The following is a 57,062-nucleotide window of genomic DNA, read 5'->3' on the forward strand; positions in this document are numbered from 1 at the left end:
GCGTTGAAACCGGCATCTGGGAATGCACCCCAGGGCGCTGGCGGCGGCAGATCGTGCAACAGGAGTTCTGCCATTTCATCAAGGGCCGCTGCACGTTCACCCCCGACGGTGGCGAGCCCCTGGTCATAGAAGCCGGAGACGCATTGATGCTACCGGCCAACAGCACCGGCACCTGGGACATCCAGGAGACCGTGCGCAAAACCTACGTGCTTATTTTCTGATCCGCTGATCGCCTGCCTTCGATAACAACAGACAAAGCAAGGTAAACCCGACATGCGCACCTTCCTCCTCGCCCCCCTGATGCTGGCCGCCAGCGTGGCCAGCGCCGCTGAAACGGTGAAGATCTACAACTGGTCCAGCTACGTGGCCCCCGATACGTTGAAGAACTTCCAGCAAGCCAGCGGCATCGTGCCGACCTATGACGTGTACGACAGCAATGAAACCCTCGATGGCAAGTTGATGACCGGCAATTCCGGCTACGACGTGGTGTTCCCCTCCAACCATTTCATGGCCCGGCAGATCCAGGGCAAGGCCTTGAAGCGCCTGGACAAATCCCAGCTGCCTAACTGGCACAACCTCAACCCGGTGCTGCTCAAGGCGCTGGAGGTGAACGACCCGGGCAACCAGTACGGCTTCCCGTACCTGTGGGGCAGTACCGGTATTGGCTACAACATCGACAAGGTCAAGGCGGTGCTCGGCGACAACGCGCCCGTGGACTCCTGGGACCTGATCTTCAAGCCCGAGTACATGAGCAAGCTGAAAAGCTGCGGCGTCGCGGTGCTGGACAATGGCCCCGAACTGCTGCCGATCGCCCTGCACTACCTGGGCTTGCCCCATCACAGCCAAGACCCCAAGGACTACGAGAAGGCCAAGGACCTGCTGATGAAAGTGCGGCCTTACATCAGCTATTTCCACTCGTCCAAGTACACGGGCGACCTGGCCAACGGCGATATCTGCGTGGTAGTGGGGTTCTCGGGGGATGTGCTGCAGGCGAAGAACCGCGCCGATGAGGCGAACAATGGCGTGAAGGTGGGCTATTCGATACCCAAGGAGGGCGCGCCGATGTGGTTCGACATGGTCGCCATGCCCGTCGATGCGCCGGATGAAAAGGCCGGATATGCCTACATGAACTACCTGCTGCAGCCGGAGGTGATGGCCAACATCAGCAACCACGTCCAGTACGCCAACGGCAACCTCAAGGCGGACGGGTTGGTGGACCCGGCGATGAAGGGTAATACGATGATTTACCCGAGCGACGAGGTGATGGGCAAGCTGTATGCGCTGGAGGCGATGCCGGCGAAGATCGACCGTATTCGTACGCGAATCTGGACCAGTATCAAAGCCGGAAATTGAAATGGGGCCGCCTAGCGGCCCTTCGCGGGCACGCCCGCTCCCACAGGTATCACATGACCTCCAGGTCTGGTGATTCCTGTGGGAGCGGGCGTGCCCGCGAAGGGCTGCAAAGCAGCCCCGATTTCAGGCCTTAATGGTGCTCGCGGGTAGCGCGGAACTTGATGTCCGGCCAGCGCTCTTCCATCAGCGCCAGGTTGACCCGGGTCGGCGCCAGGTAGGTCAGGTGACCGCCGCCGTCGATGGCCAGGTTTTCCATGGCCTTGGTCTGGAATTCCTCGAGCTTCTTCTTGTCATCGCAGCTGATCCAGCGCGCCGACCAGACGGTGATAGGCTCGTAGGCGCACTCCACCTTGTACTCTTCCTTCAGGCGGCTGGCGACCACGTCGAACTGCAGCACACCGACCGCACCCAAGATGATGTCGTTGCTGCGCTCAGGGAAGAACACCTGAGTAGCACCTTCTTCGGCCAGCTGCTGCAGGCCTTGACGCAGTTGCTTGGATTTCAGCGGGTCTTTCAGGCGGACGCGGCGGAACAGCTCCGGCGCGAAGTGCGGAATACCGGTGAAGCCCAGCGCCTCGCCTTCGGTGAAGGTGTCGCCGATCTGGATGGTGCCGTGGTTGTGCAGGCCGATGATGTCACCGGCAAAGGCTTCTTCCAGCTGCTCACGCTCGGAGGAGAAGAACGTCAGCGCATCGCCGATACGCAGGTCTTTGTTCAAGCGCACGTGGCGCATTTTCATGCCCTTCTCGTACTTGCCCGAGCAGATGCGCATGAAGGCGATACGGTCGCGGTGTTTCGGGTCCATGTTCGCCTGGATCTTGAACACGAAGCCGGTGAACTTCTCTTCCACAGGCTCCACGGTGCGCTCGTGGGCCACACGGCCAAGCGGGCGCGGCGCCCAGTCGACCACGGCGTCGAGCACGTGGTCGACACCGAAGTTGCCCAGCGCAGTACCGAAGAACACCGGGGTCAGCTGACCGTTGATGAACTCTTCCTGGTTGAACTCGTGGCAAGCGCCCTGCACCAGCTCCAGTTGCTCGACGAACGAATCGTACTGGTCGCCCAGGTGCGCGCGGGCTTCGTCCGAGTCCAGCTTCTGGATGATCTTGGCTTCGGTGCGCTCGTGGCCATGGCCCGGGGTGTACACCACGATGTAGTCACCGGTCAGGTGGTACACGCCCTTGAAGTCGCGGTAGCAACCGATCGGCCAGGTGATTGGCGCGGCCTTGATCTTCAAAACGGCTTCGATTTCGTCGAGCAGTTCGATCGGGTCGCGGATGTCTCGGTCGAGCTTGTTGATGAAGCTGACGATAGGCGTGTCGCGCAGGCGGCACACGTCCATCAGGGCGATGGTACGCGGCTCTACACCTTTACCGCCGTCGAGCACCATCAGCGCCGAGTCCACCGCGGTCAGGGTGCGGTAGGTGTCTTCCGAGAAGTCTTCGTGGCCGGGGGTGTCGAGCAGGTTGATCATGTGCTCGCGGTACGGGAACTGCATCACCGAGGTGGTGATGGAGATGCCGCGCTGCTTCTCCATTTCCATCCAGTCGGAGGTGGCATGGCGGTCGGACTTGCGCGACTTCACGGTACCGGCGACGGCAATGGCCTTGCCCATCAGCAGCAGCTTCTCGGTGATGGTGGTCTTACCGGCGTCGGGGTGGGAAATGATTGCGAAAGTGCGGCGCTTCGCGACTTCGGCGGCCTGGTTGGTCATGGGAAATCGCCTGACTGGGGGATTTGAAAGGGGCAGTATCATACCTGAAGTTGGGCCTGGACCAAAATCTGCCGAATGAATGGCGCCTGTGCCGGCCTCTTCGCGGGCAAACCCGCGCCTACAGGTACGACACAGGGTTCGGATGCGGTGCAGTCATTGTAGGAGCGGGTTTACCCGCGAAGAGGCCGGCACAGACAAAAGAAATCCAACAGGCAATCGATTTATCACGACAAATGCCCAAAGCGCAGTTATTTCAACGCCTGCAGCGTATTAAGTCGCTGTTTTTTCTCGCCAAAAATCCTGCCACCCAGCGATTAACGCTGGCCAAATGCCGCCTCAGATGGGAACCTTTACGCCCACGGAGACGTCCACTCCCCTGCAACCCGCTTCGGTTGGGGACTGGTTTCATCAGCATTTTCGGGCCCGACGGGGTTCGGCTCATGGCCTGATCGCAGCCTTCGGCTTGCATCTCGCTGCTACTCGCGAACACACCACCCGCCGCCAGGATTGGCCGGCTTCCAAGAAGTGTGCTCGCCGACAACACAAGGAGTCCGCCTGTGGCTAAACGCTACGGAAAGGGGCTGTTGGGATGGGCCGCCGTGCTCGTCATCCTGGCCCTGCTGGTCCACTGGATCGGCATCGACACGATCGCGCGTTATCGCGACGATCTTGGGTTCTACCTGCAAGCGCACCTGGTATTGGTGCTGGCTTCGATGGTGGCGGCGCTGGCCGTGGGCATCCCCGCCGGCATTGCGTTAAGTCGACCGCACCGGGTCGACAAAGCCGAGCGTTTCATGCAGTTCTTCAACGTTGGCAACACCATCCCCCCTCTGGCCGTTCTGGCCATCGCCCTGAGTATCCTGGGCATCGGCGCCGGGCCTGCGATCTTCGCACTGTTCCTCGCGTCCCTCCTGCCCATCGTGCGCAACACCTACGAAGGCCTGAAAAACGTCCCCGCCTCGCTCAAGGAAGCCGCTACCGGCATCGGCATGACCCCGCGCCAGCAACTCTGGCAGGTGGAACTGCCCAACGCCGTGCCGATCATCGTCGGCGGCGTACGCGTGGCCCTGGCGCTGAACGTGGGCACCGCACCGCTGGCATTCCTGATCGGCGCCAACAGCCTGGGCAGCCTGATCTTCCCCGGCATCGCCCTGAACAACCAGCCGCAGCTGCTGCTGGGTGCCGCCTGCACCGCGCTGCTGGCACTGGTGCTGGACGCGGCGGTGAGTTTCTCCAGCAGGCGCTGGCTGGAACGTGGCCTGGCCCAATAAGGATAGGAAACGTATGAAGAAGAGAATCGCCTTGCTGCTGGGCGCGGCCCTGCTGTTCGCAGGAGTTGCCCAGGCAGCGGAAAAACCCCTGGTGCGCATCGGCGCGCGGGTGTTCACCGAACAGACCGTGCTCGCCGAAATCACCGCGCAGTACCTGCGCGCCAACGGCTTTGACGTACGCGTCACTACCGGCCTTGGCAGCAGCATCGCTCGCCAGGCCCAGGAAACCGGCCAGCTCGACCTGATGTGGGAATACACCGGGGTGTCGCTGGTGTCCTACAACCACATCGATGAGCGTATGCCCAGTGCCGAGGCCACCTACGCCAAGGTCAAGGAGCTGGATGCCAAAAAAGACCTGATCTGGCTGACCCCGTCGAAATTCAGCAACACCTATGCCCTCGGCTTGCCGAAGCAGGTCGCCGAGGCCTACCCGCAGATCAACTCGATCAGCGACCTCAACCAGGTGCTGCGCGACGAGCGCAAGCGTAACCACCTGGTGGCTCTGGACACCGAGTTCGCCAACCGCCCCGACGGCCTGGTCGGGCTCAAGGAAATGTACGACCTGCAGGTCGGCCGCGCCAACATCCGCCAGATGGACGCGGGCCTGGTCTACACGGCCATGCACAACAACCAGGTGTTCGCAGGCCTGGTCTACACCACCGACGGTCGCCTGAGCGCGTTCAACCTCAAGCTGCTCGAAGACGACAAGCACTACTTCCCCGACTACACCGCCGCCCCGGTGGTGCGCAAGGCCGTGCTCGACGCCAACCCGCAACTGGTCGCCCTGCTCAAGCCACTGGCCGAGCAGCTCGATGACGAGACCATGCGCCAGCTCAATGCCAAGGTTGACGTAGACCACCAGAACCCGACCGCTGTGGCCGCCGCATTCCTGCGAGAGCATCCCCTCAAGGAGGTACAGCCATGAGCCTGCTCGACACGTTCGCCCACCTCGACTGGGCCCAGGTACTGCAACTGACCTGGCAGCACATCATGCTGGTCGGCATCGCCGTCGGCCTGGCGATCCTCGTTGGCGTGCCGCTGGGCATCCTGATGACCCGCTTCCCGGCGGTGGCCGGCCCGCTGCAGGCCAGCGCCACAGTGCTGCTGACCATCCCCTCGATTGCGTTGTTCGGCCTGCTGCTGCCGTTCTACTCCAAGTTCGGCCAGGGGCTGGGCCCCTTGCCGGCGATCACTGCCGTGTTTCTTTATTCGCTGCTGCCAATCATGCGCAACACCTACCTGGCCCTGACCAATGTCGAGCCCGGTATCCGTGAAGCCGCGCGTGGCATCGGCATGACCTTCGGCCAGCGCCTGCGCATGGTCGAGCTGCCCATCGCCGTACCGGTGATCCTCGCCGGCGTGCGCACCGCCGTGGTGATGAACATCGGTGTGATGACCATTGCCGCCACCATCGGCGCCGGCGGCCTCGGCGTGCTGATCCTGACTTCCATCAGCCGCAGCGACATGTCGATGCTGCTGGTCGGCGCCGTACTGGTCAGCCTGCTGGCGATCATCGCCGACCTGCTGCTGCAAACCCTGCAACGTGCCCTGACTCCAGAAGGACTGCGCTCATGATCGAACTGAAGAACCTCAGCAAAACCTTCAACGTCAACGGCAAGGACGTCAAAGCCGTCGACTCGGTAAGCCTCACCGTCAATGAAGGGGAAATCTGCGTGTTCCTCGGCCCGTCGGGCTGCGGCAAGAGCACCACGCTGAAAATGATCAACCGCCTGATCACGCCCACCTCGGGCCAGGTGTTCATCAACGGCGAAGACACCACTGGCCTGGACGAAGTTACCCTGCGCCGGCACATCGGCTATGTGATCCAGCAGATCGGTCTGTTCCCCAACATGACCATCGAGGAGAACATTACCGTGGTCCCGCGCCTGCTTGGCTGGGACAAGCAGAAATGCCACGAGCGTGCTCGCGAGCTGATGCACATGATCAAGCTCGAACCCAAGCAGTACCTGCAACGCTACCCGCGCGAGCTGTCTGGCGGCCAGCAACAGCGTATCGGCGTGATTCGCGCCCTGGCAGCAGATGCACCCGTGCTGTTGATGGATGAACCGTTCGGCGCGGTCGACCCGATCAACCGCGAAATGATCCAGAACGAGTTCTTCGAAATGCAGCGGGCGCTGAACAAGACCGTGATCATGGTCAGCCACGACATCGACGAAGCGATCAAGCTGGGCGACAAGATTGCCATCTTCCGTGCCGGCAAGCTGTTGCAGCTGGATCACCCGGATACCCTGCTGGCGCACCCGGCGGATGATTTCGTCAGCAACTTTGTGGGCCAGGACAGCACCCTCAAACGCCTGTTGCTGGTGCGTGCCGAGGATGCAGCGGACAACGCGCCGTCGGTGAGCCCTGAAACGCCGGTGGGCGACGCGCTGGAGCTGCTGGATGAGCACGACCGCCGCTACGTGGTGGTGACCGATGCGCAAAACAAGGCCTTGGGCTATGTGCGCCGGCGCGACATGCACCGCCAGCAAGGGACGTGTGGCGATTTCCTGCGGCCGTTCAATGCCACCGCGTCGCACGATGAGCATTTGCGCATCCTGTTGTCGCGCATGTACGAGTTCAACCGCGCGTGGTTGCCAGTGCTGGATGCCGAGAAGGTGTTCTTGGGCGAGGTGACGCAGGAGTCGATTGCCGCGTACCTGAGCTCGGGGAGATCGCGGGGGGCGAAGAGCAGTATCGTTTCGCCGGCCGAGGCGGTGGTTTCGTAATCGTCGGGGGCGCTTTGCGCCCCTTCGCGGGTAAACCCGCTCCTACAACGGCCTGTGTTCAATCCCCGATGTATGTCCACCACCGATCATGTGTAGGAGCGGGTTTACCCGCGAATACGGTGGTGGCGGCAACGGTGAACGACTGGTGAAAATTGGCCAGCAGGCCCGGCCCCTTCGCGGGTAAACCCGCTCCTACAAGAGCGAGCGAAGGGCCGCAAAGCGGCCCCGGCAATCTCGGATCAAAACCCAACACTGGCCTGCACGTAGAAGGTCCGCGGCTCACCCACGTAAAGGCCGGCATTGTTGTCACTGGAGCGGGTGAAGTACTGCTTGTCGAACAGGTTCTTCACCCCCGCCGCCAGCTTCAGGTTGGACAGTTCAGGCCCGAATTCATACCCACCGCGGGCATGCCAGGTCACATAACCCGGAATATCGCCATACTGCCCGTCAGCACTCGGCTCGGTGATGTAGTCGCCATTGAAACTGCCATCGGCATTGATCCCGGTTCCCGGCGCACGCTGCTTCGATTGGGCATAGGCGTCCAGGTTCCAGGTCCAGCGGTTAACTGCGTAACGCACCCCGGCAGTGGCCACCTGGCGTGAATAGAACGGCAGGTCTCGGCCCTTGAACCCTGGGATATCCCCTTCATAGGTCGCGCGGGTATAGGTGTAGCCACCGCTCACCGACAGCCCGTCCAGGCGCGGGTCCAGCCCGGCCAGGTCATAACGCACCGAAGCCTCGATACCCTGGTGCTTGGTTGCACCAAGGTTGGTCCAGCCCACGTCGTTGCTGATGTACTGCAGCTCATCATCGAAGTCGATATAGAACGCCGTCAGCTCACCGGCAAAGCCGCCATTGTCATAACGGGTACCGATTTCGTAGGTCTTGGCTTTTTCCGGCTCCAGGCCATTGGCCGTACTGTTGCCAGAACCGCCCTGGCCCAGCTGGAAGTACTGCAGGCTACCGAACGACGTCTCGTAGTTGGCGAACACCTTCCAGGCATCGGAAACGTGGTACATCACGCTCAGTGCCGGCAAAGGCTCATTGCTGGTGATGCTGCGCTTCTTCTCGGCTACCGGGCGGTTGTTGGCGTCCAGCACCGGGCGGTCGCGCCAGTCGGTATTGATGTGCTCGAAGCGCACGCCAGGGGTGATGGTCCAGTTGCCCACGTCGATCTTGTCGTCGATGTAGTAGGCGCTGGCCTCGGTGCCGCCACTGCGGTCCTGGAACACGTGGCCGTCGGAAGTCGGGGTCACCGTCGGCACGTTGTCGATCAGCGCCAGGCGAGTCGATTGTTCGCGCATCGCTTCCTTCAGGTAACGGTAACCGACACTGACTTCCTGGGTGGTTGGGCCGGCAAAGAAGATGCGCGACACACGGGGTTCGATGGCAAAGGTGTGGTAGTTGCGCGGGTACGACGACAACGTCTTCATGTCCCGCGAGGCGATGGTGCTGCCGCGGAAGCTGTCGGTGTAGTAGGTCAGCACTTCGAACTGGGTGGCATCGTCGAGCTGCCGCTGCCATTTGAACGACACATCCTTGCGCCGGCCCGCGAAGTAGTCGTAATCGCGCAGCGACTGGTACGGGTTGCTGTCGTATTGGGCCTGGGTCAGGCCACCCGGCATGTCGGCACGGCCATCGTAATAATGGAAGTTCAGCCAGAACTCATCGACATCGGTTGGCGCCCAATGCGTCTTGAGGATTACGTCGTCGATGTCGTTGCCGTTGTTGCTTTCACGGTAACCGTTGCCATTCACCCCGGTGTACAACAGCGCCACGCCCATGCCATTGTCGGCCGTGCCACCGACGAAGGCTGACTCGGTATGTTTCCAGCCACCGTGCTGGGAGGTCTCCAGGGTGGTGGACAGCTCTGCCGAGGCCTTTTCCGGAATCGCCCGGGTTACAAAGTTGATCACGCCGCCCACGTTCTGCGGGCCATAGCGCACCGAGCCGGCACCGCGCACGACGTCGATGCTGTCGAGGTTGCCAGAAGAAATCGGTGCCATCGACAGCTGTGGCTGGCCATACGGCGCGAAGGCGGCCGGGATGCCATCGATCAGTACCGTGGAGCGCGGCGACAGGCGCGAAGTAAGGCCGCGTACGCCCACGTTCAGCGACAGGTCGCTGCCACCGGTCCCGTTGGAGTCCTGCACTTGCACGCCGGGGATGCCGCGCAGCACGTCGCGCACGTTCATTGCGCCCTTCTCCACCATTGCCTCGCGGCGTACCACGGTGCGTGCCCCAGGGTGGTTCTGTACCACGCTCTGCTGGGCATCACCCAGCCAGTCACCGACCACCTTGATGTCGGTGGGTGCCAGCTCCAGGCTGCCGCTGCCCAGGTCAAGGGTAGTCGGCAGAGGCTTCACCACAACGGTGTCCCCGGACATCTCGTAGGTGAGCCCGCTGCCTTGCAACAGCTGTTGCAGCGCCTGCACCGGCGCCAGGTTGCCCGATACCGCCGGGGCCTGTTTGCCGGCGACCAGCTCGGGGCTGAAAAACAGCTGTAGGCTGGTTTGCTGGCCGAGCTGGTTCAGCGCCGAACCCAACGGCTGGGCCTGGATGTGGAGGGCATTAGCGGCCTCTGCGGCCTGGCTGCCAAGGGCCACAGTACTGACCGCCAGGGCCAGCGCCAGGGCGCGAAAGCGTGGGAGAGGTTTGTTGTTGTTCACGTCGTCGAAACATCCTGGAATGCGGAATAAACGCCAACCGCGTGCAAATGGAAATGCTTGGCAGTTGCAGCTGGCGAGGAAGACGAACGAGTGAAAAAAAACCTGAATCTATTTGGCGATTATTTCGCTGGAGCCGTCTTCATAGGCTTTGATGGCCACCGGAAGGATGCTCGGCAAGGCCCGCAGCAGAGCGTCTGTATCGTTGGTACTGAAGGTACCGGACAGGCGCAGCCGGGCGACTTTCCCAGGGGCGACCCGCAATGGCTGGCGACGGTAGCGCGAGGTTTCGGCCACTACTTCGGCGAGGGTTGCGTTGTCGAACACCAGCTTGCCCTGTCGCCATGCGGTCATGGCGCCGGTGTTGACCGCATAGGGTGCGGCGACCAGGCCCTGTGCATCTATATGCGACCCCTGCCCGGCCGTCAGTTGCGCCGGCGAGTCGCCCTTGCCCTGCACCCGCACCGACCCCTGCTCCACCGCCACACGGGTGCTGGCTGGGTCCAGGCGGACGTCAAAGCGGGTACCTGTGACGATCACACTGCCCTGGGCAGTGTCGACCACAAATGGCCGGTTACTGTCATGGGCGACGCTGAACATTACTTCACCGGCGTTCAGGCGCACGTGCCGCCGGCCGGCGCTGAACTCGACCTGCAACTGCGTGTTGCCATTGAGCTCCAGATGCGAGCCATCCGGCAGTTCGACCTGACGGCGCTCATTGAAGGCCGTCTGCAGGCTGCCTTGATGGTTCAGTTGCAGGTGGTGCCAGCCGCCCCAGCCCAGGCCCAGCGCCACTACCGCAACACTGGCGGCCAACGCCTGGCGCATGAAACGCCGTCGTGGCAGCTGCTGCACCGGGTCTGGCTGGCACAGCGCCTCCAGGTGCTGACGTGGAATGAAGTCGGCGGCCTGCCACACGCGGCAGAGATGCTCATATTCTTCCCGGTGGTGCTCGTCGCTCGCCAACCAGGCATGCAACTGCTTGTGCAGCCCGGCATCCCGAGGCGCATCCTGCACGCGGGCGAACCATGCGGCCGCCTGCTCGCGGACGGCATCGGTACCGTGCTGTTTCATCGAAAAGGCCTCCTGACTCTTCATGCCGACACATCCAGGTGCTCACGCAGGTGCCGAAGCGTGCGGATCATATACTTTTCGACCATGTTCTTGCTCAACCCCATGCGCTCGGCAATCTCGGCCTGGGTCAGGCCTTCGAGCTTCTGCCAGATGAACACCTGCCGGCAGTTGAGTGGCAGCTTGGCAAGCGCCCGCTCGACGCTGTCGGCCAGCTCCAGGGCATGCACGTAGGCTTCCGGGTCGCCACTGCCGGTTGCGCCTTCGTCGAAGGCTTCCCGCTCCAGTGCCTGGCGCCGGTCTTCGCGACGGAAGCCATCCACAGCGATGTTGCGCGCAGCCTGATGCAGGTAGGCGCGTGGCTGCTCAACCTGCTCGCGCGGGGTTTCCAGTACCCGGACAAAGGCATCGTGGGTGAGGTCTTCGGCCTGCTGACGACTGCGCAGCTTGCGCGTCCAGGTGCCGATCAGCTCATGGTAGTGGTCGAGGAAGCCTTTGTGTCCGGACACGGTCGGGGTCATCAGGGAGGCAGATAAGGGTGCGAATAGTAATGTTTCGCATCAAAAGCAGCAAATCCGCCAGTCGGTAACAAAAAATTTATGGGCGATTTCCTGTACGGGGGTACCAGGAAAATGTGGCCATAAATATGAACACCTCCGCCCTTTTCGCGGGCAAGCCCGCCCCCACATGGAACGCGTATCCCCTGTAGGAGCGGGCTTGCCCGCGAAGGGCCCAACACGCTCCATTCCACAATTTTTTACGCTTGAAAGATCGCAGGGAACATCAGCCGGTCACACGAGTCGGTTATTCAAATGGCTGGTCGTCGATCCACGTCGATCACGCCCGGATTGCCTGTTGATTCTGCATTCTTCACGCCCTAAAGTGCGCGCCGAACGTCCATGCTGGAAACGATCCATCCGGCTCAAGTACTGAGTAGGCGAACCAAAGTGGGGATACGGAGGACGTTCAGTTTGCAGCCACTTAATCTTTCAGTTTGCCCATGGAGTCCCTGAGCATGTCGATCCAGGTCGAAGACTATTTCGCGCGTGAAACCTTCCAGAAAATGAAGGCGTTCGCTGACAAGCAGGAAACCCCGTTCGTACTCATCGACACCCAGATGATCAGCCAGGCGTACGACGACCTGCGCGCCGGTTTCGAATTTGCCAAGGTCTACTACGCGGTCAAGGCCAACCCGGCCGTGGAAATCATCGACCTGCTCAAAGAGAAAGGTTCGAGCTTCGACATCGCCTCGATCTACGAGCTGGACAAAGTGATGGGCCGCGGTGTCAGCGCCGACCGTATCAGCTACGGCAACACCATCAAGAAGTCCAAGGACATCCGCTACTTCTACGAGAAGGGCGTGCGCCTGTACGCCACCGACTCGGAAGCCGACCTGCGCAACATCGCCAAGGCCGCACCGGGCTCGAAAGTGTATGTGCGTATTCTGACTGAAGGCTCCACCACTGCCGACTGGCCGCTGTCCCGCAAGTTCGGCTGCCAGACCGACATGGCCATGGACCTGCTGATCCTCGCCCGCGACCTGGGTCTGGTGCCTTATGGCATCTCCTTCCACGTGGGCTCGCAGCAACGCGACATCAGCGTGTGGGACGCCGCCATCGCCAAGGTCAAGGTAATCTTCGAACGCCTGAAAGAAGAAGACGGCATCGAACTGAAGCTGATCAACATGGGTGGTGGCTTCCCGGCCAACTACATCACCCGTACCAACAGCCTGGAAACCTACGCCGAAGAAATCATCCGCTTCCTCAAGGAAGACTTCGGTGACGAACTGCCGGAAATCATCCTCGAGCCCGGCCGTTCGCTGATCGCCAACGCCGGTATCCTGGTCAGCGAAGTGGTGCTGGTCGCACGCAAGTCGCGTACCGCCGTCGAGCGCTGGATCTACACCGACGTGGGCAAGTTCTCCGGCCTGATCGAAACCATGGACGAAGCCATCAAGTTCCCGATCTGGACCGAGAAGAAAGGCGAAGCCGAGGAAGTGGTCATCGCCGGCCCGACCTGCGACAGCGCCGATATCATGTACGAGAACTACAAGTACGGGCTGCCGCTGAACCTGGCCATCGGTGACCGCCTGTACTGGCTGTCGACCGGCGCCTACACCACCAGCTACAGCGCAGTGGAATTCAACGGCTTCCCGCCGCTGAAGGCTTACTACCTGTAATGCACAACGGGGCCGAAAGGCCCCGTTTTCATGTGCGTGCTGTCGATGCTGGCCTCTTTGTGGGTAAACCGTACAACGGCCTGCGCCCAACCACCGATACGTGTGTAGGCGCGGGTTTACCCGCGAATACGGTGGCGGCGGCAACGGTTATCGGCGGGTGGAGATTGGTCAGCAGGGCCGGCCCTTTCGCGGGTAAACCCGCTCCTACGACGGCCTGCGCCCAACCACCGATGCGTATGTAGGCGCGGGTTTACCCGCGAATACGGCGGCGGCGGCAACGGTGAACGGCCAGTGGAAATTGGACAGCACAGTCAACCACCACGCCGTTCGATCTCCTCGGCATAGCGCCCGGCAAAGGCCATGAGCACCGGCCCCGCCTCCTGCAAGGTCACCAGCGCCGCACGCAGGAAGTTCATGTTGCCCTCGATCCGCGCCCGCTCCAGCCAAGGCGCGGCCTCCGCCACCTGGCCACGTTCGACCAGCACCAGCGCCAGGCTGAACATCCCACGAAAATCCCCCGCCTCGGCCGAACGCCGATACCAGCGCACCGCCCGCGCCGGGCTGGGCGCCGTGGCAATGCCCTGCTCCAGGTAACGCCCATACAGGTTCATCGATTTGGCATGCCCCAGCTGCGCAGCCTTCTCGTAGCACATCAGTGCCTGCGCCTGATTGGCCGGCACCCCACGCCCGGTCGCCAGAAGGTTGCCCAGGTTATACAGGCCCCAGTCCAAACCCGAATCGGCCGCACGGGCGTAGTGAACGGCCGCCTGCACCAAACTCACCTCGCCGCCCCAGCCATGCTCCAGGCAACGCCCGAGCATGTTTTGCGCCATGGCACTGCCACCCTGTGCAGCGATACCGAACCAACGCCGGGCAACCGTGGCATCCTGCTGGATGCCACGCCCATCCAGCAGGATCTGCCCCAGCAGCAACTGCGCCTCGACCGCGCCCTGCCCCGCTGCCGCCAGAATCGCCTGGGCGGCCTTGCCAGGGGTTTCCTCGAGCATGGCCTGCAAGCCGGCCACATCCACTACTTCCTCACGTCGCAGCAGGTAGGACACGGCTCAGACCTCAGCCCAGCGGCGCAGCAAGTTATGGTAGGTGCCCGTCAGCTGCAACAGCGAAGGATGGTCCGGCACATCGGCGGTCAGTTGCTGGATGGCGTTGTCCATCTCGAACAGCAGCGTCCGCTGGCTGTCATCGCGCACCAGGCTCTGGGTCCAGAAGAATGCGGCATAGCGTTGGCCACGGGTCACTGGGTTGACCTTGTGCAGGCTTGTGCCGGGGTACAGCACCATGTCACCGGCGGCCAGCTTGACCTGCTGCACGCCATAGGTGTCCTGGATCACCAGCTCACCGCCGTCGTAGCTTTCCGGGTCACTGAGGAACAGCGTGGAAGACAGGTCGGTACGCACCCGCTCCGGGCTGCCCTTGGGCTGGCGCAGGGCGTTGTCGATGTGGAAACCGAAGTTGCCGCCTTCGCGGTAGCAGTTGATCAGCGGCGGGAACACCTTGTGCGGCAAGGCTGCCGACATGAAGCGTGGGGTTTTCCACAGGCGGTCGATCAGCGCACTGCCGATTTCCTTGGCCAGCGCATGACCTTCCGGCAACTGCAGGTTGTGCTTGGCCTTGGCCGACTGATAACCCGCCGTAACCTTGCCATCGGCCCAGTCGGCCCGCTCCAGCGCCTCGCAGATACGGGCCAGTTCATCAGCGTCGAACAGGCCTGGGATGTGAAGCAGCATGGCAACGGCACCGTTAGGAAATGTAAAGGCGCAATGATATTGATTCCCTTTTGCGCTACACAAGCCCCATTCGCCACTTAAGACGTTTCAGCGGCATGAAACCGTAAAGACAAATTGTAAAGATTGTAAATTCTTCACGAATGGTAACGAGTCTCAATTGTTAGTCAAAATTGCTTACATTAAGATCCACCGCCTCAATACCTTGGGGAAGGTTCTTTGCAATGCGCCAGTACGTACCATCTGCTGTGAGTTCGCCACGCCTGATCGTGTCTGCCATCGGTGTCGCCCTGAGTGCCTCGTCGGCCTATGCCGCCGATCCGGCCGCCAGCAGCGCCATCACCCTCGATGCCACCAGCGTCAACGGCAAGGCTGAACAAGCCAGCACCGATTACAAGGTGGACAAGGCCGCCTCGCAGAAGTACACCGCGCCGCTGGTAGACACCCCGCGCTCGATAACCGTGATCCCGCAGCAAGTGATCAAGGACACCAACGCCCTGACCCTGCAGGATGCCCTGCGCACCGTACCCGGCATTACCTTCGGTGCCGGCGAAGGTGGCAACCCGCAAGGCGACCGCCCGTTCATTCGTGGCTTCGACGCCCAGGGCGATACCTACCTGGACGGCGTACGTGACACTGGCGCCCAAACCCGCGAAATCTTCGCCATCGAATCTGTTGAAGTGGCCAAGGGGCCGAACTCGGCCATCGGTGGCCGCGGCGCGGCCGGCGGTACCATCAACCTGGTAAGCAAGCGCGCGCATCTGGGCAACTCGCTGGACGGCGCCTGGACCTGGGGCAGCGACCAGACCCAGCGCTACACCTTCGATGGCAACTACCAGTTCAGCGATACCGTTGCCGGTCGCCTGAACCTGATGACCCACGAAAGCAACGTCGCCGGCCGCGACAAGGTCAACTACGACCGCTGGGGTATCGCCCCGTCGCTGGCCTTTGGCCTGGGCACGCCGACCCGCGTCAACCTTGACTACTACCACCTGGAAAGTGACGACCTGCCGGATTCGGGTATCCCTTACACCATCCCGACCAACGGCAGCGCCGGGCGCACCTCGGCACACCCGAGCAAGCCGAATGATGGCGGCGACAGTGATAACTTCTATGGCCTGACCGGCCGCGACTTCCGCAAGACCCGAGTGGATATCGCAACCTTCGCCGTCGAGCACGACCTGACCGACTCGCTGACCATCAAGAACACCCTGCGTCACGGCAACAGCATGCAGGACTACATCCTGACCCAGCCCGACGACAGCAAGGGCAACGTCAACAACGGCAGTGTCTGGCGCCGCGCCAACACCCGTGTCGGCAACACCGCCACTACCACCAACCAGACCGATCTGTTCGGCGAGTTCTACGTTGGCGGCATGAAAAACAGCTTCTCGACCGGTATCGAACTGAGCCGTGAAGAAAGCGAGCGCTCAAGCTACACCGTCGACACCGACACCGTGCCAGGCGGGTCTGCCAACAGCAACTGCACCCCAGGCATGATCGGCGCCACCAGTGGCTATAACTGCACTTCGCTGAGCAACCCGAACCCGGATGATCCGTGGAACGGCGCCATCTCGCGCAACTATGCCGGCACCACCACCAACAGCAAGACCCGTGCAATCTACGTGTTCGACACCCTGGAGCTTACCCCGGAGTGGCTGGTCAACATGGGCCTGCGCTACGACCACTTTGACACCGACTACAAGACCTACAACGCCGCTGGCACCACCACCGCCAAAGGCAAAGATGTCAGCGAGTTCGTCACCGGCCAGCTGGGCCTGGTGTGGAAGCCGGCCGAAAACGGCAGCATCTACGTGTCCTATGCCACCTCCGCCACACCACCTGGCGCCATGCTTGGCGAAGGTACCGAAGGCAACCCGCTGGGCGGCACGCCAGACCGTAACGGCAACCTGCTGGGCAGCGACATGGAGCCGGAAGAAACCACCAACTACGAGATCGGTACCAAGTGGGACCTGCTTGACCAGCGTCTGTCGCTGGCTGCCGCGCTGTTCCGCACCGAGAAGGAAAACGCCCGGGTCCAGGTCAACACCAATACCTACGAGAACATTGGCGAGACCCGGGTTCAAGGTATCGAACTGTCGGCCAGCGGCAAGCTGACCGACAAGTGGCAGGTGTTCGCCGGCTACACCTACATGCAGGCTCGCCAGATCGACGGCGGCCCGGTGGGCAAGGCCAACGACGGCAACCAGCTGCCGAACACGCCAAACAACAGCGCCAGCCTGTGGACCACCTACTCGATCACACCAAAGCTGACCGTTGGCGGTGGTGCGTTCTACGTGGATGACGTGTACGGCAGCGTGGCCAACACCACCATGGTCGACAGCTACGTACGCTACGACGCCATGGCCGCCTACAAGCTGACCAAGAACGTCGACCTGCAACTGAACGTGCAGAACCTGACCAACGAGGTGTACTACGACAAGGCCTTCTCCACCCACTTCGCCAACCAGGCGGCCGGGCGGACGGCACTGCTGACCACCAGCGTCCACTTCTGATGTCGGGATTGGGTTGATCCGCTAGAAGGGCTGCTCCTGTGGCGGCCTCTTCGCGGGCTTGCCCGCTCCCACAAGTCCACCACAACCTTCAAACTCTGTGGTGTACCTGTGGGAGCGGGCAAGCCCGCGAAGAGGCCGGTACAAGCTTCCACCAAAAGAAGCCCACCCCCGCCCCGTTCATTGAGCGGGGCTTTTGCGTATCAAGGCATAATGCACGCCGCGCTGGTCGCGGCAGCAACTCAAGGTGAGAAACGTGGTGAAGAAGACGCTGTTCCAATTGCACTGGTTCTTTGGCATCACCGCTGGCCTGGTGCTGGCCTTGATGGGCATTACCGGGGCGCTGTACTCGTTCCAGGAAGAACTGCTGCGCGCATTCAATGCCGATGTACTCAAGGTAGAAGTACGCGCCGAAGGCGTGCTACCGCCGGCCGAGCTGGTTAAGCGGGTCGAAGCCCAGCAACACGACAAAGTCTCGATGCTGTGGGTCGACGTGCGCGAAGGCAACGCTGCACGGATCTTCTTCATGCCCGCACCGGGCGAACGTCGTGGCGAGCTGCGCTATGCCGACCCGTACACCGGCGAACTCAAGGGTGAAGCGGCCGGGCAAGGCTTCTTCAACCTCATGCTCAAGCTGCACCGTTTCCTCGCCATGGGCGATACTGGCCGGCAAATCACCGGGGCCTGCACCCTGATGCTGGTGTTCTTCTGCCTGTCCGGCCTTTACCTGCGCTGGCCGCGTAAAGCGCTGGACTGGCGCACCTGGCTGACCTTCGACTGGGCCAAGAAAGGCCGCGCCTTCAACTGGGACCTGCACGCCGTTGCCGGCACCTGGTGCCTGCTGTTCTATCTTCTGTTCGCCCTGACCGGGCTGTTCTGGTCCTATGAGTGGTACCGTGAAGGCCTGAACAAGCTGCTGGCCGACGCGCCGGCCGCGGGCCAGCAGCAAAAACGTGGTGAAGGCCGTGGCCGGCACGGGCCGCAAAAAGTCGACAAGAATGCGCCACCGCTGGTGGTGGACTACGACGCCATCTGGGCCAACCTCAAGGACGCCGCAGGCCCAGGCCTGTCCACCTACAACCTGCGCCTGCCGCCTGCTGGCGGTCAGCCGGCCAACCTGTTCTACCTGCTCGACAACGCCGCGCACCCACGTGCCTTCAATACCCTGGTCCTGGACCCGGCCACCGGCCAGGTTAAAAAGCACGACCGCTACACCGACAAGTCCTTCAAGGCGCAACTGCTGCAGAGTGTTTACGCCTTGCACGTCGGCGAATACTTCGGCTTGCCCGGGCGCATCATCGTCACCATCGCCAGCCTCACCATGCCGTTGTTCTTCGTCACCGGCTGGCTGCTGTACCTCGACCGCCGCCGCAAGAAACGTCAGGTGCGCGCAGCCCGTGGCAACGTCGCCAACAGCGGCACTGGCGACGGCTGGCTGATCGGCTTCGCCAGCCAGAGTGGCTTTGCCGAACAGTTGGCCTGGCAGAGTGCCGAGCAGCTGCAGGCAGCTGGCCAGCCCGTTCAGGTGCGCGCCCTTGCCGAGCTGGGTGAAAACGACCTGCGCCAGGCCCATCGCGCGCTCTTCGTGGTGAGTACATTCGGCGACGGCGAAGCGCCCGACAGCGCTCGCGCCTTCGAGCGAAAGGTGCTCGGCCAGCCTTGGGCACTGAACAACCTCAACTATGCCCTGCTCGCCCTCGGTGATCGTCAGTACCCGCACTTCTGCGGTTTCGCTCGTCGTCTCCAGGCGTGGCTGGGGGAGCGCGGTGCCAGCAGTGCATTCAGCCCGGTGGAAGTGGACAACGCCGACAAGGCCGCCCTGCAGCAATGGCAGCAGGAACTGGCGCAACTGACGGGCGTCCAGCCGGTGGCCGCCTGGCAGCCGCCAACCTTTGCCAACTGGTCGCTGGTGCGCCGCAAACTGCTCAACCCCGGCAGCCAAGGCCAACCGGTGTACCTGCTTGGCCTGCAGGCTGCAGAACCTGCGAGCTGGGAAGCCGGCGATCTGGTAGAGATACTGCCGCTGAATGGGCAGCCACGGATCGACGCGTTCCTCAAGGGCATGGCACTGGACGCCGGCAGCCAGGTGCAGGTGAATGGCCTGAGTGAAACCCTTGCCCAGGCACTCGCTGGCCGCCAACTGCCGACGCGCCGCGACCACCTGATCGGCTTGCAGCCACAAGCGCTGGTCGATGCACTGGTGCCAATCGGTTGCCGCGAGTACTCCATTGCTTCGATCGCCAGCGATGGTGTGCTGGAGCTGATCGTGCGCCAGGAACGCCACCCCGACGGCAGCCTTGGCTTGGGCTCTGGCTGGCTGACCGAATACCTGCCAATGAATGGCACCCTGAGCCTGCGCCTGCGGCGTAACAGTGGCTTCCATCTGCCTGAGGCCGCTGCGCCGATGATCCTGATCGGCAACGGCACTGGCCTGGCGGGTCTTCGCAGCCTGTTGCGCGCGCGGGTCAATGCCGGTGAGCAGCGCAACTGGCTGTTGTTCGGCGAGCGTAATCGGGCGCATGACTTGCTGTGTGGCGATGAGCTGCACGCTTGGCTGGACAACGGCGACCTGACACGGCTGGACCTGGCGTTCTCGCGCGATCAGGCCGAGAAGGTGTATGTGCAGGACGTGATGCTGGAGCAGGCCGAGGACTTCAAGCGCTGGGTGGCCGACGGGGCTTGCGTGTATGTCTGCGGCAGCCTGCAAGGCATGGCGGCGGGGGTGGATGCGGCGCTCAAAGGCATGCTGGGTGAAGCTGCTGTACAGCAGTTGATCGAGGATGGGCGGTATCGGCGGGATGTGTATTGATCGGTGTGTAGGAGCGGGTTTACCCGCGAATACGGTGGCGGCGGCAACGGTGAACGTCGGATGGAAATTGGCCAGCAGGGCCGGCCCTTTCGCGGGTGAACCCGCTCCTACGACGGCCTGTGACCAACCGCCGATGCGTGTGTAGGCGCGGGTTTACCCGCGAATACGGTGGCGGCGGCAATGGTGAACGTCGCATGAAAATTGGCCAGCAGGGCCGGCCCTTTCGCGGGTGAACCCGCTCCTACACAACGGCCTGTGACCAACCACCGATGCGTGTGTAGGCGCGGGTTTACCCGCGAATACGGTGGCGGCGGCAATGGTGAACGACAGGTGGAAATTGGCCAGCAGGCCCGGCCCTTTCGCGGGCAAGCCCGCGAAGAAGCCGGCCCTGCTGTCAGTGCAACTCGAAGGTATCGGCATCCAGGTTGGCCGGGAACTTGGCCCGGTACGCCGCCAGTTCCGCCGCGCTCAGTACTGCAGTGAACACCCCGTCCGCCTCCCCGGCACTGAGCAGGCTCTCGCCCTGGAAATCCAGCACCTGGCTGTCACCAGAGTAAGCAAAGCCTTTACCGTCCGTGCCCACCCGGTTCACCGCCGCCACATAGCACAGGTTCTCGATCCCCCGCGCCGGCAGCAGGCGGTTCCAGTGCTGGCGACGCGCGGCCGGCCAGTTGGCGGTGTACAGCAGCAGGTCGGTGTCCTGGGCGTCACGGCTCCACACAGGGAAGCGCAGGTCGTAGCAGATCAGCGGGCGAATCCGCCAGCCCTTGAGCTCGAACTGCACCTGCCGCTCGCCTGGGGTGTAATGTTTGTGCTCACCGGCCATGCGGAAAAGGTGGCGCTTGTCGTAGTGCAGAATCTCGCCGTCCGGCCGCGCCCACAACAGGCGGTTGCGGTGGCTGCCATCGGCGGCCTGGATGATCACACTGCCGGTAATCACCGCGTTGTGCTTCTTGGCCTGTGCCTTCAGCCATTTGTAGGTCGGACCGTTCTCCGGCTCGCACAGGCTTTCCGATTGCATCGAAAAACCGGTGGTAAACATTTCCGGCAGGATCACCAGGTCAACCTCGCCCACCTGCTCCAGCAGCACCTCGAAGTGCGCGTAGTTGGCCTCGCGGTCGTGCCAGGCCAAGGTGGTTTGCACCAGGGCGACTTTCAGGTTCGGCAGTGTACTCAGATCGCGCATAGTCTTTCCGCTGCCTGACGCAGCGTCTCCTCTCGTTTGGCAAAGCACAGGCGTACCAGGCGTTGCTCGGGGATGGGTTGCTGGTAGAACACCGATACCGGAATGGTTGCCACGCCATGTTCGCGGGTAAGCCACAGCGACATGTCGACATCGTTCAGGTCCGGGCGGATTTGCGAATAGTCCACCAACTGGAAATAAGTGCCCGTCGTGCGGGTAAAGTTAAAACGCGAGCCGTCCAGCAAACCGCAAAACAGATCGCGCTTAGCCTGGTAAAAGGCTGGCAACTCATCAATATGCTCGGGGTGCCCGGCCATGAAGTCGGCCAAGGCACACTGCAGCGGCGTCACGCCACAGAAATTGACGTACTGGTGCACTTTGCGCAGCTCGGCGCTCAGGGCAGGCGGCGCGATCACGTAACCGGTCTTCCAGCCGGTAACGTGGTACGTCTTGCCGAAGGAACTGACCACGAAGGCACGCGAGTACAACTGCTCATGGGCCAGCACACTGGCGTGGCGTACACCGTCGTAGACCAGGTGCTCGTACACTTCATCGCTGACCAGGTAGATATCGCGGTCGGCAATAAGTGCGGCCAACTGGTCGAGGTCTTCGCGGGTGATCAACGCGCCGCTGGGGTTGTGTGGCGAGTTGAGGATGACCATGCGCGTGCGCGGGCTCAAAGCATCGCTGAATTTCTGCCAGTCGATACGGAAATCGCCGTCGCTCAACTGCACATGTACACAGCGACCACCGGCCAGCTCCACGGACGGCTCGTAACTGTCGTAGCAGGGGTCAAAGACGATCACTTCGTCACCGGCATGCACCACCGCCTGGATGGCACAGAAAATAGCCTCGGTGGCGCCGGGGGTGATAGTCACTTCCTGATCGGCATCCACCCTGGCCCCATACAGCCGCTCGACCTTGGCCGCTACCTGCTGGCGCAAAGCCGGAAGGCCGGTCATCGGCGAATACTGGTTATGCCCGGCAGCCACGTGCCGGCCCACTGCATCGAGCAGGGCCTGCGGGCCATTGAAGTCAGGAAAGCCCTGGGACAGGTTGAGCGCGCCAGTCTGCACGGCGAGCTGGGACATGGTGGTGAAGATGGTCGTGCCGACATTCGGCAGTTTGCTGCGGATCATGGAGCCCTCTTTCCTGGGGTATATCCGGCACGGGGTGGAGTCCGAGCATAGCGGATCGAGCGGTCAGGAAAAAGGTTGAAACAATAGGGGGATTGCTCTGGATCAAAGGGCATCTGTGGGGGCGGCCTTGCTCGCCCCCACATGGCGCTACTTAGCGTTTGTCGCGACGCTTCTTCTCGGCCTTCTTGTGGTGCGACATCAGGCGGCGTTTCTTGTTGACCTGGCGATCGGTAAGGGTGTTCTTCTTACCCTCGTACGGGTTCTCGCCGCCCTTGTACTCAATACGAATCGGCGTACCGACCAGTTTGAGCACCCGGCGATAGGTGTTTTCCAGGTAACGCGAGTACGACTTGGGAATGCTGTCGGTCTGGTTGCCGTGGATCACGATGAGCGGCGGGTTGGCACCGCCGAGGTGGGCATAGCGCAGCTTGATGCGGCGACCATTGACCATCGGCGGCTGGTGCTCGCTCACGGCATCTTCGAGGATCTGCGTCAGGCGGCTGGTCGGCCAGCGGGTGACCGCGGACTGGAACGCAGCCTGCACCGACTTGTACAAGTTGCCCACGCCCGTGCCATGCAGCGCAGAAATGAAGTGGATGTCGGCAAAATCGACGAAGAACAGCCGACGCTCCAGCTCGGTCTTCACGTAGGCGCGCTCACCCGGCTCCATGCCATCCCACTTGTTCAGGGCAATGACGATGGCGCGACCGGCTTCAAGGGCAAAGCCCAGCAGGTTCAGGTCATGGTCGACCACACCTTCGCGGGCATCCATGACGAAGATGACGACGTTGGCGTCCTTGATTGCCTGCAGCGTCTTCACCACCGAGAACTTCTCGACTTCCTCGTGGATCTTGCCACGCTTGCGCACACCGGCGGTGTCGATGAAGGTGTACTTGTCACCATCACGCTCGAACGGGATGTAGATACTGTCACGGGTAGTACCCGGCTCGTCGTAGACCACCACACGCTCTTCGCCGAGCATGCGGTTGACCAGCGTCGACTTGCCAACGTTCGGGCGGCCGATGATGGCGATCTTGATGCCATCCTTCTCGCTTGGGCCAGGAATGCGCACGGCTTCCTCACCTTCAGCAACGTCCTGTTCGAGGGCTTCGTCTTCGGCATCACGCGGCAGGTGACCGAGCACGGCCTCCATCAAGGCGCTGATACCCCGGCCCTGGGAGCCTGCCACCGGAATGGCGTTGCCCATGCCCATTGGCGAGAATTCGGCGCGGGCAACGTCGGGGTCGATGTTGTCGATCTTGTTGGCAACCAGGATCGCGGCCTTGTTCCGCTTGCGCAGGTGCTCGGCGATCATCTGGTCTGCTGCGGTCATGCCCGCTCGGGCATCAACCAGGAACAGCACGTAGTCGGCTTCTTCGATGGCCATGAGCGACTGCTCGGCCATTTTTTCGTCCATGCCCACTTCGTCACCGGTGATACCACCGGTGTCAATCAGGATGAAGGAACGACCCTGCCAGCTGGCATCACCATACTGGCGGTCACGGGTCAGGCCCGACAGGTCACCGACGATGGCATCGCGGGTCTTGGTCAGGCGGTTGAACATGGTGGATTTGCCGACGTTCGGGCGGCCCACCAGGGCAATTACGGGAACCATCGGCTCTCCACTCTCGAATTCTTGAAAATGCAAAGGCCGCTGCAAGGCAGCGGCCGGAGTTTGGGCGGCGTGTCCTACGCCGCGGCTTGAAGCCCGCCAAGGCTTCAAGCATAGCTTCAGCGGATGGTCAGTGCCTCGAGCTTGCCGCTGTTGCCGAAGACATAGATGGTGTCGCCGACCACAAGTGGGCGGGCGCGCAGGCCATCGCTGTCGATACGCTCACGGCCGACGAAGCGGCCATCCACCTGGCTCAGCAGGTGCAGGTAACCTTCAAAGTCACCCACAGCCACGTAGCTGCTGAACACTTCAGGGGCGGTCAACTGGCGGCGAGCCATGCTGTCGTTGCTCCACAGGGCACTGGAAGAGCGCTCATCCACACCTTCCACGGTACCCGAAGCTTCGCTGACGTAGACGTTACCGAAGCCCTGGGCGACACCCACATAGCTGGAAGCATCGCGCTGCCACAGCTCGCGGCCGCTTTCCAGGTCCAGGCCCGCTACACGGCCCTGGTAGGTGCTGACGTACAGGGTACCACCAGACAGCAGCAAGCCGCCGTCGATATCAACCACACGGTCCAGCTCGGAACGGCCCTTCGGGATGGCCACGCGGCTTTCCCACACCGGCACACCGTTGTTGATGTCAACCGCGACCACTTTGCCGGTGGACAGGCCGGCAACCGCCAGGCGGTTGGTGGCGATCGGCGCACCGGTGCCACGCAGCGTCAGCACGGCCGGGGAGTTTTCGTAGATCCAACGGCGGTCGCCAGTGGCGGCATCCAGGCCGATCAGGCGGTCGTCCTGGGTCTGCACCACCACCACGTCACCGTTGTTGGCAGGTGGGGCCAGCACTTCGCTGGTCACGCGCGAGCGCCAACGCTCCTCACCGGTGCTGGAGTCCAGAGCAATGACCTCACCCTTGAGGGTGCCGAGCATGACCAGGCCATAGCCTACGCCAACTGCACCGGAAACCTGCAGCTCCAGGTCCTTCTTCCACACCACGTCACCCGTGATGCGGTCGAGGGCGAAGACTTCGCCGTTGACGTCGGAAGCGTAGATACGGTCGTTCTCGATGGCCGGTACCAGGGTGTTGTAGGTTTCACCTTGGCCGTCACCGATCGAACGGCTCCACTGCTTCTTCAGCACCACTTCCTCGGTGAACTTGGTCAGCTCGGCCGGGGGCAGTTCCTTCTTGCTGTTGCTGCTGCAACCTGCGGCCAGTACGGCCAGGGTCAGCACTGCTGCATGTTTCCAACCGATCACTTACGCGTCCCCTTTAGCCAGGTCATCCAGCTTCAATTGCAGGCCACCGACCGCCGCGTCATCGGACAGCGCAGCCTTGGCTTTTTCGTAAGCGCTGTGTGCGTCGTCGGCGCGACCCAGCTGCACCAGCAGGTCACCCTTCAACTCTTCACGGCTGGCCAGGAAGGCTTTGTCGGCGTCGCCGTCGAGCAGCTTGAGGGCATCCTCGGCCTTGTTCTGGGCTGCCAGTACGCGCGCCAGACGCTGACGCGAAATCTCGCCCAAGGTAACGTCGGCCGGTTTGTCCAGCACGCTTTTCAGCTCGGCTGCGGCGTCATCGAGCTTGCCGCTGTCGACCGCGACCTTGGCCACGAACAGGCTGCCGTACTGGGCGTAAGCGGTGCCGCCAAACTCGCTCTTGAGCTTGCCGGCCAGTTCCGCGACCTTGGTGGCGTCCGGCTGGCCGGTCGGTGTCAGGCTGGTTTCAATCAGCGCCTGATACAACTGCGAGGCACCTTGCGACTGGTTGGTCTGGTACTTGTGCCAGGTATTCCAGCCCAACACCACCACGCCAGCCAGCAATGCACCGGTCAGCAGCGGCTTGCCGTTGCGGTTCCACCAGTCCTTGACCCCTGCCAGGTCATCATCATCGGTACTCGACACCCCAATACTCCTTTTCGCCTATTCGCTTGTTGAACCGCGTTACGCCTGCGCGATCGCGGTTTCCAGGTGCTCTGCAAGAGCATCCCAGGCAATGTTCTGTTGTTCGCCCTGGCCACGCAGGGGCTTCAAGCCGATCTCTTGCTTGGCCAGCTCGTCGTCGCCGAGGATCAGGGCGAACAGTGCACCGCTCTTGTCGGCCTTCTTGAACTGGCTCTTGAAGCTGCCACCCCCGGCGTTGACAGCCAGGCGCAGGCCCGGCAAGCGGTCGCGCAAGCCTTCGGACAGGCGCAGGCCTGCCAGCTCCGCCTGCTCGCCAAACGCGCACAGGTAAACGTCGATCTGGCGGCTGATGGACTCCGGCACCTTGCCCAAGGTTTCCAACAGCAGGATCAGGCGCTCGATGCCCATGGCGAAACCAACGCCAGTGGTCGGCTTGCCACCCATCTGTTCGACCAGGCCGTCGTAACGGCCACCCGCGCACACCGTGCCTTGGGCGCCGAGCTTGTCGGTTACCCACTCGAACACGGTCTTGCTGTAATAGTCCAGGCCACGTACCAGCTTGGTGTTGATGACGAACGGAATACCGGCTGCGTCCAGGCGGGCCTTGAGGCCTTCGAAGTGCACACGCGACTCTTCGTCCAGGTAGTCTTCCAGCTTCGGCGCCCCGACCAACACCGCCTGGGTGTTCTGGTCTTTGCTGTCGAGGATGCGCAGCGGGTTGCTCTTCAGGCGGCGCTGGCTGTCTTCGTCCAGTTGCTCCAGGCGCGCCGAGAGGAACTCGACCAACGCGTCACGGTAGCGTGCGCGGGCTTCACTGGTGCCCAGGCTGTTGAGCTCCAGCTTGACCGCGTCCTGAATGCCCAGCAGGCCCCACAGGCGCCAGGTCAGCATGATCAGCTCGGCATCGATGTCCGGGCCGTCCAGGTTGAACACTTCCACGCCAATCTGGTGGAACTGACGGTAGCGGCCCTTCTGTGGGCGCTCGTGGCGGAACATCTGGCCGATGTACCACAGCTTCTGCACCTGACCGTTGCCGGTGATGCCGTGCTCGAGCACCGCTCGCACGCAGGCCGCAGTGCCTTCAGGGCGCAGGGTCAGCGAGTCACCGTTGCGGTCCTCGAAGGTGTACATCTCTTTTTCGACGATGTCGGTCACTTCACCGATCGAGCGTTTGAACAGCTCGGTGAACTCGACGATCGGCGTGCGGATCTGGCTGTACCCGTAGGTGTCCAGCAGCCCGGCCACGGTGCCTTCGAAGTAGCGCCACAGCGGCGACTGTTCTGGCAGGATGTCGTTCATGCCACGGATGGCTTGCAGCGATTTGCTCACGAAAAGTCCTTACGAATTCGGTGTGTCAGCCACGGACGATCAGCGCCGCGTCAGCTTCGGCCTTTTCGGCCGCTTTCTGGCGGATGAGCTTTTCCAGCTCATCGACCAGGTTGTCATTGGTCAGTTTCTGCGCAGGCTTGCCGTCGATGTAGATCAGGTTCGGCGTGCCGCCGGTCAAGCCGACATGGGCCTCCTTGGCTTCACCCGGGCCGTTGACCACGCAACCGATCACCGCCACATCCAGCGGCACCAGCAGGTCTTCCAGACGCCCTTCCAGCTCGTTCATGGTCTTGACCACATCGAAGTTCTGCCGCGAGCAGCTCGGGCAGGCAATGAAGTTGATGCCACGCGAACGCAGATGCAGCGACTTGAGGATGTCGTAGCCGACTTTCACTTCTTCGACCGGGTCGGCCGCCAGCGAGATGCGAATGGTATCGCCAATACCCTCGGCCAGCAGCATACCGAGGCCGACGGCGGACTTCACCGTCCCCGAACGCAGGCCACCGGCTTCAGTGATGCCCAGGTGCAGCGGTTGTACGATCTGCTTGGCCAGCAGACGGTAGGCTTCGACAGCCATGAACACGTCCGAGGCCTTGACGCTGACCTTGAAGTCCTGGAAATCCAGGCGGTCGAGATGCTCGACGTGGCGCAGGGCCGACTCGACCAGTGCGGCCGGGGTCGGTTCGCCATACTTCTTCTGCAGGTCTTTTTCCAGCGAACCGGCGTTGACCCCGATACGAATCGGAATGCCCCGGTCGCGGGCGGCATCGACCACAGCGCGCACACGGTCTTCACGGCCGATGTTGCCCGGGTTGATCCGCAGGCAATCAACGCCCAGCTCGGCAACGCGCAGGGCGATCTTGTAGTCGAAATGGATGTCGGCGACCAGCGGCACGCTGACCCGTTGCTTGATCTTGCCAAACGCTTCGGCGGCGTCCATGTCCGGCACCGAGACACGCACGATGTCCACGCCGGCGTCGACCAGACGCTGGATTTGCGCCACGGTGGCAGCGACATCGTTGGTGTCGGTGTTGGTCATGCTCTGCACCGCGATGGGCGCATCACCACCCACCGGCACATTGCCAACCCAGATTTTGCGGGATTCGCGACGTTTGATCGGAGATTCGCCGTGCATGACTTACTGTCCCAACTTCAGGCGAGCAGTCTCGCCACTGGTGAACGGGGCAACATCGACGGCCTGGCCGTTGTAGCTGACCTGGGCGCCCCGGGCAAAGCCCAGGCGTACCGCGAATGGCGGCTTGCCGGTCAGCTCGAGGTTGTCCCCCTTGCGCTTGATGGCGCTGAACAGCACCTTGCCGTTGCCGTCGCTGACCTGGGTCCAGCAATCGGCGGTGAACTGGATGGCGACCTTGGCGCTGCCAGCTGGCACTGCGGCAGGCTCGGTGGCCGCCACGGCCGGTGCAGGTGCAGGTGCAGCAGTGGCCTGTACCGGAGGCGTAACCGGTGCAGGCGAAGCCGCAGGTGCGGGTTGCACCGGGGCTTGCTGTGCTGGAGCAGGCGCTGCGGCAATGGTTGCCTCAGAGCTTACCGGCGCCTGCTCAGCGGCAGCAGGCTGCTCGGCAGCGCCCTGTTCCAGCGCCAGCGGCGAGCTTTCAGCTTGCTGGCCAGCGGAAACGGCCTGGTCTTCAGGCTCATCGAGCGGGTGAATCTGTGTGGTGCCGTCGGCGCTTTCGACCTCGACATGCTCCAGGGCAATCTTGGCCAGGTCCTTGCCCCGCAGGCTGCCCTGGTCCTGCCACCAGAAAAAGCCACCACCGACCACAGCCACCAGCAACAGCAGGCTGACGCCGCGCAGGATGTTGTGCGACAGACGCACAGGCTCTTCGATACGGCCCAGCGAATGCACGTCGCTGCCTTTGGCGTGGGTACCGGTGTAACGGTCGAAGGCGTCTACCAGGGCGGCCTGGTCGAGGTCCATCAGCTTGGCGTAGGCACGAATGTAGCCACGAGCGAAAGTATGCCCGGGCAGCTTGTCGAAGGCGCCGGTTTCCACGTGGTTCAACGAACTGACAGTGAGGTTGAGCTTGCGGGCCACCTCGGCTTGAGACCAGTCCCGTTTCTCACGGGCCAGGCGCAAAAGCTCACCGGGGTTCTGGCCAGGCGCTACTGCTACTTCGGGGTGCGCGGCGTTCATCGTTGCTCCGACAGGTATTGCTGGTATTCCGGCGTACCGGGATAAAGTCGTTGTAATTGCTGGCCCAATTCGGCCAGTGCGCCCTGCTCGTCGAACACCCTGGCAAGGCGGCTGCCCAGCAGCAGGCTACGGGCGTCGTGGTCGCTCAACTGGCTGAAACGATCGTAGTAGTCCCGGGCCGGCACATAATGCCTGTTTTCGTAGGACAACTCAGCCATTTCCAGCAACGCTTTTGGTTGCCGCGGGTTGAGTTGTAACGCTTTCAACAAATACGCGTGCGCCTGATCGCGGCGTTCGAGCTTCAGGGCGGTCAGGCCCAGATTTTCGTACACGCGTGAGCGCTCAGGATACAGGGTATCGGCACTGGCCTGGCGAAACATCTGCTTGGCTTCGGCAAATCGCCCCTGAGCATAAAGGAAACTGCCGTAATTGTTGCGAATTCGCGTGTCACCGCGGCTTATCAGCAAGGCCTTGCGAAAGTGTGCTTCGGCCAGCGCCGGCTCGCCTTCGGCTTGAAACACTACTGCCAGGGCGGCGTGCGCATCGACATCCTGGTCATTCAGCGCCAGAGCCTTTCCCAGCGGCGCCTTGGCCTGTTCGGTCAAACCTTGTTGCAAATAACCCAAGCCAAGCTGCACATAAGCCCGCCCCGCCTCCACCCTGCCCTGGCGGCTGGCCAAGGGGTCGCTCGCGCCGCCCGACACGCAGCCGGCCAGCAGCGAAAGCGCAAGGATCGACAGCGCGGCGCGCAGGCTCATGGGCAAGGTACCTGTCAGTGGCTGGCGGCGCTGTCTGGCAGTTCGACGTCCGCAGAAAGCTGGCGAACAGCGATGTAGCGCTCACTGCGGCGAGTACGGTCATTGACCTGGCCCACCAGCTGGCCACAGGCAGCGTCGATGTCGTCGCCGCGCGTGGTACGGGTGGTGACGTTGAAGCCACCGTGGTGCAGCAGGTCCTGGAAGCGACGAATAGCGTTGTTGCTCGGTCGCTCGTAGCCCGAATGCGGGAACGGGTTGAACGGGATCAGGTTGATCTTGCAGGGTACATCGCGCAACAGTTCGATCATCTGCGCGGCATGCTCGGGCTGGTCGTTGACGTCCTTGAGCAGGGTGTACTCGACGGTGAGCACGCGCTTGCCACCCAGGGTGGACATGTAGCCCATGCACGATTCCAGCAGCACTTTCAGCGGGTACTTCTTGTTGATCGGTACCAGCTTGTTGCGCAGTTCGTCGTTCGGCGCATGCAGCGACAGGGCCAGCGACACGTCGATGTGCTTGGCCAGCTCGTCGATCATCGGCACCACGCCCGAGGTGGACAAGGTGACACGGCGCTTGGAAATGCCATAGCCAAGGTCATCCATCATGATTTTCATGGCGGCAATGACGTTGTCGAAGTTCAGCAAGGGCTCGCCCATGCCCATCATGACCACGTTGGTAATCGCGCGGTCGACTTTGGCAGGAACGGTCCCGAAGGATTTGTTGGCAAGCCACACCTGGCCGATCACTTCGGCGGCAGTGAGGTTGCTGTTGAAGCCTTGCTTGCCGGTGGAGCAGAAGCTGCAGTCCAGGGCACAGCCGGCTTGCGACGATACGCACAGGGTGCCGCGGTCGTCGGTTGGAATATAGACGGTCTCGACGCAGCTGCCGGAGGCAACGCGGATCACCCATTTACGGGTGCCGTCGGCGGAAATGTCTTCACTGACCACTTCCGGTGGGCGTATTTCGGCAACGGCCTCGAGCTTTTCGCGCAAGACCTTGCCTACGTTGGTCATGGCCGCAAAGTCGGACACGCCAAAATGGTGAATCCATTTCATCACCTGGCCGGCACGGAAGCGCTTCTCCCCGATAGAGTCGAAGAATTGTTCCATTTCCGGCTGGGTCAGACCCAACAGGTTGATTTTGCCAGTAGATGTCGTCATGGATTCACCCTCACCCGTAAGCTTTCGCTTAGCGAGTGGTTACCTCGGTAGCAGCGAAGAAGTAAGCGATTTCGCGAGCAGCAGCAGCTTCGGAGTCCGAACCGTGAACGGCGTTGGCGTCGATCGACTCGGCGAAGTCAGCGCGGATGGTGCCGGCAGCAGCTTCTTTAGGGTTGGTAGCACCCATCAGCTCACGGTTCTTGGCAATGGCGTTCTCGCCTTCCAGAACCTGGACAACGACCGGACCGGAAGTCATGAAGGCAACCAGGTCACCGAAGAAGCCGCGCTCGCTGTGCTCAGCGTAGAAGCCTTCGGCTTCGGCTTTGGACAGTTGCTTCATTTTCGAGGCAACGATTTTCAGGCCGGCTTCTTCGAAGCGAGTGGTGATCTTGCCGATGACGTTTTTGGCAACAGCGTCAGGCTTGATGATGGAGAAAGTACGTTGAACAGCCATGGAAAACTCCAGAATATGAGTGTTACGAAAAATTAAACCCGCGAATTATACGCGGGTTCCGGGGGATTGCCTAACCTGCAAGTGACGCTTAGTCGGCTTCGTCGATCCAGGCGGCCTGGATTGCCTCGAGCACTTTCTCACCACCGCGTGACGGATCGTCGCTGAACTCAGGCAACGCCAGCACCCAGCGGTGCAGGTCCACGAAATTCACATAACGAGGATCGACCTCAGGCTTGCTTTCTGCAAGCTGGATTGCGATCTCAAGTACATCAACCCATTTCAGACTCATGTACAGGCCCTCAGTGCGGTGCTTCGGCGGCATGGTTGAGCGAATACTTGGGGATCTCGATGGTCAGGTCTTCGTCAGCGACGAAAACCTGGCAACCAAGGCGCGATTGCGCTTCCAGGCCCCAGGCTTTGTCCAGCATGTCCTCTTCCAGCTCGTCAGCCTCTTCGAGCGAATCGAAGCCCTTGCGCACGATGCAGTGGCAAGTGGTACAGGCCTTGACGCCGCCGCAGGCACTTTCCATCTCGATGTGGTGGTCGTGGGCCAACTCCAGGATGTTGGTCCCAGGCTCCACCTCCACGGTCAGCCCCTCGGGGCAGAACTTCTCATGCGGCAGGAATGTCACCAGCGGCATCGATTACTCCTCGATCTCATTCAGGTTGCGCCCGGCCAGTGCGGCTTTGACCGTCGAATCAAGGCGACGGGCGGCAAATGCATCGGTCACCTGCGACAGACGCTTGGTCTGTTGCTCGATGGCTGCGCCATCGGTGCCGGCCAGCAAATCACGTAGTTCTTGCATCTGGAATTCGATGGCGTCGCGCTCGTCACTGCTGAGCAGGCGCTCGCCGTCGGCGTCCAGGGCGCCCTGTACCGCCTCGAGCAGCCGCTCGCCATCTACCTGATGCTCACGCAACTGGCGGGCGTGCTTGTCGGAACCGGCGTGCTCGAAGGAGTCCTTGAGCATGCGGGCGATTTCGCCGTCGGTCAGGCCGTAGGACGGCTTGACCTGAATGCTGGCTTCAACGCCCGAACCCAGCTCGCGGGCAGCGACGCTGAGCAGGCCATCGGCGTCCACCTGGAAGGTGACGCGGATTTTCGCAGCACCGGCAACCATGGCCGGAATGCCGCGCAACTCGAAGCGGGCCAGCGAACGGCAGTCACTGATCAGCTCGCGCTCGCCCTGCAGGACGTGGATCATCATGGCCGACTGGCCGTCTTTGTACGTGGTGAATTCCTGAGCACGCGCCACCGGAATGGTGGTGTTACGCGGGATCACTTTCTCCATCAGCCCGCCCATGGTCTCAAGACCAAGCGACAGCGGGATGACATCGAGCAGCAGCAGCTCGCCACCTTCGCGGCGGTTGCCGGCCAAGGTGTCAGCCTGGATGGCGGCACCGATGGCCACCACCTGGTCTGGGTCGATCGAGGTCAGCGGGGTGCGCCCGAACAGTGCACCGACGGCCTCACGCACACGCGGCACGCGGGTAGAACCACCGACCATGACTACGGCGCTGACCTCTTCCAGCTCAACACCACTGTCGCGCACCGCACGGCGGCAAGCCTTCAGGCTGCGGGCAACCAATGGTTCGATCATGGCTTCGAAGGCGCTGCGGGTCAGCTCACCGTGCCAGGCACCGTGGCTGACGTTGACCACGTCAGCGTCGGTCAGGGCCTCCTTGGCGGCGCAAGCGGTTTGCAGCAGCGCGCGCTGGGTAGCCGGGTCGAGGTCAGACGACAAACCCGCCTGTTCGATGATCCAGCCGGCAATAGTGTGGTCGAAGTCATCCCCCCCAAGGGCGGTATCACCACCGGTGGCCAGCACTTCAAATACGCCAGCGGTCAGGCGCAGGATGGAAATATCGAAAGTACCGCCGCCCAGATCATAGATGGCCACCACGCCTTCGGCGTTCTGGTCCAGGCCGTAGGCTACGGCGGCCGCAGTCGGCTCGTTGAGCAGGCGCAGCACGCTCAGGCCGGCCAGACGCGCAGCATCTTTGGTAGCCTGACGCTGGGCGTCATCGAAATAGGCCGGCACGGTGATCACCGCGCCTACCAGCTCGCCACCCAAGGTAGCTTCGGCACGTTCGCGCAACACCTTCAGGATGTCGGCAGACACTTCCACCGGGCTTTTCGGCCCCTGCACGGTGTCGATGAACGGCATGTGCGACTCACCACCCACAAAGCGGTATGGCAGTTGCTCGCCCAGCTGCTTGACGTCGGCCAAGCCGCGCCCCATCAGGCGCTTGACCGACAGCACGGTGTTCAGGGGGTCACTGGAGGCAGCATCACGCGCGGCCTGCCCCACTTCGTTGCGCCCTTCGAGGTAGCGCACCGCGGACGGCAGAATGACGTTACCCTGCGCATCGGGCAGGGGCTCGCTACGACCGCTGCGCAGTGCAGCGACCATTGAGTTGGTGGTGCCCAGGTCGATCCCCACCGCCAGGCGGCGCTGGTGCGGCTGAGGGCTTTGACCGGGTTCGGCAATCTGCAGTAGGGCCATGCTTATCTGAATACCTTAGGTGCCATCACGGGCAGCACCGGGGTTAATCGTCGAGGCGCTCTTCCAGTTGGCGCACTTCTTGGGCGAGCTTGTCGAGGAACTGCATGCGGCGCATCAGGCGTTCAGCCTTGTCGCGCTCGCCCGGGGCATCCCAGCAGCCGGCAAAGTCCTCATTCAGCGTGTCCTGGGCGGCCTTCAGGCGCTTCTTGAACACGCCGACACCGTCAAGGTCGGCTTCATCCTGCAGTTCTTCGAGCTCTTCACGCCACTGCATCTGCTGCAGCAGAAAGTCAGGGTCGTGGACCGTGACTTCCTGGGGCACTTCGTGGCCGCTGATGGCCAGCAGGTAGCGCGCGCGACGCGGCGCACTGCGCAGCGTCTGGTAAGCGTCGTTGAGTGCTGCGGACTTTTCCAGCGCTACTCGCTGCTCACGCTCGGAGGCGTCGGCAAAGCGGTCGGGATGGACTTCGCGGGCCAGCTCGCGATAGCGAGTGGCCAGCTTGTCGAGATCCAGACGGAAGCTTGGCTGGAGGTCAAACAATGCGTAATGACAAGGAGTACCCACAGCCAGCCTCAAACGTTGAAGCTTTCGCCGCAGCCACACTCACCGCGCACGTTGGGGTTGTTGAACTTGAAGCCTTCGTTCAACCCTTCCTTGACGAAATCCAGTTCGGTGCCGTCGAGGTAGACCAGGCTCTTGGGATCGATGATCACCTTGACGCCATGGTTTTCGAACACCTGGTCTTCGTCCGCCAGTTCGTCGACGAATTCCAGCACGTAGGCCAGACCCGAGCAACCGGTGGTGCGCACGCCCAGGCGAATGCCCTCACCTTTGCCGCGCCCGTCGAGGGAGCGGCGAATGTGGTTGGCGGCGGCTTCTGTCATGCTGATAGCCATCAGAACTCCTTACCTTGCAACAGGCGACTTAGATCAAGCCTTTCTTCTGCTTGTAGTCGCGTACGGCTGCCTTGATGGCATCTTCGGCGAGTACCGAGCAGTGAATCTTGACCGGCGGCAACGCCAGCTCTTCGGCCAGCTGGGTATTCTTGATGGTTTCGGCCTCGTCCAGGGTCTTTCCCTTCATCCACTCGGTGGCGAGGGAACTGGACGCGATGGCCGAACCGCAGCCGTAGGTCTTGAACTTGGCGTCTTCGATAACGCCCTGCTCGTTGACCTTGATCTGCAGGCGCATCACGTCACCGCAGGCCGGGGCGCCGACCATGCCGGTGCCGACATCCGGGTCTTCGGCATTCATCTTGCCGACGTTGCGCGGGTTTTCGTAGTGGTCGATGACCTTTTCACTGTATGCCATGGTGCAATTCCTTCCTCATCAGGGAGCCGCTCTTGCCGGCGACTGCTTAGTGGGCGGCCCACTCGATCTTGGAGATGTCAACGCCGTCTTTGTACATATCCCACAGCGGCGACAGCTCACGCAGTTTGTTGACGGCCTCGCAGACTTTCTGCGCGGCGTAGTCGACTTCTTCTTCGGTGGTGAAACGGCCGAAGGAGAAGCGGATCGAGCTGTGCGCCAGCTCGTCGTTGCGGCCCAGAGCACGCAGTACGTAGGACGGCTCGAGCGACGCGGAGGTACAGGCCGAACCGGACGATACGGCGATGTCTTTCAGCGACATCAGCAGCGATTCGCCTTCGACGTAGTTGAAGCTCAGGTTCAGGTTGTGCGGTACACGCGCAGTCTGGCTGCCATTGACGTACAGCTCTTCAAGGTTTGAGACCTGCTTGAAGAAGCGGTCGCTCAGGGCCTTGATGCGTGCGTTTTCTGCAACCATTTCCTGTTTGGCAATGGCGAAGGCTTCGCCCATGCCGACGATCTGGTGGGTCGGCAGGGTGCCCGAACGCATGCCGCGCTCATGACCGCCGCCGTGAATGATGGCCTCAAGACGTACACGCGGCTTGCGGCTGACGTACAGTGCGCCGATGCCTTTCGGGCCATAGACCTTGTGCGCCGAGAACGACATCAGGTCGACTTTCAGCTTTTGCAGGTCGATTTCGACCTTGCCGGCCGACTGGGCAGCGTCGACATGGAACAATACGCCGCGCGAACGGGTCAGTTCACCGATGGCAGCAATGTCGTTGATCGAGCCGACTTCGTTGTTCACATGCATCAGCGAGACCAGGATGGTGTCGTCGCGCAGCACCGCTTCTACCATGGCCGGGGTGACGATGCCGTCTTCGCCTGGCTCCAGGTAAGTGACTTCAAAACCTTCGCGCTCCAGCTGGCGAGCGGTATCCAGGACCGCCTTGTGCTCGATCTTGGAGGTAATGATGTGCTTGCCCTTGGTCTGATAGAAGTGCGCGACACCTTTGAGCGCGAGGTTGTCGGACTCGGTGGCACCGCTGGTCCAGACGATTTCGCGCGGATCGGCGTTGATCAGCTCGGCAACCTGGCGGCGACCGTTCTCCACCGCTTCCTCGGCTTTCCAGCCAAAGACGTGGGAGCGCGAGGCCGGGTTACCGAAGTTCCCGTCGACCAGCAGGCAGTCGGCCATCTTCTGGGCCACGCGTGGGTCGACCGGAGTGGTCGCAGAGTAATCAAGGTAGATCGGCAACTTCATTTGTCTCTCCTATCAGGCGGTGGCGTCGCTCGTCGTCCCTGGGGATCAATCGACGGCAGACGTCTCAATCTTGTCCAGCTGGGCGGTTCGTCCTGCGACACGGCGCAGGTCCTGGCGCTGGGCGACTTCCTGCACATCACGGCGCTTGACGAGGTCGGCCAGGCTTATGCCGCTGAGGAATTCATGGATCTGCTGGCTGAGGTCGCACCACAGGTGGTGGGTCAGGCAGGTATCACCGGCATGGCAGTCCCCGAGCCCCTGGCAACGGGTGGCATCGACCGATTCGTTGACCGCGTCGATAACCTGGGCCACCTGGATGGTTTCCATGCCCCGCGACAGCTGGTAGCCACCGCCTGGACCGCGCACACTGGAAACCAGGCTGCTGCGACGCAGCTTGGCGAACAGCTGCTCCAGATAAGAGAGGGAAATGCCCTGGCGCTCGGAAATATCGGCCAAAGACACCGGCCCATGCTTCGCGTGCAACGCCAGGTCGAGCATGGCGGTCACGGCGTATCGGCCTTTGGTAGTCAGTCGCATGGCTATTGGGTACCACGGGAGTTTCAGGATGTGTGCGAGTATGCGATTCCCGAGCATTTAAGTCAACTATTAGACCTACTGCTTTAGTCGGGTTTGCATCAGGGAGGCGGGCGCGATTGTAGCAGACGAGGGGCGCGAGCACACGCCCCACATGCCACCATGACTTCAGTGCGGCGCGATCAATGCGGCTGAGTGTCGCGCTGGGCCACCTGGGTAACCTCGGTGAAGTCGTCCTCCGGCAAGGCCGGCAGTTCCTTGGCGCAATAGTCACTGCCCATCTTGGTCAGCGCGCCACACATACCCTCCAACCGTTCGTCGACGGCCTGCAGATGATCGAGCATCTGGCCGATGGCCCGCGCCACCGGGTCGGGCATGTCGCCACTGACACCATAGGCGTCAAAGCCGATCTTCTCGGCCATAGCCTTACGCTTGGCTTCGACTTCGGTGTCCTCGCTCTTGACGATGATCCGCCCCGGAATGCCTACTGCCGTAGCCCCGGCCGGCACCGCCTTGGTGACCACCGCATTGGAACCGATCTTGGCCCCGGCGCCGACCGTGAAAGGCCCCAACACCTTGGCACCCGCCCCTACCACCACGCCGTTTTCCAAGGTGGGGTGGCGCTTGCCCTTGTTCCAGCTGGTGCCACCGAGCGTCACCCCCTGGTACAGGGTGACGTCATCACCGATCTCGGCGGTTTCGCCAATGACGATGCCCATACCGTGGTCGATGAAAAAGCGCCGGCCAATGGTGGCGCCAGGGTGGATTTCGATACCGGTCAGCCAGCGACCGAAGTTCGACACCAGCCGGGCCAGCCATTTGAAATCACGCCTCCACAGGGCATTGCCCAGGCGGTGCAGCCAGATGGCATGCATGCCGGGGTAGCAAGTGAGCACCTCGAAGGCATTGCGTGCAGCCGGGTCACGGTGGAATACGCTTTGAATATCTTCACGCAGACGTTCGAACATCTGTCAGTCCTTCCGTTTATGCGGCTCGCCCCGGACCACTTTCTGGGTCTCGGTGAGGATGCCGCGCAAAATGCTCATTTCCGAACGCTCGACCGCCACCCGCCCATACAGCCGGCGAAGGCGCGGCATCAGGTGCTTGGGCTTTTCGGGGTCGAGAAAGCCGATGCCCACCAGGGTTTTCTCCAGGTGGTCATAGAACAGCTCCATTTCATCCATGGTCGCCAGCTCAGCGGCGTCAACCTTCTCGACTTTGCCCGGTGCCTCACCGGCAGCCAGCCAGGCCATGCGCACCTCGTAGGAGAGCACCTGCACGGCAGCCGCCAGGTTCAGCGAGCTGAAGTCGGGGTTGGAGGGAATGTGCACGTGGAAGTGACATCGCTGCAGTTCTTCGTTGGTCAGGCCGGCGTGCTCGCGCCCGAACACCAGGGCGATTTCCTCGCCGCCTTTGGCATGCTCCACCGCCTTGGCACCGCATTCACGCGGGCCGATCAACGGCCAGGGAATGCTGCGCTCGCGGGCGCTGGTGCCCATCACCAGGTTGCAGCCGACCAGCGCCTGTTCGAGGCTGTCGACCACCTGGGCATTGTCCAGCACATCGTCGGCGCCCGAAGCACGGGCACTGGCATCCACGGCGGGGAATTCTTTCGGCTGCACCAGCACCAGACGCGACAAGCCCATGTTTTTCATGGCACGTGCAGCGCCGCCGATGTTGCCGGGGTGGCTGGTATTGACCAGAACAACACGAATATTTTGCAGCAAGGTGTTGTGCTCACAGATGCAGGAATCAGGGCCTTCGATCTTACAGAACCGACAGACGTAACGCCATGAAAGCAAATGTGACACTTCTGCCGCCAAAGTTTTCTGCTAGAATGATCGGCTTTCTTCTTTAACATCTCCAGGTGACCCGCCCATGCAGCCTATGCTGAATATCGCCCTGCGCGCCGCTCGCAGCGCCAGTGAACTGATTTTCCGCTCCATCGAACGCCTGGATAGCATCAAGGTCGATGAGAAAGAGGCCAAGGACTACGTTTCCGAAGTCGATCGCGCCGCCGAGCAGAGCATCGTCAACGCCCTGCGCAAGGCCTACCCGAACCACTCCATCCAGGGCGAGGAAACCGGCCTGCACGCGGGTAGCGGCGAAGAAGGCAAAGATTACCTGTGGATCATCGATCCACTGGACGGCACCACCAACTTCCTGCGCGGCATCCCGCACTTCGCCGTCAGCATCGCCTGCAAATACCGCGGCCGCCTTGAGCACGCCGTGATCGTCGACCCGGTTCGCCAGGAAGAATTCACCGCCAGCCGTGGCCGTGGCGCCCAGCTCAATGGCCGCCGCCTGCGCGTCAGCTCGCGCACGAGCCTGGAAGGCGCCCTGCTGGGCACCGGCTTCCCGTTCCGTGATGGCCAGATGGCGGACATGGACAACTACCTGGGCATGTTCCGCGCCTTGACCGGCCAGACCGCCGGCATCCGCCGCGCCGGCTCCGCCAGCCTGGACCTGGCCTACGTGGCTGCTGGCCGCTTCGACGCCTTCTGGGAGTCGGGCCTGTCCGAATGGGACATGGCAGCTGGCGTACTGCTGATCCAGGAAGCCGGTGGCTTGGTGAGCGACTTCAACGGTGGCCACGACTTCCTCGACAAAGGTCACATCGTTGCAGGCAACATCAAGTGCTTCAAGGCAGTACTGACTGCCATCCAGCCGCACCTGCCAGAAAGCATGAAGCGCTAAGCGCAGATTGGCGGCAAACAAAAAGCACCTCTTGAGGTGCTTTTTTTGTGCCTGGTGGTTTTGCGCGGCCTGTGCCGGCCTCTTCGCGGATAAACCCGCTCCTACATGGATCGCATTGCCCCTGTAGGAGCGGGTTTACCCGCGAAAAGGCCGACACAGGCCACGCAAATTACTGACCCGCTTCGCTCAGGATCAACTTGCCATTCTTGTCCAGCGGAATGGTCGATCCCGGCTCGCGATCCATCTTCACCTTGCCTACCTGATCACCGATGGAATAGGTCACGTTGTAGCCCACCACCTTCTCGCTGATGTCGTTGACCGTGTTGCAGCGAGTTTGCGTGGTTGTGTAGGTATCACGCTCCTGCATGCCTTCCTGCACCTTGTTACCGGCATAACCACCACCGACCGCACCGGCCACCGTGGCAATCTTCTTGCCGGTGCCACCACCGATCTGGTTACCCAGCAAGCCACCGGCCAGCGCACCCACGACGGTGCCGGCGATCTGATGCTGGTCCTTGACCGGCGCCTGGCGCGTAACGGTAACGTCCTTGCACACTTCGCGCGGGGTTTTCACCTGTTGCTTGATCGGCTGCACGTCGGTGACCTGGGCATACTCAGGCCCCTTGTTGACCAAGCTGTAGGTCGCGACAGCACCTCCGGCAGTCACACCGACAGCACCCAGTACCGCACCCACCAGCATTGATTTGTTCACGTGGACCTCCTGATCGTACCAGCGGGCATCAACCCGCGCTTCTCCCAGCCTTGGAGCAAAAAAAAAGGCGCGAGTTCAATACTCGCGCCTTTTACACCGCCAGGCGGTGATGGACTAGCCCTTACGGACGATCATCCACACCCTCGGCCTTGGTCGGCGGGATCAGGTCTTCGCTGTTCAGGTTCAGCCAGATCAGCACCACGTTGGCGATATAGATCGACGAGTAGGTACCGGCCATGACACCAATGAACAGGGCGAGCGAGAAACCGAACAGGTTGTCACCCCCGAAGAACAGCAGCGCAGCAATGGCCAGCAAGGTCGAAACCGAAGTGGCGATGGTGCGCAGCAAGGTCTGGGTGGTGGAAACGTTGATGTTTTCGATCAGCGATGCCTTGCGCATGACGCGGAAGTTTTCACGTACCCGGTCGAACACGACGATGGTGTCGTTCAGCGAGTAGCCGATGATCGCCAGCACCGCTGCCAACACCGTCAGATCGAAGGTGATCTGGAAGAACGACAGGATACCCAGGGTCACCACCACGTCGTGGATCAGCGAAACGATCGCCCCCACGGCGAACTTCCACTGAAAACGGAAGGCCAGGTAGATGAGGATACCGCCCAGGGCCAAGAGCATGCCCATGCCACCCTGGTCGCGCAGCTCTTCACCGACCTGCGGGCCGACGAACTCGACACGCTTGACCGTGGCCGGGTTGTCACCCCCGGCCTTTTGCAGCGCAGCAGCGACCTTGTTGCCCAGCTGCGGGTCATCGCCTGGCATACGCACCAGCAAGTCAGTGGTAGCGCCAAAGCTCTGCACTACCGCCTCGTGGAAACCGGAGTCGACCAACTCGGCACGCACTGCCTTGAGGTCGGCCGGGCGCTCGTAAGTCAGCTCGATCAGCGTACCACCGGTGAAGTCCAGGCCGAAGTTAAGGCCCTTCTGCCACCAGCTGAACAGCGCCAGCACGGTGAGGAGCACGGTAATGGCGAACGCGACATTGCGCACGCCCATGAAGTTGATGGTTTTCATCGCAGCTCCCTCAAACCCACAGCTTCTTGATGTCACGCCCGCCGCAGGTCAGGTTGACCATTGCGCGGGTCACCATGACGGCGGTGAACATCGAGGTGAAAATCCCGAGGGACATGGTAACCGCAAAGCCTTTGACCGGGCCGGTACCCATGGCGAACAGGATACCGCCGACCAGCAGGCTGGTCAGGTTGGCGTCGATGATCGCGGTGTACGCACGATTGAAGCCTTCGTGGATGGCACGCTGCACCGACATGCCGGCTTTCAGCTCCTCGCGGATACGCGAGAAGATCAGCACGTTGGCGTCCACCGCCATACCCATGGTCAGCACGATACCGGCAATACCCGGCAGCGTCAGGGTAGCGCCCAGCAGCGACATCAACGCCAGCAGCAGGACCATGTTGCCCGCCAGGGCGATGGTGGCGATCACGCCGAAGCCGCGGTAGATGGCGATGATGAACAGCGAGACGAACAGCATGCCCCACAGCGACGCATCGATACCCTTGGTGATGTTGTCAGCACCCAGGCTTGGGCCAATGGTACGTTCTTCAGCGAAGTACATCGGCGCAGCCAGACCACCGGCACGCAGCAGCAGGGCCAGCTCGGACGATTCGCCCTGGCCGTTCAGACCGGTGATGCGGAACTGGCTGCCAAGCGGCGACTGGATGGTCGCCAGGCTGATGATTTTTTTCTCTTCGACGAAGCTTTGTACGGCAACGTCCTTCTCGACGCCGCCGACGGTTTGCTTGACGTAGCGGGTAACCGGCTTCTGCTCGATGAAGATCACCGCCATGCTACGGCCGACGTTGCTACGGGTAGCACGGCTCATCAGCTCGCCACCGTGGCCATCCAGGCGAATGTTCACCTGCGGGCGGCCATGCTCGTCGAAGCTGGCCTGTGCGTCGGTAACCTGGTCACCCGTGATGATCAGGCCCCGCTCGACTGCGGCGGAGCGGCCGCCCTCACGGAACTCGAACACCTCGGTAGTGGCCTTGGATGCACCCGGTTCGGCACCGAAGCGGAACTCCAGGTTGGCCGTTTTACCAAGGATACGCTTGGCTTCGGCGGTGTCCTGCACGCCTGGCAGCTCGACCACGATACGGTTGGCGCCCTGGCGCTGTACCAGAGGCTCTGCCACACCCAGCTCGTTCACGCGGTTGCGCACGGTGGTGAGGTTCTGCTTGATCGAGTATTCGCGGATCTCGGCGACTTTCGCCTGGGTCAGCGCCAGACGCAGCACCGCAAGCTCGTTGCGGTCGGTGGTGGTCAGGTCGAAATCATTGAAATTCTTGCGGATCAGGGCACGTGCCTGTTCGCGAGTGGCATCGTCAGCGAAGCCCAGCATGATGCCGCCATCCTGCTGAGGCAGGCTGCGGTAGCGGACGCGCTCTTTGCGCAGCAAGGTCTTGACCTCGCCTTCGTAGACTTTCATGCGGGCAGTCATGGCCTTGTCCATGTCCACTTCCAGCAGGAAGTGCACACCACCAGACAGGTCCAGGCCCAGTTTCATCGGGCTTGCGCCCAGGTTGCGCAGCCATTGCGGGGTAGTCTGGGCCAGGTTCAGGGCCACGACGTAATCATCGCCCAGTGCCTTGCGCACTACATCCTTGGCTGGCAGCTGGTCTTCCTGATTGGTCAGGCGGATCAGCCCGCTGCCCTTTTCACCCAGGCTTGCGCCCTTGACAGCGATCTTGGCATCGACCAGCGCCTTGCTGACGCGATCAAGGTCGGCCTGATTCACCTGCAGCGCCGAGCTGGCACCGCTGATCTGTACCGCCGGGTCATCCGGGTAGAGGTTGGGAGCGGAATAAATGAAACCGACCACCAGTACCAGCACGATCAGTGCATATTTCCACAGAGGATATTTGTTCAGCATCACGCCGCCCGTTCAAGACGCGGGGCGCGTTGCGCGCCCCGACTGGAAAATAAAACCGGTAACTCAGATAGCCTTGAGCGTACCTTTTGGCAGGGTCGCAGCAATGGCACCCTTCTGGAACTTCAGCTCGACAGTGTCGGACACTTCCAGCACCACGAAGTCATCGGAAACCTTGACGATCTTGCCGGCGATGCCGCCGTTGGTGACAACTTCGTCACCTTTCTGCAAGTTGCTCAGCAGGTTCTTCTGCTCTTTCGCGCGCTTGGCCTGCGGGCGCCAGATCATCAGGTAGAAGATGACCAGGAAACCGACCAGGAAAATCCACTCGAAGCCGGTACCGGCTGGGCCAGCGGCAGGTGCTGCAGCGTCCGCGTATGCGGCGGGGATGAAGAAGCTCATTGGGCACTCCTAATGTAATTTTCTAATAATGGATGCGGACAGTCAGTCCAAGGGCGGTACAGGAAGCCCGCGCTTGGCGTAGAAGGCGTCGACAAAGGCGGCCAATTTACCCTGTTGAATAGCCTCGCGTAAACCGGCCATCAAGCGCTGATAATGGCGCAAGTTGTGGATGGTATTCAGCATGCTGCTCAGCATTTCGCCGCATTTGTCCAGATGATGGAGATAGGCGCGCGAGAAGTTGGTGCAGGTATAGCAGTCACAGGTCGGATCCAGCGGCGATTCATCGTGACGATGGAACGCATTGCGGATCTTGATCACCCCTGTATCAACGAACAGATGACCGTTGCGCGCGTTACGCGTCGGCATCACGCAGTCGAACATGTCGACGCCGCGGCGCACACCCTCAACGAGATCTTCCGGTTTGCCTACCCCCATAAGGTAACGAGGTTTGTCAGCAGGCATCTGGTCCGGCAGGTAATCCAGCACCTTGATCATTTCGTGCTTGGGCTCGCCCACCGACAGGCCGCCAATGGCCAGGCCGTCGAAACCGATGTTTTCCAGGCCTTCCAGCGAGCGCATGCGCAGGTCCTGGTACATGCCACCCTGGACAATGCCGAACAGCGCTGCGGTGTTGTCGGCATGGGCGTTCTTCGAGCGCTGGGCCCAGCGCAGCGACAGTTCCATGGAAGTGCGTGCCACATCGTGCTCGGCCGGGTACGGGGTGCACTCGTCGAAGATCATTACCACGTCCGAGCCCAGGTCACGCTGAACCTGCATCGACTCTTCCGGGCCCATGAACACCTTGGAACCATCGACCGGCGAAGCGAAGGTCACGCCCTCTTCCTTGATCTTGCGCATGGCACCCAGGCTGAATACCTGGAAACCACCGGAGTCGGTGAGGATCGGGCCTTTCCACTGCATGAAATCGTGCAGGCCGTTGTGCTTCTTGATCACCTCGGTGCCCGGACGCAGCCACAGGTGGAAGGTGTTGCCGAGGATCATCTCGGCGCCGATGGCCTCGATGTCGCGTGGCAGCATGCCCTTGACCGTGCCATAGGTCCCTACCGGCATGAATGCCGGGGTTTCCACGGTGCCGCGTGGGAAGGTGATGCGACCCCGACGGGCCTTGCCGTCGGTGGCCAGCAGTTCGAAGGACATTCGACAGGTGCGACTCATGCTTGATCCTCGGGCCCGCGTGGCGCCGGATTGCGGGTGATGAACATGGCATCACCGTAACTGAAGAAGCGGTACCCGTGCTCGACCGCCGCTGCGTAGGCAGCCATGGTCTCGGGGTAGCCGGCGAAAGCCGAGACCAGCATCAGCAGCGTGGACTCCGGCAGATGGAAGTTGGTGACCAGGGCATCGACCACATGGAATGGCCGGCCCGGGTAGATGAAGATGTCGGTATCGCCACTGAAGGCCTTGAGCACGCCATCACGCACGGCGCTTTCCAGCGAACGCACACTGGTGGTGCCAACCGCGATCACCCGACCACCACGGGCCCGGCAGGCCTCGATGGCATCGACCACATCCTGGCCCACTTCGAGCCACTCTTTATGCATGTGGTGGTCTTCGATCTTGTCGACCCGCACCGGCTGGAAGGTGCCGGCGCCCACATGCAGGGTGACGAAGGCGCGCTCGACGCCCTTGTCGGCGATCTTTTCCAGCAGCGCCTCGTCGAAGTGCAGGCCTGCGGTAGGCGCGGCAACCGCGCCGGCGCGCTGGGCGTACACGGTCTGGTAGCGCTCGCGGTCGGCGCCCTCGTCCGGGCGGTCGATATAGGGCGGCAACGGCATATGGCCGACACGGTCGAGCAACGGCAGCACCTCTTCGGTGAAGCGAAGCTCGAACAGCGTGTCATGGCGCGCGACCATTTCGGCCTCGCCACCGCCATCGATGAGGATGACCGCGCCAACCTTGGGCGCCTTGCTGGCGCGCACATGGGCCAGCACCCGGTGGCTGTCGAGCACGCGTTCGACCAGTACCTCCAGCTTGCCGCCGGAGGCTTTCTGGCCGAACAACCGCGCCGGGATCACTCGGGTGTTGTTGAACACCATCAAGTCGCCGGGGCGCAGATAGTCGAGCAAGTCGGGGAATTGCCGGTGCGCCAGCGCGCCGGTAGGCCCATCGAGCACCAGCAGACGGCTGCCATGGCGCTCGGCCAACGGGTGGCGGGCGATCAGGGAATCAGGGAGTTCGAAGGAAAAATCGGCGACGCGCATGATGATGTTCGGTTCGGCAGGGCCGGGAAGTTTAGCCCAATGTGTGAAAATTGACCATGAAAGCCGATTGACCGACCAGCGGCACCTCTTTATACTGCGCGCCACGCCCTGATGGCGGAATTGGTAGACGCGGCGGATTCAAAATCCGTTTTCGAAAGGAGTGGGAGTTCGAGTCTCCCTCGGGGCACCAATCCGAGCCCGTAGATCCCTGATCTACGGGCTTTTTTTATTTCTACGGCGTAATTTTGGCGTAACTCTGCGGGGCAGCTGCAAGCGCTCAGCGAAAAAGGTGCCCCATGGATGGATTGCAGTTCACGTCATCGATAATCGGATTTCTTGCGTGGCCAGCGGCGGTTGTTTGGCTTGCCTACCTGCTGCGCAGTCCGCTGGGAAAGCTGATTCCTCGGGTTCGGGCCGTAAAATACGGTGATCTACATGTCGACATTGGCGAGCAGATCGAGGCGGCCAAAGAGCAGGTTGAGGCAGAAAGCGAAACTGCACCTGTAGAGCCACCTGAACCTCCGCATAGCTTTAAGTCTCTCGCACAGGCAGACCCCCGGGCAGCCGTCCTGAGCTCTTGGCTACCTGTTGAGGGTGAACTGTATGAGCTAGGAAGTCAGTTCGGACTTGATAATACGAAGAACCCATTCCTGCACATTGAACATCTCAAGCACGTTGGTGTGCTGAGCACATCCTTGGTCAACACTCTTCATCACCTTCGCCAGATCAGAAACACAGCAGTCCATGTGACAGGGGACAGCGTGAGTTTTGACGACGCCATAAAAATGGGTGAAATGTGTCAGCTGGTCACTGCGCAACTGAAACTCATCAATGAGAGCACGAAGGGCCTGTAAGAAAGGTCGCGACGAGTGCGTCACGCTGAGATAGCCCGGGGTTTTGAAGCCCTCAGTTGTGTGTACGCGTCATACGCCCCCCCCCTGCACGAAGAAAACGAAAATTTAGGTTGACCCCTAAAAAGCTTGTCAGATTTGTCAGATTGTTCTTCTTACCTATCTCTAACCCTTATATCTCAAGGCTTTCAGCGTTTTGATGTAATGTCAGAAAGGTGTCAACGGACTGTCAAAACCTGACAAAACCCCTGTGTCAGATTTACCTTTCCCAAGTCGTTGATTTATAAGGCTTTTTTATTTGGCATGTCAGATCTGCCACGTTTTTCACACTTCGTTGTCAGATCGCAAACCCAGTAAATACGAGGCCTCCAGCCGATCTCCTGACAGATATCCATGTCCTGACAGGCTTTTGGGGGTCAGCCTGAAAAACCTTTCATGGGGCACCCCGAAGCTATCCTTAAAAATGCCCCGCGAAGCGAATTGATCGAGAGAAGAAAATGCGCAAAGCAGCCACCCGTGCAGCCCTCCCTAAAATCGAACTGATCCAGAACGGCGCGGCTTGGGAGGTGCACTGGGACTATCAGGAAGCACCGGAGAGCGCGGTCCTGTTCAAGCGTCGCGAGTACCTGGATGGCTACATACATGGCAGCCTGGACGGAATCGGCATCCATCCGAGGAACGTGTCCTGCGCCAGCGCGCGTACCGGTACCGTAAAGCGGCTGACCGAAGATCAGGCCGTGAGATTCAAAGTCCGCCTCGAGCACATCCTGATCCCCGTGGTGGCCAAAGAATTTGAGCGCCTGAATAACCTGGGCGACCTTCCTCACATGTGGCTGGCGACCGGTACCGAGCAGTGAAAGGATCTGCAATGAACGGGAATCGCTGACACACCACCCGCCGGGGGTTACAGCCAGATCTGCGCCGCGCACCTGGTGCGATCGACACACCCGAAAATCACTGCGTCCGAAATTGAAAATCCCTGAAATCGGGGATTTTTTCGTTTTGCTTCCACGGATTCCGCGGGCTCCAGCTGCGGGTGCCCCTGCCCGATTGTACGGCCAGCGAACCGCACGCCGTTGCACAACCTTTCATTTTCTTTCACAGCGTGCAATTGCCACCGGCCTGCGCGAGCCCAGAAACGGCACGGCCCGCAGCTTGGTTTGCACTACCCGGCTGGTTTGCACGATTTCACGGCGAAAAGCGCGTCGGCGGGAGGGGGATAAGTGAATTTCACAGCTGATTTTTTTGCTGCTTCGGTTTTTCACGTGCTACAGCACCTCGCCAGGCGCAGTGGCTCCCCGCTATCATCATTCTTTTCAGTGGAGGTAAGAGTGTGGCGGAACCACGATATAGCATAGAGGAAGGCAAGAGGGTCCCGGTCAGTGAAGCGCAAGCTGCATTGATCGATGAGTTTACTCGGGAGTCAGAACATTGGGAGTGGCTGAAAACTATTGGAGGGCGTGAGCTTAATGAAGCTGCTAGAGTCGCATATTCTGTATTCGTTGAGCAGCCTATAACTCAGTATATTCAAGGTATTCTCAAGGCTGGCTGGTATACTCCCGGGCCAGTTGATGAAATTCTAGTGAGGAAGGATTCGCCTGAAGCTCGGCTCGTCCAAAGACTGCAAAATGAGGGGTACGACTCCTTAGCATTATTTGTGTTCATTATGTCTTCACCAAAGCGAAGAAAGGTAAGCTGCGAATACCCAGAATTACTACATATTCTTGAAGACCCAAGATTCGACTACGAACGCTATACCGCAGTGAGCTTTATAAATGAAATGCAAGGAATAAATTCGCTTGCGCCGCAAGCTGGGGCAGACAGTGTTTCTTCCGCAGTGGCGGTTTTTCGCAGTCATATTGAAAGCAGTAAGGGAAGCATCAATCATGCTGTGAACTCCGTGCAGCAAGAAGCTGATATATCTATAGGGAAATTGAAAGGTGAATTTTCTCAAATGCGCCGGATGCTCGAACGCCGGAAGGAGCTATGGAAAAAACACATAAGAAAAGTAGTGTCTCAGTCGCGTGGTGAGATTGCGGCTGCACAAAATGACCTTAAGTCTGCAAGAGATGCTTACAGCGCTCAGATTGATCTCAAAGAATCAGTCAAATATTGGGAAGAAAGACGAAGCGCTCATGAACGGCAGAAGAATCTGTCTTTAGTTGCTGCTGTATGTAGCATGATAGCTACTTTCGTAGGAATGATTTGCTACTTAAGGCTCGAAGGAAGCGGTAGCTCTGTTGTCTCCAATGTGGGCACTTTAGGATCAATGTCTACGGATAGTATTGCAGGCTTGATCTCTCACTTTTTAGGGGCTGCATTGCTTCTAACATTCCTGGGGATTTTAATCAGAATTGCGCTTCGACAATATAACACGCACTCGAATTGTGCTTTGGAAGCGCAAGAACGTATGACTTTCACTAAAACCTATCTGGCTTTGATGCATGAAGGTAAGTTGAGCTCAGAAGCTGATCGCAGGCTTGTACTGGAGGCTCTGTTCAAACCTAATACCTTCTCAAATTCGCCAGAAATAACATTTACTACACCGTTGGAGATGATCTACAAAGCGGCTGATAGGAGTAAGTGATTTAATCGGCGCTTACTCGATGGTGAGTGAAAGGCCGCATTTGCATGAGCGGGCGTACCCAATAAAATTTTTTGGTGGATTCTGAATGATCAAAGATTTTGAAAATGAAAAAGATGCCATTGACGTGGTGACAGAAAGCATGTTCAGCGTGGGCTTTCTGAAAGATATTTCTGACTGTATTTCCGAAGGGAATGGGGACAAGCTTACTGTAAAAAACTTTTACGATCAGTGGAGTCAGCAGGTAAGGCCGGGTCATATCATAATTCCATTCAATTTGGGAATAATTACATCTTATCTCTACACTGGGATCCTTTTGACTAAGGAGCGATGGGATTCGTTGATTCCGGACGACGCCACTCCAGAGGCCCTAGCCGAGTGGAGCCTGTCCTGTGTAGTTGTAACCGCACCCATGAAGCCTGCTCCATCTGTGAAGTACATTATCAGGAGGATCAGGAATGCGCTTGGCCACGGAAATATAAAAATTGATGTCCCAGAAGATGCAGTTCGGGATCAATTGTTAGAGCAGGTTAAATTTGAGCTTTTCGACGTAAGTCGAGATCCGGCAGATACATTCCTTGCAGTCGCTAGCGTCAAATCATTAATAGGCTTGGTCAGGAAGTTGCAGTCCGTCGCGCATGCAGATATTCGCAGTCGTCAGTAGTGTGTCATTCCTGGGAGGGCGCCTGCTTGTTGCCTGTTAATGAAAAATGAAAGCCCGCTCAAAGCGGGCTTTTTATTTATGTTTGTGCAGTGAGTCAGATCACAATACCCTTCCGGAGCATATACGCACGGATATCCGCCACGGTTGTTTGAATCTCGGCATCCGTAAGTAAGGCATTATGGCCCTGGAATACTGCAACGTCGCAGGTACCAAGCAGGTTGGTTTGACCGCTGCCCACGCGGATCTTGCCGGTGGACAGCCGACGTGGTGTAGATGCGTTGGTGGTCTGGATCAGGTTGGAGGTGAAGTCGCGCATGGTGACGCCTGCCGCACTGACCTGGAGCATGTACAGGCTCCACTTGTTGGCCAGCGCCGGCTTGGTGACACCTGCCAGCACGTTGGTGTTCGAGGCTGCGTCTGCACCGAAGCCGCCAGTTGCGGTGACGCGGTTCTCGGAGTTCACAAAGATGCTGACGCCCCAAGCCGCCCCGCCATCTGCCGCCAGACCTTGATAGTTGCCCAAGAACATCGGGCGCTCGGCTGAAACCGTGCCATCCGCCGGGGTCCTCGCGACGATGAACAGCGTCATCGCCTCGCTTTCCGACATGGCCGTCTCGATGCAGTTCACAGTGCCTTTGCAGCTGAGGTAGGCCGCCTGGGGCACTGGGGCACCGATTAGCTTGCCCTGCGCCTTGCCGGGCGCGTAGTTCCTCGCCGCTTTGACTAAGCTTCCATTCAGGAAGTGAATCGCCTCAAGTCCGCGGCGAATGGGCGCTGCGTATTCGGTGGCGAATGCTTCAGCATCTACATCTTTAGCAACAATGCGAGTACCCATGTCGTAATCCTTATTAAAATCCAGTGCTGCGATCGTATTGGAACATTACACATGGATTGTGCAATGCGAATGTATTGCCCAGCGGCGATTCAACAGTGTTAAACAAACCGTGCGTGTCACGAAGGTTCCCTCGCGCACCAGTCACTGGGCCGGAAGCTTTCGGATCACCGTCACGGCCGCGAGCATAACTTACGGTTGCATTGTTGCTAGTTGGTCTGGTTAGCAAAATGCGGACGGTATCAGTATTGATGACACTAACAGTGCTGATTATATCTGTTTTGAGCACATTGCTCTCGCGGATATCAAATCCGAAATTAGGCGCCATGGCTGCAAGAGCATCATCAAGCACCAGCTCTCCGCGCGGCACATGAAATTTTATGTCGATATGTTCAGGTTTCCATTCCACGGATACCGGTTCAAGAGGACGCCATTTGCCGGATCGGCGAATCATGGTTTCGTACATAGCCCGGCTGCGATACTCGCCAAGCAACCAAGAGGCTTCATTCGTCAAATGAAGCGTATCGCTGCCTGTCGGCAGGATGTAGGCCGGTACAACCACAACCACATCAGGGCGCTGGCGGCTCAAGCGCCACTGAGCCAAGGCGATGCTCATGTTATCCAGCTCGTACTTCCGGTGCGCGGCAACTTGGTAAGTGAAAGTGTATGGTCTGAACGTCTGTCCAATAACCTTTACTGCTACTTCGCGGGTTAGACCATCGAAAATATTCATCATATTTTCGACATACTGATAACCGGACTTGTTGGAGCCGACTACATAGTTACTCTCGCCCTGGTCCCAGGTGTAAGCCCAGACGGAATAGGTTTTGCCCATGGCTACCGAGGTGGCATGACAGTCCTTGATCATCTGGACCATCTTCTCGTAGTACCCGTCGCCCAATGGTGCAGCCGACAGCTGCTCCACGGACTTGCCGCCCCGTCCGCAGGCGGCGCCTACCCAGACCCAGTTCTGAGCGGACTCACCGTCAGCGATTGCCCTTCGCACCAGGCCGTTGCACAGCCCCGATACAGGCGTTTCGCCGCGCTGCCCGTTGTCTTTTTCCACAAGCGGGGCGTACCGATTCGCCACGTATCCTGGCTCATCTGGTCGCACGTTGACGCCGCCGGCCAGCATCAGGTTGCCGTACTCTTGGACAGTGGACAGCGAAGGCTGGGCGTTCTGACCGTCCGACAGGGACTGACCGTAGTTGATGATGCCTTTGTGATCGGTGTTTCGCTGGCGATCGAGCAAGGCCTCTTGCGGCTCGACCTGGACACTCTCGTGCGGCTCAGCGGGCAGCCCGAAGTAAACCTTGTCCTGTCCTACGCGTCCGAACATGAAGTTGTGCTTATCCACAAATTCCAGGCCTTCAACGTTGGCGGCCTGGGTGGTCCAGCCGTTCACAGTGCTTTCGGTTGCGCCCAGCCGCGAGGTGATGAAGCCGTTCCGATCGCTGAGCTCGAGGCCGTCTTCCGTAGGGCGGATCTGTGCCCCCGGCAAGTCGAGCGTGCCGTCCTCAAGCACGCGCATGATGAGGAATCGATTCTTGTCTTGGACGCTGAAGGGATCGTCACCGGCATTCACCAGCTCGCGGACAGCATCCACTGCCTTGCCAGACGGCATTTCGCCGATCTTCACTGCTGCACCCCCCGTGTTGCGGTACAGCACCAGGATCTGCTCGGCGTCGGTCTTCGCGACTTTGAAGTACTCGCCGTTCAGGGTTTCGGCCAGGCCTTGGGCCTCGCTGTCCTTGATGTCTGCTGCGTACTGGGCGATCTCCTGCGCTGTTTCGGCGCGGCTCGCCGCCTGCTCAGCGGCTGCCACCGACTCGCCCACGTCATTGAATTGGACATGCAGGCGGTAGTCCCGATCGTTCGCGGCCACGCGCACGTCATACAGACCGTTGGGTGCGGCAAACTGGGCCAGACCGTTGTTGTCGGCAAGGAACGGGTTGTTTAAGGGCAAACCGTTCGCTTTCAGCAGCCCACCGACCAGGTTGCTGTTCCCGCGCTCGTACACGTAGCAGGTGGCGCCTGGCAGCTTGTTGCCCTCGTTATCCAGGGCGAAGAAATTCTTGAGTTCCATAAGTGATCCTTAGGCGGTAATCGGTTTGAGCTGTTGAGCCAACAGCTCCGCGCTGGCGGCTTTGGACGCGAACTGGGCGGCATCGCCTGAGCTGGGCGCCGGTCCGGGCACGTGGGTGTGGGTGGCCAGCTGAGTGGCCAGCTGTTGCACCAGGTCGATCAGGTCGCACAGCACCTGGAGCACGTTCACGGAGTCGGACCCCAGCCAAGTGGTGCCGGCGATGCTCCGGCGGGTGGCCTTCACGCGCTCGAGCAGGTCGCCACCCACAACCAGGTTGAGCTTCTGGCCCACCACCTGGTTGAGGTCACGCCCCGTGGAAAGACCAAGGTCATCGATCGCCGCAATCGAGGCGGCGCCGCCGGAAAGCAGCTTCAGCGCGCCCAGGGCCTCGATCGTCTTGATACCGCCCACAGACTCGGTGGAATGGTCATCCACGGTGCGGCTGTGGCTCTGGTACTGCTCGGCGTTGGTAAGGCTTTCCACCACCCGATCGGTCGACTTGTCGCGGATCCGGCCATCGGTCTGCCGGGTCCAGTCGCCATTGGCCTCGACGCGCTGCTGTGACGCCTCACTGTGCTGCCAGACCTGGTCACCTTTGGGCAGGCTGGGCAGGGACAGGCCGTGCGGCAGGATGCACTGGATGAAAGGCTTGTGCGGCAAGCCCTGGGCGAACGAAACGACGACCTTGGTGCCTTCCTCGGGGAAGCTGTAGAACCCCATTTCGTCGCCGCCAGTTGGCACCGGTACCGGCACGCCGGCCAGCAGCGGCATGGACTGGTCCGGTTCGTTGTCCTGGTCCAGGACCTGCAGGTCCACGGCAAAGCGCGGGCGGAACTCGTCGCAGATGCCGGCGCCGGCAGGTGCGTCAGCCACGGCGACGACCTGGGCGAAGCGCGGCAGGTGGCAGCCGCCGCTCAACTCGGGAAACATGCGCTCTACACAGCGCCGGATTGCGTCTTCCATTTGATCGCCATTTCGGTACCGGCAAGTGCCACGGAGGTGACGCGCTCGCCGTGGTTGATGGTTGCACCAGGACGCAGCCCGGGTAGGGCCGCAATCACGGCGCTCTGGTTGCCCTGATAGTTGTTGAACAGCTGGACCGGCAGCTGCAGCGGCGAACGTTCGCCAAAGAAGCTGTGCGCCCAGCTGCCGACGAACACTTCGCCGTCGCCCTGCTGCTGCCAAATCAGGTCGGGGATGGTGAAAACCCGGGCCAGGCTGTCCATGGCTTGGAAACCGGACGCCAGGCTGTAGAAATAAGGCGCTTTGGTTGTGGCGTAAGGCTGCGCCGGCACTCGGAAGCGCAGGCCGGTCTGATCGCTGACAGCTGCCAGAACGGTGCGCAGATCGGCGTGACGTAGGTTAAGCGGAAGCGGTTTGGCCAGGATTGCGGCCAGCTCGCGGCAATACAGCACCTGCTCCAGCTGGTTTACCGCGGTGCTGCGCTCGACGTAGCCAATGAAATGGCGCTGCAGGGTCGCCTCGTTGTAGCCGATGTCGAGCGTGACCAGGCCGGAGACGGGCTCGGTAGCCTTGACAGTGAACTGGGCACGACCGGGGGTGGCCAGGTCCAGGCGGACATCGTCCTTGACCAGGACGTGCTCGATGCCGGCGATACGCAAAACCTTATGCAGCTTCACGATTTGCCACCCAGGTAGTCATCGAGCTTTTTCAGGGTTGCCTCGAAGCCACTCAGTTCCTGGCCACCTGTAGTTCCGCCGGCGCCGGTACCAGTGCTGCTGCCGCTGACCGCTTGCCCAGGTGCGCTCTGGGTGCCTACCGCGTTGGCGGCACGGCGTTTCTCCACGCGCTCCGGGTTCGACAGCTTCTCCGTCAGGGTGAACTGGATACGCCAGGCACGAAGCGTGTCGTCTTCTCGGGCGCTGACACCGTCGGAGAACTGGACCTGACGCATGCCGATTGCGGTTGCCGTGTCGTTCACGATCCGGTACGTCTTGAGTTGGCCACCGCTCTCGGTGGCCTCGGCCAGGCGCATGAGCGTGCGCAGGTCCGCCGCGTCTATGAATCGAATCATCAGGGAAACAGCCAATGTTTTGGGCTTGAACCCCTTGTGCGCCGTGTCGGTGTTGCTGGTTTGACCCGACATGTCCCCACTTTCAATGCGCAGATCGCCGGTAACTTTCATCTCCCGACCTCTGATGTGTTCGCCATCCAGGAGCAAAGTCATAGGCCCACCAGTTCGCGAACGAAGCTCAAGCCCTTCAGTGATCCCACCAGCATCACGCCGGCGGCCAACGGCCATTCGTGACCAGGTGCCTGGCCGGTCAGCAGGTCACGGCGCAGTTCAGCGGCATTGCCCGGGCCAATCAGGCGGGCGGTCATGCTGACGTCCGCTTCCGCGCCGTCAAAAGTCGCCTTGAGGTTGGCCAGCTCCTGATCTTTTGCAGCGCTGCGCTGTGCCTTGCGGCTGGCCAGCGCCTGCAGTTCGGCCATTGGCGAGCTGGATGCAAAGCTTTCCAGCGCGGCCAGTTGCCCGGACATCACCTGGCTGGCGGTACGGGTGATGGTGGACTGCTCCAGGGGAAGCTCACCCCAGCGCGGGAGCATGCCGGCGGTCGGTAGCTCCCATTTGGCCGTTTCCAGCTCGGACAACCGGCGGGCTCGGTTCTGCGCTCGCTTCAGATCCGGCAGCGGCAGCACGGCGTTGAAGCGGCTGAGCGTGGTCGCAAAGTGGTCGTAACGAGTGCCGACGAACATCACGACCAGGGCGTACTTCTCGCCCCCGGGGCGATTGGTGTCTGTCACATCCTGGAGCTTGGTGGCCAGGTGCTGGAGCAGATTCGGCGCTGACAGGTACCGCTGCAGCCCCCGGCCTTGGCCCACTCCACTTTGGAACGGCGTAACCACCAGAGCTGCGGGAACCTCGCCCAGCGCCTCGCTCATGGCGCTGCGCCCAGCTGCGACCGCTGCAGCAGCTGCTGCCCCGACAGGACCGGGATCAGTGGTGGCCATCCCTTGGAGTGCGGCCACGCGATCGCCCGCGCTGGCCAACTCGCCGCCGGCCATGGCTTTTGCCTCCTCGAGGTCGGCCAGCCAGCTAGTGGCCTGGCTAGGCCAGCGCATGGTGACTGGATTCCAGGTCATATCAGTGCAGCCTCCCAGGTCACCGCCTCGAGGCCAGCCAGATCCCTGGCATCGCGGGCTTGCTGCAGGCGTTCCTTGAGGCTGTAGGCCTGCTGCAGCAGCTGCAACTTCATGCGAGTGAAGTCGTCGGCCACCTGACGCAGCTGCGCAGCAGTGTGAAGCCGATAGGCCTTGGCCCCGGCCTGATCGGCGCAGGGGTAGGTCAGGTTGACGCCCAAGGCGGCGGCACCGCTCAGGTTGACCTGGTCGTCCAATGAAGTGCTATAGCAGTAGCGATCGCCCAGGACCTGGGACCAAAAGCCGCCAGTGATCTGCTGGCTGCAGGTGGCATCGATCTCCTGCAGGCGCTCCTGATAGCGACGCTCCACTGTAGCCGGGATGTCATCCACCCACTGGCCGTCCTGCCACACTTGCCCAGGTCCCGGCGGATCGAGGGTATAACCGGCTGGCAGTTGCCCCAGTCGGTCGATCGACGTGGGCTCGCCAGTCTTGGTGTTGTAGGCGGTCAGGCCCAGGTACGAGTCGATCAGTTGCCAGCGGCGGCCATCCCAGTGCGCGGCCTTGAATTCCGGTACCGCCGGCGGAGCGACCTCGACGCAGCCACGCGGAATCAGCCAGACGTTCTGCTCCAGTGGCGACGGATCGGCATAGG

At 61.0% G+C, this 57,062-nt stretch carries 54 protein-coding genes and 1 tRNA gene (2 of these 55 cut by a window edge); 15 read left to right on the top strand and 40 right to left on the bottom strand.

Annotated features, from left to right (window positions below; genetic code table 11):
• A protein-coding gene (locus AC3WLP_RS08245; RefSeq protein WP_012051262.1) for a cupin domain-containing protein crosses the window boundary here: on the top strand, window positions 1-221 show its 3' portion. 121 nt of this gene lie to the left of the window's left edge; the window shows 221 of its 342 coding nt (coding positions 122-342); the start codon falls outside the window, past its left edge; it ends in the stop codon at window positions 219-221.
• 52 nt (window positions 222-273) lie between these two features.
• Window positions 274-1,353, top strand: coding sequence for a polyamine ABC transporter substrate-binding protein (locus tag AC3WLP_RS08250; protein WP_003248478.1), 1,080 nt, complete (start codon window positions 274-276; stop codon window positions 1,351-1,353).
• A gap of 130 nt (window positions 1,354-1,483) precedes the next feature.
• Here AC3WLP_RS08250 and AC3WLP_RS08255 read toward each other — a convergent pair whose 3' ends face one another.
• Window positions 1,484-3,067 carry a peptide chain release factor 3 gene (locus AC3WLP_RS08255; protein ID WP_003248481.1) on the bottom strand — a complete coding sequence of 528 codons (1,584 nt, stop codon included), beginning with the start codon at window positions 3,065-3,067 and terminating at the stop codon, window positions 1,484-1,486.
• Between the two features lie 557 nt (window positions 3,068-3,624).
• On the opposite strand from AC3WLP_RS08255, the gene AC3WLP_RS08260 reads away from it, so the two are divergent.
• Genes AC3WLP_RS08260 through AC3WLP_RS08275 form a run of 4 tightly spaced genes read left to right on the top strand, consistent with a single transcriptional unit; the run spans window position 3,625 to window position 7,067 of the window.
• Window positions 3,625-4,338, top strand: a complete 714-nt coding sequence (locus tag AC3WLP_RS08260; protein WP_004575998.1) for an ABC transporter permease — start codon at window positions 3,625-3,627, stop codon at window positions 4,336-4,338.
• 13 nt (window positions 4,339-4,351) lie between these two features.
• Window positions 4,352-5,263 carry a glycine betaine ABC transporter substrate-binding protein gene (locus tag AC3WLP_RS08265; protein ID WP_004575997.1) on the top strand — a complete coding sequence of 304 codons (912 nt, stop codon included), beginning with the start codon at window positions 4,352-4,354 and terminating at the stop codon, window positions 5,261-5,263.
• Window positions 5,260-5,913: an ABC transporter permease gene (locus tag AC3WLP_RS08270; protein WP_003248487.1), complete on the top strand. Its 654-nt coding sequence runs from the start codon at window positions 5,260-5,262 to the stop codon at window positions 5,911-5,913. The genes AC3WLP_RS08265 and AC3WLP_RS08270 overlap by 4 nt, the downstream gene beginning before the upstream one ends.
• The gene (locus tag AC3WLP_RS08275; RefSeq protein ID WP_088512984.1) at window positions 5,910-7,067 is read left to right on the top strand and encodes an osmoprotectant ABC transporter ATP-binding protein OsmV; all 1,158 of its coding nucleotides are present in this window, start codon (window positions 5,910-5,912) and stop codon (window positions 7,065-7,067) included. Before AC3WLP_RS08270 ends, AC3WLP_RS08275 begins: the two co-directional genes overlap by 4 nt.
• A 239-nt stretch (window positions 7,068-7,306) precedes the next feature.
• Here AC3WLP_RS08275 and AC3WLP_RS08280 read toward each other — a convergent pair whose 3' ends face one another.
• The 3 genes from AC3WLP_RS08280 to AC3WLP_RS08290 all read right to left on the bottom strand — a co-directional run bounded on the left by AC3WLP_RS08280 (window position 7,307) and on the right by AC3WLP_RS08290 (window position 11,325).
• Complete coding sequence (locus AC3WLP_RS08280; RefSeq protein ID WP_088512985.1) at window positions 7,307-9,736, bottom strand: TonB-dependent siderophore receptor; 2,430 nt, start codon at window positions 9,734-9,736, stop codon at window positions 7,307-7,309.
• Window positions 9,737-9,844: 108 nt separating this feature from the next.
• Complete coding sequence (locus tag AC3WLP_RS08285) at window positions 9,845-10,807, bottom strand: FecR family protein (RefSeq protein WP_088513051.1); 963 nt, start codon at window positions 10,805-10,807, stop codon at window positions 9,845-9,847.
• Between the two features lie 20 nt (window positions 10,808-10,827).
• A complete protein-coding gene (locus AC3WLP_RS08290) occupies window positions 10,828-11,325 on the bottom strand; it encodes an RNA polymerase sigma factor (RefSeq protein WP_088512986.1) in 498 nt (165 codons plus the stop codon).
• Between the two features lie 494 nt (window positions 11,326-11,819).
• Between AC3WLP_RS08290 and AC3WLP_RS08295 the strand changes: the two genes are divergently transcribed.
• Entirely contained in the window at window positions 11,820-12,983 is a 1,164-nt protein-coding gene (locus AC3WLP_RS08295) for a type III PLP-dependent enzyme (protein ID WP_003248498.1), read from the top strand.
• Between the two features lie 311 nt (window positions 12,984-13,294).
• Here the strand turns inward: AC3WLP_RS08295 and AC3WLP_RS08300 are convergent, their stop codons facing one another.
• The gene (locus AC3WLP_RS08300) at window positions 13,295-14,044 is read right to left on the bottom strand and encodes a tetratricopeptide repeat protein (RefSeq protein WP_088512988.1); all 750 of its coding nucleotides are present in this window, start codon (window positions 14,042-14,044) and stop codon (window positions 13,295-13,297) included.
• A 3-nt stretch (window positions 14,045-14,047) separates the two neighbouring features.
• Entirely contained in the window at window positions 14,048-14,728 is a 681-nt protein-coding gene (locus tag AC3WLP_RS08305) for a Fe2+-dependent dioxygenase (protein ID WP_012051256.1), read from the bottom strand.
• Window positions 14,729-14,949: 221 nt separating this feature from the next.
• On the opposite strand from AC3WLP_RS08305, the gene AC3WLP_RS08310 reads away from it, so the two are divergent.
• Window positions 14,950-17,241 carry a TonB-dependent receptor gene (locus AC3WLP_RS08310; protein WP_012051255.1) on the top strand — a complete coding sequence of 764 codons (2,292 nt, stop codon included), beginning with the start codon at window positions 14,950-14,952 and terminating at the stop codon, window positions 17,239-17,241.
• A 253-nt stretch (window positions 17,242-17,494) separates the two neighbouring features.
• Window positions 17,495-20,047 (top strand): PepSY domain-containing protein, encoded by a 2,553-nt coding sequence (locus tag AC3WLP_RS08315; protein WP_088512989.1) that lies wholly within the window; start codon window positions 17,495-17,497, stop codon window positions 20,045-20,047.
• A 394-nt stretch (window positions 20,048-20,441) separates the two neighbouring features.
• Here AC3WLP_RS08315 and AC3WLP_RS08320 read toward each other — a convergent pair whose 3' ends face one another.
• From AC3WLP_RS08320 to trmJ, 21 genes are all read right to left on the bottom strand, one after another.
• Window positions 20,442-21,233: an amidohydrolase gene (locus AC3WLP_RS08320; RefSeq protein ID WP_012051253.1), complete on the bottom strand. Its 792-nt coding sequence runs from the start codon at window positions 21,231-21,233 to the stop codon at window positions 20,442-20,444.
• Entirely contained in the window at window positions 21,221-22,369 is a 1,149-nt protein-coding gene (locus tag AC3WLP_RS08325) for a pyridoxal phosphate-dependent aminotransferase (RefSeq protein WP_003248511.1), read from the bottom strand. The genes AC3WLP_RS08320 and AC3WLP_RS08325 overlap by 13 nt, the downstream gene beginning before the upstream one ends.
• A 151-nt stretch (window positions 22,370-22,520) precedes the next feature.
• Complete coding sequence (gene der, locus AC3WLP_RS08330; protein ID WP_003248512.1) at window positions 22,521-23,984, bottom strand: ribosome biogenesis GTPase Der; 1,464 nt, start codon at window positions 23,982-23,984, stop codon at window positions 22,521-22,523.
• 116 nt (window positions 23,985-24,100) lie between these two features.
• The gene (bamB, locus tag AC3WLP_RS08335) at window positions 24,101-25,243 is read right to left on the bottom strand and encodes an outer membrane protein assembly factor BamB (protein WP_003248513.1); all 1,143 of its coding nucleotides are present in this window, start codon (window positions 25,241-25,243) and stop codon (window positions 24,101-24,103) included.
• On the bottom strand, window positions 25,244-25,885 hold the full coding sequence (locus tag AC3WLP_RS08340; RefSeq protein WP_003248514.1) for a tetratricopeptide repeat protein: 642 nt from the start codon (window positions 25,883-25,885) through the stop codon (window positions 25,244-25,246).
• A gap of 39 nt (window positions 25,886-25,924) precedes the next feature.
• Entirely contained in the window at window positions 25,925-27,214 is a 1,290-nt protein-coding gene (gene hisS, locus AC3WLP_RS08345) for a histidine--tRNA ligase (RefSeq protein WP_003248516.1), read from the bottom strand.
• Between the two features lie 25 nt (window positions 27,215-27,239).
• Window positions 27,240-28,349, bottom strand: coding sequence for a flavodoxin-dependent (E)-4-hydroxy-3-methylbut-2-enyl-diphosphate synthase (gene ispG / locus AC3WLP_RS08350; protein ID WP_003248517.1), 1,110 nt, complete (start codon window positions 28,347-28,349; stop codon window positions 27,240-27,242).
• Window positions 28,350-28,352: 3 nt separating this feature from the next.
• Window positions 28,353-29,369: a RodZ domain-containing protein gene (locus AC3WLP_RS08355; protein WP_088512990.1), complete on the bottom strand. Its 1,017-nt coding sequence runs from the start codon at window positions 29,367-29,369 to the stop codon at window positions 28,353-28,355.
• Window positions 29,366-30,127, bottom strand: a complete 762-nt coding sequence (gene pilW / locus AC3WLP_RS08360; protein ID WP_012051251.1) for a type IV pilus biogenesis/stability protein PilW — start codon at window positions 30,125-30,127, stop codon at window positions 29,366-29,368. The genes AC3WLP_RS08355 and pilW overlap by 4 nt, the downstream gene beginning before the upstream one ends.
• A 14-nt stretch (window positions 30,128-30,141) precedes the next feature.
• A complete protein-coding gene (gene rlmN, locus AC3WLP_RS08365) occupies window positions 30,142-31,287 on the bottom strand; it encodes a dual-specificity RNA methyltransferase RlmN (RefSeq protein ID WP_010952067.1) in 1,146 nt (381 codons plus the stop codon).
• A 28-nt stretch (window positions 31,288-31,315) separates the two neighbouring features.
• The gene (gene ndk / locus AC3WLP_RS08370; protein ID WP_003248526.1) at window positions 31,316-31,741 is read right to left on the bottom strand and encodes a nucleoside-diphosphate kinase; all 426 of its coding nucleotides are present in this window, start codon (window positions 31,739-31,741) and stop codon (window positions 31,316-31,318) included.
• Window positions 31,742-31,829: 88 nt separating this feature from the next.
• Window positions 31,830-32,030 (bottom strand): Fe-S cluster assembly protein IscX, encoded by a 201-nt coding sequence (iscX, locus tag AC3WLP_RS08375; protein ID WP_003248529.1) that lies wholly within the window; start codon window positions 32,028-32,030, stop codon window positions 31,830-31,832.
• A gap of 10 nt (window positions 32,031-32,040) precedes the next feature.
• Window positions 32,041-32,382, bottom strand: coding sequence for an ISC system 2Fe-2S type ferredoxin (fdx, locus tag AC3WLP_RS08380; protein ID WP_012051250.1), 342 nt, complete (start codon window positions 32,380-32,382; stop codon window positions 32,041-32,043).
• Between the two features lie 3 nt (window positions 32,383-32,385).
• Window positions 32,386-34,248 carry a Fe-S protein assembly chaperone HscA gene (gene hscA / locus AC3WLP_RS08385; protein WP_012051249.1) on the bottom strand — a complete coding sequence of 621 codons (1,863 nt, stop codon included), beginning with the start codon at window positions 34,246-34,248 and terminating at the stop codon, window positions 32,386-32,388.
• A 43-nt stretch (window positions 34,249-34,291) separates the two neighbouring features.
• Window positions 34,292-34,813, bottom strand: coding sequence for a co-chaperone HscB (gene hscB, locus AC3WLP_RS08390; RefSeq protein ID WP_012051248.1), 522 nt, complete (start codon window positions 34,811-34,813; stop codon window positions 34,292-34,294).
• 8 nt (window positions 34,814-34,821) lie between these two features.
• A complete protein-coding gene (iscA, locus tag AC3WLP_RS08395) occupies window positions 34,822-35,145 on the bottom strand; it encodes an iron-sulfur cluster assembly protein IscA (protein ID WP_003248536.1) in 324 nt (107 codons plus the stop codon).
• 28 nt (window positions 35,146-35,173) lie between these two features.
• The gene (gene iscU / locus AC3WLP_RS08400) at window positions 35,174-35,560 is read right to left on the bottom strand and encodes a Fe-S cluster assembly scaffold IscU (RefSeq protein ID WP_003248539.1); all 387 of its coding nucleotides are present in this window, start codon (window positions 35,558-35,560) and stop codon (window positions 35,174-35,176) included.
• A gap of 46 nt (window positions 35,561-35,606) precedes the next feature.
• Complete coding sequence (locus AC3WLP_RS08405) at window positions 35,607-36,821, bottom strand: IscS subfamily cysteine desulfurase (protein WP_003248541.1); 1,215 nt, start codon at window positions 36,819-36,821, stop codon at window positions 35,607-35,609.
• A 45-nt stretch (window positions 36,822-36,866) separates the two neighbouring features.
• On the bottom strand, window positions 36,867-37,358 hold the full coding sequence (gene iscR, locus AC3WLP_RS08410; RefSeq protein WP_003248542.1) for a Fe-S cluster assembly transcriptional regulator IscR: 492 nt from the start codon (window positions 37,356-37,358) through the stop codon (window positions 36,867-36,869).
• 179 nt (window positions 37,359-37,537) lie between these two features.
• The gene (gene cysE / locus AC3WLP_RS08415; RefSeq protein ID WP_003248544.1) at window positions 37,538-38,323 is read right to left on the bottom strand and encodes a serine O-acetyltransferase; all 786 of its coding nucleotides are present in this window, start codon (window positions 38,321-38,323) and stop codon (window positions 37,538-37,540) included.
• 3 nt (window positions 38,324-38,326) lie between these two features.
• A complete protein-coding gene (gene trmJ, locus AC3WLP_RS08420; RefSeq protein WP_029611811.1) occupies window positions 38,327-39,082 on the bottom strand; it encodes a tRNA (cytosine(32)/uridine(32)-2'-O)-methyltransferase TrmJ in 756 nt (251 codons plus the stop codon).
• 151 nt (window positions 39,083-39,233) lie between these two features.
• On the opposite strand from trmJ, the gene suhB reads away from it, so the two are divergent.
• A complete protein-coding gene (gene suhB, locus AC3WLP_RS08425) occupies window positions 39,234-40,052 on the top strand; it encodes a type III secretion system regulator SuhB (protein ID WP_003248548.1) in 819 nt (272 codons plus the stop codon).
• 169 nt (window positions 40,053-40,221) lie between these two features.
• Here the strand turns inward: suhB and AC3WLP_RS08430 are convergent, their stop codons facing one another.
• From AC3WLP_RS08430 to queA, 6 genes are all read right to left on the bottom strand, one after another.
• The gene (locus AC3WLP_RS08430) at window positions 40,222-40,764 is read right to left on the bottom strand and encodes a glycine zipper 2TM domain-containing protein (protein WP_003248550.1); all 543 of its coding nucleotides are present in this window, start codon (window positions 40,762-40,764) and stop codon (window positions 40,222-40,224) included.
• 121 nt (window positions 40,765-40,885) lie between these two features.
• Entirely contained in the window at window positions 40,886-41,794 is a 909-nt protein-coding gene (secF, locus tag AC3WLP_RS08435; RefSeq protein ID WP_012051244.1) for a protein translocase subunit SecF, read from the bottom strand.
• 10 nt (window positions 41,795-41,804) lie between these two features.
• Window positions 41,805-43,667 (bottom strand): protein translocase subunit SecD, encoded by a 1,863-nt coding sequence (gene secD, locus AC3WLP_RS08440; RefSeq protein WP_012051243.1) that lies wholly within the window; start codon window positions 43,665-43,667, stop codon window positions 41,805-41,807.
• Window positions 43,668-43,730: 63 nt separating this feature from the next.
• Complete coding sequence (gene yajC, locus AC3WLP_RS08445) at window positions 43,731-44,066, bottom strand: preprotein translocase subunit YajC (RefSeq protein ID WP_003248556.1); 336 nt, start codon at window positions 44,064-44,066, stop codon at window positions 43,731-43,733.
• 42 nt (window positions 44,067-44,108) lie between these two features.
• The gene (gene tgt, locus AC3WLP_RS08450; RefSeq protein WP_003248558.1) at window positions 44,109-45,224 is read right to left on the bottom strand and encodes a tRNA guanosine(34) transglycosylase Tgt; all 1,116 of its coding nucleotides are present in this window, start codon (window positions 45,222-45,224) and stop codon (window positions 44,109-44,111) included.
• A 14-nt stretch (window positions 45,225-45,238) separates the two neighbouring features.
• Window positions 45,239-46,288, bottom strand: coding sequence for a tRNA preQ1(34) S-adenosylmethionine ribosyltransferase-isomerase QueA (gene queA, locus AC3WLP_RS08455; protein WP_088512991.1), 1,050 nt, complete (start codon window positions 46,286-46,288; stop codon window positions 45,239-45,241).
• A 105-nt stretch (window positions 46,289-46,393) separates the two neighbouring features.
• On the opposite strand from queA, the gene AC3WLP_RS08460 reads away from it, so the two are divergent.
• From AC3WLP_RS08460 to AC3WLP_RS08480, 5 genes are all read left to right on the top strand, one after another.
• A tRNA-Leu gene (locus AC3WLP_RS08460) sits at window positions 46,394-46,478 on the top strand.
• A gap of 106 nt (window positions 46,479-46,584) precedes the next feature.
• Complete coding sequence (locus AC3WLP_RS08465; RefSeq protein ID WP_088512992.1) at window positions 46,585-47,142, top strand: DUF4145 domain-containing protein; 558 nt, start codon at window positions 46,585-46,587, stop codon at window positions 47,140-47,142.
• 494 nt (window positions 47,143-47,636) lie between these two features.
• Complete coding sequence (locus AC3WLP_RS08470) at window positions 47,637-47,996, top strand: hypothetical protein (protein ID WP_088512993.1); 360 nt, start codon at window positions 47,637-47,639, stop codon at window positions 47,994-47,996.
• 476 nt (window positions 47,997-48,472) lie between these two features.
• Window positions 48,473-49,726, top strand: a complete 1,254-nt coding sequence (locus tag AC3WLP_RS08475; RefSeq protein ID WP_143516723.1) for a DUF6161 domain-containing protein — start codon at window positions 48,473-48,475, stop codon at window positions 49,724-49,726.
• 85 nt (window positions 49,727-49,811) lie between these two features.
• Entirely contained in the window at window positions 49,812-50,387 is a 576-nt protein-coding gene (locus tag AC3WLP_RS08480; RefSeq protein ID WP_088512994.1) for a HEPN family nuclease, read from the top strand.
• Between the two features lie 94 nt (window positions 50,388-50,481).
• On the opposite strand, the gene AC3WLP_RS08485 is transcribed toward AC3WLP_RS08480, so the two are convergent.
• The 7 genes in view from AC3WLP_RS08485 to AC3WLP_RS08515 are tightly spaced (at most 13 nt apart) and all read right to left on the bottom strand, a layout consistent with a single transcriptional unit that may run on beyond the window.
• Complete coding sequence (locus tag AC3WLP_RS08485) at window positions 50,482-51,222, bottom strand: hypothetical protein (RefSeq protein ID WP_088512995.1); 741 nt, start codon at window positions 51,220-51,222, stop codon at window positions 50,482-50,484.
• A gap of 13 nt (window positions 51,223-51,235) precedes the next feature.
• On the bottom strand, window positions 51,236-53,305 hold the full coding sequence (locus tag AC3WLP_RS08490; RefSeq protein WP_088512996.1) for a sialate O-acetylesterase: 2,070 nt from the start codon (window positions 53,303-53,305) through the stop codon (window positions 51,236-51,238).
• 9 nt (window positions 53,306-53,314) lie between these two features.
• Entirely contained in the window at window positions 53,315-54,268 is a 954-nt protein-coding gene (locus AC3WLP_RS08495; protein WP_088512997.1) for a phage baseplate assembly protein V, read from the bottom strand.
• The gene (locus tag AC3WLP_RS08500; protein WP_088512998.1) at window positions 54,241-54,945 is read right to left on the bottom strand and encodes a hypothetical protein; all 705 of its coding nucleotides are present in this window, start codon (window positions 54,943-54,945) and stop codon (window positions 54,241-54,243) included. Before AC3WLP_RS08500 ends, AC3WLP_RS08495 begins: the two co-directional genes overlap by 28 nt.
• On the bottom strand, window positions 54,942-55,493 hold the full coding sequence (locus AC3WLP_RS08505; protein ID WP_088512999.1) for a baseplate complex protein: 552 nt from the start codon (window positions 55,491-55,493) through the stop codon (window positions 54,942-54,944). The genes AC3WLP_RS08500 and AC3WLP_RS08505 overlap by 4 nt, the downstream gene beginning before the upstream one ends.
• Window positions 55,490-56,410 (bottom strand): hypothetical protein, encoded by a 921-nt coding sequence (locus tag AC3WLP_RS08510; protein WP_088513000.1) that lies wholly within the window; start codon window positions 56,408-56,410, stop codon window positions 55,490-55,492. The genes AC3WLP_RS08505 and AC3WLP_RS08510 overlap by 4 nt, the downstream gene beginning before the upstream one ends.
• Window positions 56,407-57,062 carry the 3' portion of a DUF4376 domain-containing protein gene (locus AC3WLP_RS08515; protein ID WP_088513001.1) on the bottom strand. It continues 55 nt past the right edge of the window, so only the last 656 of its 711 coding nucleotides appear in the window; the start codon falls outside the window, past its right edge; its stop codon occupies window positions 56,407-56,409. The genes AC3WLP_RS08510 and AC3WLP_RS08515 overlap by 4 nt, the downstream gene beginning before the upstream one ends.

This window comes from Pseudomonas sp. FW305-E2 (assembly GCF_058782925.1).

Bases quoted from the DNA above. Each gene is read 5' to 3' on its own strand.
- secF (WP_012051244.1), bottom strand. From the start codon at position 41,794: ATGAAAACCATCAACTTCATGGGCGTGCGCAATGTCGCGTTCGCCATT.
- AC3WLP_RS08495 (WP_088512997.1), bottom strand. From the start codon at position 54,268: ATGGAAGACGCAATCCGGCGCTGTGTAGAGCGCATGTTTCCCGAGTTG.
- AC3WLP_RS08255 (WP_003248481.1), bottom strand. From the start codon at position 3,067: ATGACCAACCAGGCCGCCGAAGTCGCGAAGCGCCGCACTTTCGCAATC.
- AC3WLP_RS08465 (WP_088512992.1), top strand. From the start codon at position 46,585: ATGGATGGATTGCAGTTCACGTCATCGATAATCGGATTTCTTGCGTGG.
- AC3WLP_RS08355 (WP_088512990.1), bottom strand. From the start codon at position 29,369: ATGAACGCCGCGCACCCCGAAGTAGCAGTAGCGCCTGGCCAGAACCCC.
- AC3WLP_RS08290 (WP_088512986.1), bottom strand. From the start codon at position 11,325: ATGACCCCGACCGTGTCCGGACACAAAGGCTTCCTCGACCACTACCAT.
- AC3WLP_RS08310 (WP_012051255.1), top strand. From the start codon at position 14,950: ATGCGCCAGTACGTACCATCTGCTGTGAGTTCGCCACGCCTGATCGTG.
- iscX (WP_003248529.1), bottom strand. From the start codon at position 32,030: ATGAGTCTGAAATGGGTTGATGTACTTGAGATCGCAATCCAGCTTGCA.
- suhB (WP_003248548.1), top strand. From the start codon at position 39,234: ATGCAGCCTATGCTGAATATCGCCCTGCGCGCCGCTCGCAGCGCCAGT.
- secD (WP_012051243.1), bottom strand. From the start codon at position 43,667: ATGCTGAACAAATATCCTCTGTGGAAATATGCACTGATCGTGCTGGTA.
- iscR (WP_003248542.1), bottom strand. From the start codon at position 37,358: ATGCGACTGACTACCAAAGGCCGATACGCCGTGACCGCCATGCTCGAC.
- hscA (WP_012051249.1), bottom strand. From the start codon at position 34,248: ATGGCCCTACTGCAGATTGCCGAACCCGGTCAAAGCCCTCAGCCGCAC.
- AC3WLP_RS08485 (WP_088512995.1), bottom strand. From the start codon at position 51,222: ATGGGTACTCGCATTGTTGCTAAAGATGTAGATGCTGAAGCATTCGCC.
- AC3WLP_RS08320 (WP_012051253.1), bottom strand. From the start codon at position 21,233: ATGCGCGATCTGAGTACACTGCCGAACCTGAAAGTCGCCCTGGTGCAA.
- AC3WLP_RS08325 (WP_003248511.1), bottom strand. From the start codon at position 22,369: ATGATCCGCAGCAAACTGCCGAATGTCGGCACGACCATCTTCACCACC.
- AC3WLP_RS08295 (WP_003248498.1), top strand. From the start codon at position 11,820: ATGTCGATCCAGGTCGAAGACTATTTCGCGCGTGAAACCTTCCAGAAA.
- rlmN (WP_010952067.1), bottom strand. From the start codon at position 31,287: ATGACGACATCTACTGGCAAAATCAACCTGTTGGGTCTGACCCAGCCG.
- AC3WLP_RS08470 (WP_088512993.1), top strand. From the start codon at position 47,637: ATGCGCAAAGCAGCCACCCGTGCAGCCCTCCCTAAAATCGAACTGATC.
- AC3WLP_RS08265 (WP_004575997.1), top strand. From the start codon at position 4,352: ATGAAGAAGAGAATCGCCTTGCTGCTGGGCGCGGCCCTGCTGTTCGCA.
- tgt (WP_003248558.1), bottom strand. From the start codon at position 45,224: ATGTCCTTCGAACTGCTGGCCACCGACGGCAAGGCCCGTCGGGGTCGC.
- AC3WLP_RS08305 (WP_012051256.1), bottom strand. From the start codon at position 14,728: ATGCTGCTTCACATCCCAGGCCTGTTCGACGCTGATGAACTGGCCCGT.
- fdx (WP_012051250.1), bottom strand. From the start codon at position 32,382: ATGCCGCTGGTGACATTCCTGCCGCATGAGAAGTTCTGCCCCGAGGGG.
- der (WP_003248512.1), bottom strand. From the start codon at position 23,984: ATGGTTCCCGTAATTGCCCTGGTGGGCCGCCCGAACGTCGGCAAATCC.
- AC3WLP_RS08510 (WP_088513000.1), bottom strand. From the start codon at position 56,410: ATGACCTGGAATCCAGTCACCATGCGCTGGCCTAGCCAGGCCACTAGC.
- queA (WP_088512991.1), bottom strand. From the start codon at position 46,288: ATGCGCGTCGCCGATTTTTCCTTCGAACTCCCTGATTCCCTGATCGCC.
- yajC (WP_003248556.1), bottom strand. From the start codon at position 44,066: ATGAGCTTCTTCATCCCCGCCGCATACGCGGACGCTGCAGCACCTGCC.
- cysE (WP_003248544.1), bottom strand. From the start codon at position 38,323: ATGTTCGAACGTCTGCGTGAAGATATTCAAAGCGTATTCCACCGTGAC.
- iscU (WP_003248539.1), bottom strand. From the start codon at position 35,560: ATGGCATACAGTGAAAAGGTCATCGACCACTACGAAAACCCGCGCAAC.
- AC3WLP_RS08480 (WP_088512994.1), top strand. From the start codon at position 49,812: ATGATCAAAGATTTTGAAAATGAAAAAGATGCCATTGACGTGGTGACA.
- AC3WLP_RS08405 (WP_003248541.1), bottom strand. From the start codon at position 36,821: ATGAAGTTGCCGATCTACCTTGATTACTCTGCGACCACTCCGGTCGAC.
- AC3WLP_RS08270 (WP_003248487.1), top strand. From the start codon at position 5,260: ATGAGCCTGCTCGACACGTTCGCCCACCTCGACTGGGCCCAGGTACTG.
- iscA (WP_003248536.1), bottom strand. From the start codon at position 35,145: ATGGCTATCAGCATGACAGAAGCCGCCGCCAACCACATTCGCCGCTCC.
- ispG (WP_003248517.1), bottom strand. From the start codon at position 28,349: ATGCACGGCGAATCTCCGATCAAACGTCGCGAATCCCGCAAAATCTGG.
- AC3WLP_RS08490 (WP_088512996.1), bottom strand. From the start codon at position 53,305: ATGGAACTCAAGAATTTCTTCGCCCTGGATAACGAGGGCAACAAGCTG.
- pilW (WP_012051251.1), bottom strand. From the start codon at position 30,127: ATGAGCCTGCGCGCCGCGCTGTCGATCCTTGCGCTTTCGCTGCTGGCC.
- AC3WLP_RS08285 (WP_088513051.1), bottom strand. From the start codon at position 10,807: ATGAAACAGCACGGTACCGATGCCGTCCGCGAGCAGGCGGCCGCATGG.
- AC3WLP_RS08250 (WP_003248478.1), top strand. From the start codon at position 274: ATGCGCACCTTCCTCCTCGCCCCCCTGATGCTGGCCGCCAGCGTGGCC.
- ndk (WP_003248526.1), bottom strand. From the start codon at position 31,741: ATGGCTGTTCAACGTACTTTCTCCATCATCAAGCCTGACGCTGTTGCC.
- AC3WLP_RS08275 (WP_088512984.1), top strand. From the start codon at position 5,910: ATGATCGAACTGAAGAACCTCAGCAAAACCTTCAACGTCAACGGCAAG.
- AC3WLP_RS08505 (WP_088512999.1), bottom strand. From the start codon at position 55,493: ATGACTTTGCTCCTGGATGGCGAACACATCAGAGGTCGGGAGATGAAA.